Genomic DNA, 57671 nt, shown 5'->3' on the forward strand with positions numbered 1-57671 from the left:
ATGGGCTCTTCGATGATATAATCATTCTCGACGTAGTCTTCTTCCATGCTCACCAGCTCATCACCCAGTGCGTCGATGCGCTCTTGCAGGGTGACATTGTAGCGTATGTTCGCAGCGCAGGTTCCGTATTCTTGTGGCATGAATTCAAGAATCACCGGCGCCCATATCGCTCCTTGGCAGCCTTGGTGGGACAGCAGTCCTGTGCCGTTATCCAGCCACGTCCATTCGATATCTGCAGGCAGTGGCAGCTCAACAGGCGTGTGATTAAGCGGCTGCATGAATGCTCGCCAAATGGGCAGTGCGCCCGAGCTTCCGGTAAGCCCGATGGGTTTATTGTCATCACGTCCAATCCAGACCACGGACACATAGTTGCCGCTATAACCTGCAAACCAAGCATCGCGCCCATCATTCGTCGTGCCGGTCTTGCCTGCTAGATTAAGGGAAGAATTAAAGTTACCTGCGCGTGCCGTACCATGAGTGAAGACTTTTTGCATGGCGTAATTGGTCAGATAGGTTGCCTTGGGTGATAGGCGAATCTGAGCTTGGCTTTCACTGTTTTGAAGGACTTTTCCTTTATCGTCAATCACGCTTTTGATGGTATGAATGGGCGCGCTGACTCCGCTATTGGCGAAAGTCTGATAGATGCTAAGAACTTGCATGGGTGACATATCTACCGCGCCCAACAGCACTGAAGGGTAGTTAGGAATCTGATCGCTGACACCCAGCATCTGCAGCTGACGATAAAAAATCGGCAAACCAAACTCCATGCCAACATTGACCGCAGCTTGGTTGTAGGACTGAGCCAATGCGGTGGTGAGTGGTGTCGCGCCATGTGAGACGCCGCTGTAGTTCTTGGGTGTCCAAGTCTGATTGCCGATGGTATAAGTCAGCGGGCTGTCATCAACGCTACTGGCTAGATTGTAATGACCTGATTGTAGGGCAGTGAGATAGATGATGGGCTTTAGGAGTGAGCCGACTTGTCGCTTGGCATCGATGGCGCGGTTGAATCCTGTAAAATCAGCACTACTACCAACAATGGCAACCACCTCGCCCGTAGCAGGGTTGGCGCTAATGAGCGCACCTTGTAGATTGGATTTTTTGTTATTTTTGATGGCGTTATCGGCGGCACGTTGGGCGAGAGGATCTAGGGTTGAGATGATTCTCAGGCCACGGTTTTGTAAGTCTTCTTCTCTATAATAAGCCTTCAATTCGCGCTGAATCGCATCAAAAAAATCAGGAAAGCGGCTCTTGGCGATGGTTGGGGTCTTGACCACGTCGAGTGGTTTTTGGGTGGCGTTGTCGTATTCTTCTTGGCTGATTTTGCCTGTGATGAGCATGTTGTGCAGCACGGTGTTACGACGGTCTTTGGCACGTTCTGGGTGCTTTCGTGGATTGTAGTAGCTTGAGCCTTTGGCGATGCCGACCAATAGCGCGTATTGATCAAGACGAAGCTCTGCCAAGGGTTTATTAAAATAAAACTGCGATGCAATGCCAAAGCCATTCACCGAGCGATTGCCATTTTGGCCAAGGTTGATCTCGTTTAGATAAGCGAGCAGGATCTCATCTTTGTCATAGTGCAGCTCAAGAAGTAGCGCCATTAGGGCTTCATTGGCTTTACGTTTTAGGGTGCGATCAGAATTTAGGTAGAAATTTTTGATCAGCTGCTGTGTGATCGTTGAGCCGCCTTGGCGCGTACCGCCTGTGACATTAGAGAGTAGGGCGCGCGCAGTACCACGCACGGACACGCCGTGATGCTCATAAAAGTTACGATCTTCGGTGGCGATGAGTGCATTCACCAGATGCTTTGGCACATTGTCCTTGGTGAGTAGAATGCGATCTTCATTATTCTCAGGATAGATGCCGCCGACATTCACTGGCTCTAAGCGCAGCGCTGTTCGCTGGGTGGGCTGGCTGGTCTGCAGGCGGGCGATTTTACCATCGGAGAACAGCACCTTGATGGTCTGCTTGGGTTCGACATCGCCATCACCATAATTAAAGCCACGCGTATAGATGGTGTAGGTGTTGCCTGATTTTTGGTAGCTGCCTTGGGTGTTTTTGCCTTGGCTATAATTAAGGAGTTTTAGCCATGATTCTAGATCGCCTGCTTTGACAGGTGCGTTCGGATATAGCTCTAGCGGGCGTGAATAGACGGTGGCAGGGATGTCCCAGCGGCGATTTTCAAATTTATTGATGATGGTGTTATTTAGATAAAACGCATATAAACCCAACAAAATCATCGCCGCAACAATGATGATAAGCAGGATAAAACCAATGATTGAGCCTTGTTGTTGTTTTGGGGATTGGCCTGTAAATTGATCAAAGGACTTCGTCATAAATTGACCTTACAAATAAATTATCAACATACTAGCGATTTGCGATGAAATTATCAAGGGGCTTGTATGATTTGATGTGCTTGTTGGTTTCGGGTTTGTAGAATTTTTGATAAGTGTTTCAATTTTATGGTAATAATGCAAATAAGTTTATGGAAAATTGATGAAAAAACACCGTGAGTATTGTCATCGTGTTGCTGGAAAATTTCTCAATCAACGCGCCTGATGACACATGAAAGTGGTATAATAACGCGTTTATGCCAAATTAAAAAAAGTGTTTGATTATGAATACTGCTGCCGATACGAAGATGGATGAGATTGAGCAATCACTCATTTTGCCGTCAGAAGGGGCGTGCTTTCATTGTGGGGAGGTGCTGCCAAAAGAGCCATTTTATACCGTGATTTTTGATAAATCGCGTCCGATGTGCTGCCTAGGCTGCAAGCTTGCTTCGCAAAGTATCGTAGAGTCTGGACTTGAGCAGTATTACTTAGATCGCAGGGAGATCAGTCCGACCGCAAGCCTGCCTGATGCGATGAATTTTGATGCGTATAATCATGACGACATCAAGGCGCAATTCGTCTATCAAGAAGATGGCGGCAGCACGGCAGAATTATCTGTGGCCAACCTACGCTGCTCGGCGTGCACGTGGCTTATTGAGACGCGTCTAAGAGCAATCGATGGTGTGCGTGCGTGCCAAGTGAACCTCACTCAGCAAAGAATGCGTGTAAACTGGGATGAAAATCAGTGCGATATCGGTGAGATTCTACAGGCGGTGCATTCGGTGGGCTATAATGCCAAGCCATATCGCCAAGATACGCATGAGGCGATGATGAAGCGCCAAAGCAAGCAAATGCTCATCCGTCTTGCCATCGCTGCGCTTGGTGCGATGCAGGCGATGATGTTCTCGATTGGCATGTATTTTGGCGAATATAGTGGTATTTTGACTGAACATCGAGATTTCTTGCGCTATGTGGCGATGTTTGTGACCATTCCTGTGATGTTCTATGCAGGCGTGCCGTTCTTCACGTCGGCTTATAATGCCATCAAGGCGCGTCAGGTGAGCATGGATGTGCCTGTATCGATCGCGCTGATTGCCACCTTTGGCGCCAGCGTTTATGCGACATTAACAGGTACGGGTGAGGCGTATTTTGATTCGGTGTCGATGTTTATCTTTTTCTTATTGGCGGGACGCTACATTGAACAAAATGCCCGCCTAAAAGCATCAAACATGGCATCAGATCTGGTGGTGATCGAGCCGATTTTGGTACAAAAAATCGCCCACGATGCGTCATTGGTAACAAGTTTATCTGCTGATAATAAAGCAAGCATCATCCAATCATGGTGGCAAAATCACCACCATCTAGATAACATCCTAGAGCGGAACGTAGATGATGAGGATAAGATTCTGGCACAGTCTGTCAAGGTGGGCGACATCATTCGCATCGATGCAGGCAGCCAGATCGTCGCTGATGGTATCTTGTTATCACAAAGCGCCACGGTGTCGCAGAGTCTATTGACCGGTGAGAGCGATCTTATCGTCAAGCATCAAGGCGATGTGGTGGTTGGTGGTGCTCAGAATGACAGCCAGCCGTTCGTCATGCTCGTCACCAAGGAGATTGATAACAGTCAAATCGCGCTCATTGATCGACTCATGAACCGCGCCATGAGCGAAAAGCCCAAAATCGCCCAAGATGCTGATAAGATGGCGCGCTGGTTCGTGGCACGTGTGCTGGTCTTGTCATGCCTTGTGTTCTTGGTGTGGTGGTTTGTGGATAAGAGCGAGTCGCTGTGGGCGACGGTAGCGGTGCTGGTGGCGACTTGCCCGTGTGCTCTTAGCCTTGCCACGCCGATTGCACTTACTGTAGCGACCAATCGCTTGGCGGGATTTGGATTCCTAGCGACGCGCGGACACACCATTCAGACTTTATCGGAAGTGTCTTATGCTTGTTTTGATAAGACGGGTACACTGACGCTGGGTCAGGCTAATCTGCTGGATACAGTGAGTGTGATTGATAAGACAGAAGCCCTAAAAATCTCTGCCGCGCTTGAGATTGGCTCAAAGCACCCTGTGGCGTGTGCGCTACTCACTGCTGCTCATGGACTTCATCTGCCTAAGGTAAAAGACAGCACACACCACACGGCGGGCGGTGTGGAAGGCTGGATAGATGGGGTGGCTTATCGTATCGGACATCAAAAATTCGTCCTACCAACAGGCGTACTGGCTGATGAGCTGCATGAGAATCTACCTGCGCATCAGGCGAACATGTCGGTATTATTGTCAAGTCAGGTTAATGGGGAGTGGCAGGTGGTGGCACGGTTTTATTTTAATGATGCGATTCGCCAAGATGCTCGCGCGATGATTGATGAATTAAAATCACAAAACATCACACCAATCATGCTAACCGGCGACCCAAATCCAAATGCATCAGAAGTGGCTAAGCAGCTGGGCATCAAGCAGGCGTATTTTGGTCTGACGCCAGAGGGCAAAGTCAAGCGCATCAAAGACCTACAGGCGGCAGGTCATGCCGTGCTCATGGTGGGCGATGGGATTAATGATGCGCCTGTACTGGCGGCGGCGAATGTCTCGACAGCGATGGCAGGCGCGGCCGATCTGGCGCAGGTATCTGCTGACAGTGTGCTATTGGGTGGGCGGCTCATGCCACTGGCGCAAGCGACCAGACTGTCCACCAAGACCCAAAAAATCATCCGCCAAAACTTACGCTGGGCACTAATCTATAATAGCTCGGTGCTTATTCCTGCTGCCTTAGGCTATGTACCGCCTTGGTTGGCAGCGATTGGCATGAGCTTATCAAGCTTGCTCGTTGTGGTGAACGCCATGCGCCTAAAACGTTGATCGGTTGGTTAATTAATTATAAGTATAAAAATATCGCACCAATTGAGTGCGATATTTTTATTGGTAAGTTTCATTAGTTAATCAGTCGTCTTGTAGATAGCCGATTAAGCGCAGGAATTCGATGTACATCCATACTAGGGTTGATAGAATACCGATGCTATACACCCATTCAAATTCACGAGCCACGCCGTGTTGGATGCCTTTATCCACATTATCAAAATCAAGCAATAAGCTAAACGACGCAATGATTACCACAAAGACACTAAAGCCAATCGCAACCATGCCACCATCGAACAATAGGGGCAGGCTTGAGCCGAACAGTCTAAAGCCGAGCTGTACAAGGTATAGGATACCAATGGCGATGATCGCAGACGTTAGGATCGAGCGGAATTTCTCAGTAACTTTCACGATGCCTGTGCTGTACAGGGTTAGCATCACGGCTGCGGTGATGAAAGTGGCTGATAGCGCTGACAGCGGTACGCTAGGGTATCTTAGGAACATGATGGTGCTAAACGCCCCAAGCAGCACACCTTCACACAGTGCATATGGCACCGCTAAGCTCTTAGCAAGGTGAGGCTTAAATGCTGATACCAAGCCCAAGCCCATGCCTGCAAACAGGCCCACCAAGGCAAGCGGATATAGCATGCTAACCGAGATACCGCCCATCAGAGCATAGAAGAACACACCAAAGCCTGAGACGGCAGCCAATGCCAATAAGAACGCGCTTTTTTTGACGACGCCGCCAACAGTCATCGGGACACTACCAACCGCAAGCTCGGTGCGACTGACGATAGGGTTTGCCATAATTTTTCCTTAATAAAAAATAAAAATCTTTCACTGATTATAAGGCAGATTTTAGAAAAATCAAGCATTAATCAATGGCTTATCGTTCATACACTAAGCCATGAGCGCTGATAATATCTAAAAACTTAGGTTGTGTTGATGTGGGGTTTTTTGATATTATACGCTTTATTTTTGCATTGATTTTTATGTCAAATTTTGTGAATAATCACCCAAAGCGTCCCAAGTTCCAGCGCATTGGCTTGATGGGGCGTGCCGGCAAAAAAAGCGTGGTCGAAACCCTAAATGAGCTCATCGTTCTACTTGATGAGCGTGGTTTGTCCATCGTCATCGATACTGAGACCGCCGCGATCGAGGGGCTTGAGATCGATTTTGATAAGGTGGACGGTAATCAGTTTAAGATCGTTCCACGCCAAAAGATTGGCGAGCATTGTGATTTTGCCATCGTGGTTGGCGGTGATGGTTCGATGCTGCAGGCGGCGAGCGTGCTGGCGGGTACTGATGTGCCTGTGCTGGGCGTGAACCGTGGGCGACTTGGATTCTTGGCGGACGTCAATCCAGAGGAGCTGACCGAGCGTGTCACGCAGGTGTTGGACGGAGATTATTGGCTGGCGGAACGGTTTTTATTGACATTTAAGATTGTGAATAATGATGCTGATGGCAAGCCGACCAACATGGTCATCCATGAAGATGTGGCATTAAATGACATCGTTCTGCACGCTGGTAAATCGGTGCATACCATTGATTTTCAATTAAAAATTAATGGCACAGACGTCTATCGTCAGCATGCCGATGGTCTGATCGTAGCGACACCGACAGGATCGACCGCTTATTCACTCTCGGCAGGCGGACCCATCATCCACCCGACCATTGATGCCATCTGTCTTGTGCCGATGCATCCGCATACGCTGTCCAGCCGTCCTCTGGTGGTGGCAGGTAGCAGCCAAATCGCCATCAACATCCACAAAGATAATCGCACACAGCCCATGGTGGGCGCAGATGGTAAGGCATCAGCACCACTCGATAACGATCAGACACTACTCATCGCCAAGCATGATAAGACCTTACTGCTGCTACATCCACCGAGCTATAGCTTCTATGAGGCGTGCCGCACCAAGCTAAACTGGAACCTATACACAGAAGAATTCGCCCTAAAGACCGAATAAAACACCCAAGAGATCAAAGATGAATAAAGAAGACATACTAAATAGTCTAAATCCTGAAATCGTCGCCAAGTTCCGCACCGCCATTGAGCTGGGCAAATGGGACAACGGCGTTCGTCTGACAGATGAGCAGCGCCAGACCTGCATGCAAGCGGTGATGATGTGGGAGCATGAATATCTACCGGTTGAAGAGCGTACAGGCTATATCGAGAAGCCAAAAGACGATAAAGGCAACACCGTTGGCGAAGAGTGTGATGTGGAGCATGAGCATCATTACCCTAATGCCGAGCGACCTGTGAAGTTTAAGAACTAGAAGATGTTTTGACTTTTAAAACCCCTGTTGACTACTTTTGTCAATAGGGGTTTTAAGCATTGCAAATCTAAAATAGTATATTCGAAACATTGGCGTTTTGACATGTGATTGGCAATTTTAATCCAGTTTCTATGATCAACTTAATAGCATTATTTGGTCAAGGTCTGGATAAGCGTTAAAACTGCCCTTTTCTGTTCATTAGTCAGTTTTTGCCAAGCTGCATCATAAGAGTTTTGTCGATAATCCACTTTCTTTATACAGTCTTCAAAAAAATAGTCAATTGGAGTTTGCAAAAGATTAGCAATTTCAACCAAATGAGCTACATTAATTTTGTTCACACCTCTTTCATATCTTGACAGTTGTTGTTGTGATACATCTAGTAGTTCTGCCATCTTTTCTGCAGACCATCCTTTTTCTTTGCGTTTTAATTGAATTCTTTTTCCGATTAATTTATCAATCTGAGTGCTGATAATTTGCGCCATCTTAAAACCAAGTTGATTTATAAAATAATCTATTTTTGTTCAAATTCACACTTGAAAGAAGAGTAGTAAAAGTTTAAAATATAAAATAATTACTCATCTATAGATTATTGGAGATTTTATGAGCGATTCTCGTAATGCATTTGGCGGTATTTTTGGTTTAGTATTTACCGCAGCATCTGTCATTTTGCCTATTTATGCAGCCATTGTTGATTTCGCACGCGATAAATTTTTATGGGCAGCTGTTGATATTACTGTTTTTCCAATAGGTATGATTCGCGGTCTAATGTACTTCTTTAATTAATTTTATGGCAAAATTTGTTTTGATATCTATAGTTCTTGCTTTATTGGCTGCGTGTAGTAAGTATGACAGAAATGATATGCTTCAAAAAGCCACATCTGATGACGAGATGAGAGAATTATTTGTTGAGCGTAATATAAAGGCTTGTCAGCAGGGTTTTTTGCTTAAGGAGGATGGCTGGATACAAAATTCTAAAAAGTCGTGTAATTGTCTCTTGAATTATGCTTCCTACTACATCGGTGGTGATGATATTCGACTTATGATTGCACCTACAGCACCTATCGGCGACTATGAAAAAGAGAGGTTGGGGAGATTGCTGTATGATTCTTTGAAATTTGGAGCTTCACAGTGCTTGGGAAGCCTTGATTGATGTTGAGCAAAGAGAATTAATGGCGTTTTATGAAAAAGATATTGGTTTTTATTTGTGCTTCAGTCATTTTATCAGCTTGTGGTGATATAAGCGGCGGTTTTGTTTCGTCTATTGATAAAGAAAAAAATACTGTGCATTTCTCCTCGGATGATGAATTTAGGAAAGTCTTTGAACAAGAATTAAAAAGAGATTGTTTAAATACTATCCAAAAAGAACATCTAGTAAATGGCATGACAGCTGAGTGGTTTTGCGACTGCTCAAATCTTTATTTTATGGATGGAATGGATAACTCGATGGCAAGAAAGATTTTTGAAGAGCCAGAGAAGGTGTCGGAGCAGGATAAAAATGATTTGGTTGAGAGAGGTAGAACGCTGCGTTTAATATCCACAAGTCTGTGTATGGGTGATTTTCATGATGGGGAACAGCCAGGATGGAAACGATAGCTCTATCCTATCTATCTACAAAGTTAAAACACTATTTCCTTGTCTATTTTTGTATTGCAAAACTTATTTTTTTAGTAGATTGATTGATCAATAGCTTATTCTTTTTTTGAATAAGCTATTTTTTTAATCGCCAGTTAATTTTTATATTAGTATTCTCCAAATCACAAACCCAATCGCCAATACATGAAATATTACGCCCACCCACCAAATCGGCACGGTCAGACCAATCGCGATAAATCCTAAAAATCCACCCAAGGCAATCCAGTCATGGCGTTTTTGATTCAAGAAATCAGCACGCAGCGCTTGGATCTCGCGCAGTTCTTTGTCTTGTCTTGCCCCCAGTGTTGCCATGGACTGCACGCCTTGCGTGATGAGCTTAGGCAGTTCGGTGGCGGAGAGCAGTAACTCGGGGCTTTTTTCTTTGATGTCGTTTAGATTTTTGACGGGGTCTAGTTGGTCTTTTACCCACGCGGTTAAGATTGGCTTGGCCAGAGACCAGATGTCTAGCGCAGGATACAGCTCACGCCCGAGCCCTTCGACATGAACCAAGGTCTTAAGCAGTAGCATCAGCTGCGGCGGTATGCTCATCTGATGACGGCGCGCGATGTTTAATATCTCAAATAAGATGCCAGCAAAGTCAAGCTCGCTCATGGGTTTGGACACCATGGGGCTGACCGTGCGCGCCATATCACGGATAAGTGCGTGCTTGTCAGCAGATGGCGGTATCCAGCCTGCTTGAGAGATGATATCTACTAGGGCGGTGTAGTTGCCATTCATGACTGACAGCAGCATGCGCGCGACAACCAGTTGATCATCGCGTGACAGCTCACCCATGATTGCACAGTCCAGCCCTAGGTAGCGCGGATTGGTGACGGCTTCACCATTGGGTAGGGTTTCGACAAAGATATTGCCAGGGTGCATGTCCGCGTGGAAGAAGTTATCGCGAAACACCTGCGTGAAGAATATCGTCAAGCCATTCTTGGCAAGTAACGAGCGATCATAGCCTAAGGCATCAAATTTATCCGTCTGAGAAATCGGCACGCCAAAAATTCGCTCCGAGACCATGACCGACTTATTCGCCATGTACGATTCTGGCACGTAGATCAGCGATGAGCCTGTGAAGTTGTTGCGCATGCGAGTGGCGTTGGCAGATTCTAGGGTGAGATCCAGCTCATTTAGCATGATCTGCCGGTAGTCCTCTACCACGCTGACAATATGCACGGCGCGCGCAGACTCTAATCGAGCGGACAGCCAATTTGCCATTTCGCGCAGCAGCTCGAAGTCTTGAATGATGACAGGCTTGATGTCAGGGCGAACGACCTTTACGACCACTTCACGACCGTCGTGGAGGCTGGCGGTGTGTACTTGAGCGATACTGGCGGCGGCGAGTGGCTTATTATCAAACCGAGCGAATAGCTCATCGACAGGCTTGCCAAGCCCTGTCTTAGGGTTTTGGATTTCGGATTTTAGGATGTCCACATCGAAGGGTGCGACTTTATCCTGTAATAGTGATAACTGCGCGATGATGTTTGGCGGCAGTAGGTCGGATCGTGTGGAGAGCAGCTGCCCTAATTTTAAGAAAAGCGTACCCATCTCTTCAAAGGCGAGCTTGATGCCCATGGGGTGATGCGATTTGCCTAGGCTTGCAGGATGCAGGCGAATCAGACGTGCCAATGGCGCAAGCTCTGGCATGTCATCGATGGGCAGATGCATGTCTAGGCGATATTTAGCAGCGATGCGATATAGCGAAAGTAGGCGTTTACGATGAGAGATGAGCATGGTTATGATTGGTTTTGTAGGGCGGTTAGGCGAGCTTGTTCGCGTTCGATGTCACTTTGTAGGCGCAGCAGTTCTTGCTTTTTTTGGCTGATGGCATCGTCCAGCGCGCTGTCCTGAGCTGGGGTGATTGCACCTGTGATGATGGTCTTTAGAGAGTCGAGCACGGGCGAGATAATCGGGGACATCTCTTGGGTGAGCATGTAGGCATAGCTTGCACCGCTTTTGCCGATTAGGTTTTCTAATTGGGCGAATGCATCGGGGCTAAAATCATCGCTTAGGGCTTTGATTTGCATGAGCACCTTATGATCGCCCTTAATGGGAAGGTTGCCCGATGGGTTCTGCATGAGTGCCAGTAGCTCTCTTGGACTGGTAGTATGCAGCGTGCAGTCAGGTTCTGTGATGATACCGCCTTGGGGTTCAAAGAGGCTTTGGCTGACAGGCTCAAACCTCACATGATCATCACAAAACAGCACATCAACGGACAGCGATGGATTGGCAATGATCACGCGAAATGTCTTGCCAGACAGACCATTAAGATGTGAAATGGCGATGGGATCCGTGCCAAGCGCACCATTGATGATGCGCTCAACAAGCCCAAGAGCGAGCACGCTAATCATCGGCGTGCCTTAAACCCACGATGCACCGCCACGATGCCGCCAGTTAGGTTGTGGTAGTCGCAGTTTACAAATCCTGCTTTTTCCATCATGCCTTTTAAGGTGGTTTGGTCGGGGTGCATACGGATGGACTCTGCTAGATATTGATAGCTTTCAGCATCGCCGGCGACGATCTTGCCCATCACAGGCAGGGCGGTGAATGAATAAAGATCGTAAGCCTTTGATAGTGGCTTAAAGACAGGTTTGCTAAATTCAAGCACAAGCAGTCGTCCACCTGGTTTTAGGACGCGGTGCATCGCTTCAAGGGCTTTTTGTTTGTCGGTGACGTTGCGCAGACCGAAGCTGATGGTCACCAGATCAAATGAATTGTCCTCGAAAGGTTCTAGCGTCTCAGCATTCGCCAAAACGAAATCAACGTTATTGCAACCTGCATTAATCAGGCGAGTACGACCGATCTCAAGCATCGCTTCGTTGATGTCAGACAGCACCACGCGACCTGAGCGACCCACTTCACGGCTAAACACTTTGGCAAGATCGCCTGTACCGCCCGCGATGTCAAGCACGCGCTGACCTGAACGCACGCCAGTTAGGCTGATGGCATAACGCTTCCATAGTCTGTGAATACCAAAGCTCATGAGGTCGTTCATGATGTCGTATTTTGAGGCGACAGAGGTGAAGACCTCGGCGACTTTACTTTGTTTTTCTCGGGCATCCACGGTCTGATAACCAAAATGCGTCGTCTCGCCCACGTTCTCAGAATAAGCGCGCTGCGTCGGATTGTCCGCATTGGCAGGGCTTTGCATTGCTGACTGTCCTTGTGGCGTGCCAGTAGGCAAAATATTAGGATTGGTAAATTCGTTTGACTTGTTATCTTGGCTCATGGCTTTTTCCAATTTTTATGAATTAAATATGACTAAAAAATCCCTATCATAATACTATAAATAGGGATTTTTTCATACCATAAATTGCCATTTTAGATGGATGATTTTACACGCAGGTTAATAAACCTTGCCATCCTGATGAATGCGCTCAATCGTGGCCAACTCATTTTGGGTAAATGGCACGGTAAAATCATCAATCTTTTTGATGCTTTTGATGGCGATCAGCCCATCATAAATGAAGTCATACAAAGGCTGATAGCCGTGATGATAGGCGGTGGATTTCGCCAAAGAAAACGCTTTTTGTAATAAAAATGAATTAAATTGCTTGTATGATAGCTCGCACACCTCTTTGATGGCGTGAATCTGTGCGATGCGTGCGTCTTTTGCGTTAACGGCTTGATAGACTTCAACCATCAGCGCATCGGTAATGCCGTCTTGATGGAATGATTGTAGATATGTATCATTTCGTTGGATGGCTTTGGCAAGCACAAGATCAAGCTCCACCGCCAGAACCGCCGCCTTGACACCTAGGATGCCTGTGGCGAGCGTGTTTTGTGGAATGAGCTTTTCTAGGCGACCCGAGCCATTTAGGGCATTATTGCCCGCGGTGAGAAGCTGCTTGGCAAGTATGTCAAAATCCTTATCGCTATAGATGCGATCGATCAGATAATGAGCAAGTGGCGCAGTTTTATTGTTATCAAACAGTGGTTTATTGGTTCGATGAATGCGTGATTTTTGCCATGTCTGAACTTCATTTAGAATGTGTTTAAGATTGGCATCACTGTGGTGTGGTAGGGCTTGATAGCCATTTAGGGTATCGACCAAAGATTGAATGTGCGACATGTACTCACCGATAAAAGCGTCTATAATTTTAAGCCTATGTTGGGGTGGTATATCAAAATTCAATCGTAATACTGTTCTGGTTAAAAACACAAAATAATAACATCTGACACGAATATGACAAAATTTAGCCAAATTGGCGATGATATGTTAAAATTGTCATAAAACTGTCATATTTGATTCTTACAATGTCGCATTCGTGTTTTTCAGGCAGTTTTAAACTAACAATCAAATCGTCTTGGCGGATTTATGGTAAATTCAGCGAAACAAAGCACACCCATGCTGGCAAATATTTTCTTTGCGGTATTGCTTGCAGGGATGTGCGTTTATTTTGTGATGTGGGGGTTGGAGTATACCTTGCATCAACAAGTGCTGCTATTTATGGTAGCAAGCTTTTTTGGTATTTTCATGGCGTTTAACATCGGTGGTAATGACGTGGCGAATTCGTTCGGTACGTCTGTCGGTGCAGGCACATTGACCGTCACCCAAGCACTTGCGGTGGCGGCTATTTTTGAGGTGTCGGGTGCGGTACTGGCTGGTGCTGCGGTAACTGACACCATCCGAAGTGGTATCGTGGACATCGGCAAGCTGGGCGTATCGCCAAATCAGTTCATCTATCTCATGCTGTCAGCACTGGCAGCGGCGGCTTTTTGGTTACTTTTCGCCACCAAAAAAGGCTTGCCAGTATCGACCACACACGCCATCATTGGAGGTATCGTTGGTTCATCCATCGTGCTTGGTATTAGCTTGGGTGGTTCAGAGTTTGCGTTCTCGACCGTTAAATGGTCAAAAATCGGCGAAATCGCCATTTCTTGGGTAGTGTCACCTGTGCTTGGCGGTCTGCTGTCTTATATCCTATATGGTCTTATCAAGCGCAATATCTTGGCGTATAACGACAAAGTAGAAGTGCGTGTCAAGTCATTAAAAGCTCGCAAAAAAGCCCTAAAACGCGAACAAAAAGAGCATTTTGAGGCGTTAAATGATGATGAGAAGCTGCCTTATACCACCGCGCTGCTGCGTGACCAAGAAGCCTTCAACGAAGGCGAATGCCAGCATGACGAGCTAGAGACGGAATATTATCGCTTATTGCACGACATTGAGAACGAGCGCAGCAATCTAGATACCCTTAAAGCCCTAAAAACTTGGGTGCCTTTAATCGCGGCGCTTGGCGCGGTCATCATGACAGCGATGGTGGTATTCAAGGGTCTAAAGAACACGGGTCTAAACCTATCAACGCTGCACGCAAGCCTTGTGATGGGCATGATTGGTGCGATGGTGTGGCTAACTGCCTTCATCTATACCAAGACCATTCGCGGTAAGCATAAAGAAGACCTAGGCAAGGCGACATTCATCATGTTCAGCTGGATGCAGGTATTTACCGCGTGTGCTTTTGCTTTCTCGCATGGTTCGAACGACATCGCGAACGCGGTCGGTCCTTTCGTTGCCATCCTAGATGTCATCAAAGAAAACGCCATCGCAGCCAAGGCATCAGTTCCTGCGCCTGTCATGCTGACCTTTGGTGTCTCGCTCATCGTAGGTCTGTGGTTCATCGGTAAAGAAGTCATCCAAACTGTCGGCACGAATCTAACCGAGATGCATCCTGCATCAGGTTTTGCTGCAGAGCTAGCAGCAGCAGCGGTCGTGATGGGTGCATCTAGCTTGGGTATTCCTGTATCTAGTACGCACATTCTGGTGGGTGCGGTATTGGGTATTGGTATTGTTAATAAGAACACCAACTGGAAGCTCATGAAGCCGATTGGACTTGCTTGGGTCATCACATTGCCAGCGGCAGCATGTATTAGTGCGCTGTTCTTTGTGGTGCTGTCTAATGTGATGTAAGTACACATCAGCCCTCAAGCGACTTGTTATGATGATCATGGCAAGTCGTTTTATTACAAAGCCATCAACCAAAGCAAATTAAAAATAAAAATGATCTGCGCATGATGGGATAAATTTGATATACTCATGCCAAATTTATCGACTTGTATTATGGCTAACGGAGTGATCATGAGTGACCATATCGAACCGACATTAGAGCAGCGCCGTATTATCTATCAGGCGCGCCGCGGTCTAAAGGAACTTGATTATTATATTGACCCTTATGTCAAAGAGCATTATCTAAGCGCGTCTGACGATGAGCAGGCGGCATTTGTGCGTTTATTGGAGCATGAGGATCCTGATTTGTTGTTGTTTTTCTTGGGTCAAGAACGTCCGGATGATGAGGGTGTGGCGCGTCTGATTGAGCGCATGAAACAGCTAAAATATGCTAACTAAAACTCCCAATTTCTCCAAAAACATCCTAAACTTAGACATCGTAATCCATCAAAGTCGCCTAAGATTTATCCCTTGGGCGGCATTTGTGATTGCAGTGATGCTCATCTCTTGGCAGGCGTTATTGGTGGGGCAATGTGTGCTGTTACTTGCCATTATCAGTGTGCTCTCGTGGATTTATGTAGGGCGTATTAAGATCGTATGGATGGGCTGTACGCATACTGATGGCCTGTGGCAGCTTAGTGTTGGCCGAGGTATCGGGCGAGGTGTAAGGCGACAGCTATGGCAGGCATATCTACTATCCAGTCAGCGGGCGATCGGTATGAATGGGGCGGTGGTATTAAAATTCTATGTGATTGAACCTAGAAAGCGATACTTTGAGGTAATGATTCATCGGCGTGATGTGGCAGATGCTGATTATCGTAAGCTATTGGGTCTTTGTGCTTTATCATCTAAGCTGATGGCAAATTAATAATAAGTGCATAAAAAATTACACAACAACCACACTTTTATGATTTGATTTTGATAAGATGATGGTGAGTTTCTCGGTAAGTTAAACAATGCTTGGTAAGTTAAACAATGCTTGTTGTTTCACATTACAATAATGTATCAAGATTTAATCACTAAGGATAATCCATGAGCTTACTTCAATCTATCGTAACCCAAGTCGTTCAAAATGCCGTACAAGGCGACCAAAGATCACAGCAGCAGGACGGTCTAGGTGATCTATTGGGTGGACTGGCTGGCAATCAAAATTCTAACGCAGGTCTTGGCGGTGTTCTAGGTCAAGTTCTAGGCAGTCAAGGCAGTTCACAAGCTGGGCTTGGTGGGCTGCTAAGGGGTCTATTGGGTGGTGGCGCACAAAGCCGTCAAGCTAGCCCAACCGATCTTGGTAACATCCTAGGCGGTGTTCTAGGCAGCCAATCACAAGCACAAAGCCGTCAAGGTGGCTTTAACAAATCAACATTGCTACTGGCTTTATTGCCTGTCGTGCTTGCCTACATCCAAAAAAATGGCGGTCTGTCAGGCGTCCTTGCCAAATTCCAAGGCAACGGTCTAGGCAACAAAGCTCAGTCTTGGACGAGCATTGATGTAGACAATGACGGTATCGATGCTGATGATGTGGCTCGTCTGTTCGGCAGTCAAGAGATTAACGAAGTTGCCCAAAAGACAGGCGCAAGCGAATTAGAGGTGCGCCAAGGCATTGCAAGATTGCTACCACAGGTTTTGAACGATCTTACGCCACACGGCAGTGTCGAGGCTGACGAGAGTGAGGCAAATGCTGAGATCGATCAGATTCTATCACAGCTTCGTGGTAAGTTCTAATCATTATTCATAAAGCCATCTATCATAGATGGCTTTATTTTTACTTGTATTCATGGTGATTTTCCATGGTTATATCATAAATCTCTGATAAAAAACTACTCAATAATCGTTCTAGCTTGTGATTTATTTGCTATAATAAATCCAATTGATAAGCCCAAAAGCCAATCAGTACGCATTTCCTAGGAAGGGCGGGTTGATGAGTTTTTGGGTTTTTTGTTTGATGGTTTTTAAAAACAGTGAAATCCTTAAATTTTTTAAGGATGTGTAGCGTGTGATGAAGTATTATCCATAATTTTATAAATTGCCACTCATTGCTGTCATATAGAGCCATAATAATATAATAATTAACGCAAAAATGCTAAGAGAGTGATTATGCCATTTAAGCCCATTCCTGCACTGATCGCGGTGCTTTGTACACTCATTATTTGGTTTGTGATTCCTGTGCCAGCAGGTGTAACGCCTGATGCGTGGCATCTGTTGGCATTATTCATCGGAACGATCGCAGCGATCATCGGTAAGGCGCTGCCCATCGGTGCAATCGCCATCATCGCGATGACGTTGGTTGCGATCACTGGGGTGACGGCTGACACACCGAAGCAGGCGATGAGTGACGCGCTATCAAGCCTATCAAGTTCACTGATTTGGCTAATTGGTATTGCCATCATGATCTCTCGCGGCCTGATTAAGACAGGTCTAGGGTCGCGGATTGCTTATAATTTTATTGCAATATTTGGCAAAAAAACCATTGGCATTGGTTATTCACTGGCGCTGGCTGAGCTGCTTATCTCGCCGATTACACCATCCAATACCGCGCGTGGTGGTGCGATTATCCACCCGATCATGCGCTCAATCGCTGACAGCTTCGGGTCGCGTGCAGAGGATGGTACTCAGAATCGCATTGGTAAATACCTTGCGCTAGTAAATTATCATTCAAACCCAATCACATCAGCGATGTTCATCACGGCGACCGCGCCGAACCCGCTCGTGGTTGATCTCATCGCTGATGTGACAGGTGCGCAGATCTCGCTGTCTTGGACGACTTGGTCGGTGGCGATGTTCTTACCGGGTATGGCGTGTATCTTGCTGATGCCGCTTGTCATGTATGTATTGGCCAAGCCAGAGCTGACAGAGACGCCTGATGCCAAGACCTTCGCCAAAGAGCACCTTGCCAAGCTTGGTAAAGTCACCAAAAATGAGAAAATCATGCTTGCGGTATTTACAGGTATGCTGTTATTGTGGGCGGATATTCCCGCGATGATCTTTGGTGATGCGCTTAGTTTTGATGCGACGGCGGTGGCTTTCTTGGGGCTGAGCGCGTTGATCTTGACAGGTGTGCTCACTTGGGATGATATCCTAAAAGAAAAATCTGCTTGGGATACCATCGTGTGGTTCGCGGCGTTGATCATGATGGCGACTTATCTGAGTAAGCTTGGTCTGATTTCTTGGTTCTCGGGTGCGATTCAGTCGATGGTGGCTCAGATGGGTGTAGGCTCAATCGGCGCCATGGCGATTTTGACATTGGTGTATCTATATTCTCATTACTTTTTTGCCAGTACCACAGCGCACATCACGGCGATGTTTGCAGCATTCTATACCGTTGGTATTGCCTTGGGTGCGCCGCCGATGCTATTTGCCTTGATATTGGCCGCATCAAGTAGCCTCATGATGACATTAACCCATTATGCCACAGGCACCGCGCCAGTGATCTTCGGTTCGGGCTATGTGACGCTGGGAGAGTGGTGGAAAGTTGGCTTTGTGATGAGTGTGGTTAATTTGGTGGTCTGGATTGCCGTGGGATTGGTATGGTGGAAAGTACTGGGCTATTACTAATCCAAATCTTCGCGCAATTCTTCCAAAAAACGGTTCAGCTTTGAACCGTTTTTTGTTATGATGATTTTTTTGTATATATAAGGGTGAACGATGGCGAATTTGGCGCTATTTGACTTAGACATGACGATGCTGAATGTGGACAGTGATCACAGTTGGGGGCAGTTTATCGTGGAGCGTGGTTTGGTGGATGCAGGCGTGTATGCTGATGCTAACGATAAATTTTACCAAGATTACATCAATGGCACGCTTGATGCGGTGGAATATAATGAGTTTGTGGCGGATTTTTTGAGCACACAAAGCATGGATGAACTACAAGCATATCGCCAGGAATATCTGGACACTTGGATCATTCCGAATATGCGCCCAAAGGCACTTGAACAAATCAAACACCATAAGAATCAGGGGGATACCGTGGTAGTCATCAGCGCGACCAATGACTTCGTGGTAAAACCAATCGCCAATCTATTCGGGGTGGATGATGCGCACACGATGGCTACAGCACTTGAGATTAAGGATAATCGCTACACGGGCAAGGTTGCGGGCCGTCCTAATTTCAAGGAAGGCAAACTGTACCATCTAGGCGAATTTATCAAGCGTTGCCAAGACAGTAATATCGCCTTTGATAAGACCATCGCCTATTCTGATTCAAAAAATGACCTGCCGCTACTCAACTTTGCTGATGAAGCGGTGTGCATCACCCCTGATGATATCCTAAGACGAGAGGCTGAGGCGAGAGGGTGGCGCATTGAGGATTGGTCGTTTTAATGAGTTTGTAGCTGTTTGATGCTATTCAAACAAATCAAGCTGTTCAACGCTATCAATACTCTCAAGGTTTGAGAAAGTAACACCAACCAAGCGTACAGGCAGGTGCTTTGGGGTATTATGATACAGTTCATGCAGCCAAGGCAGAACGGCATCCGGACTCTTGAAGGGTGACTTCACCGAGTGGCTGCGCGTAATCTGACTAAAATCACTGTATTTTAGTTTTAAAGTGACCGTGTGGGCGCGCATTTGGCGCTGGATCAGATCCTGCCAAGCTTCTAGATTCTGCTCATGGATTCTACCAAGGATGAATTCGTCATTGGCGGAGTTCTCGGTAAAGGTAATCTCGGTGCCAATGGACTTGCGCACGCGTTCTGATTTGACTTCACGTTCATCGTGTCCGTGAGCGATGTTGTGATAGAACTGCCCGCGCTTATTCCCAAACACTTCCACCAGTCGGTATAGGGGCGTATTTTTTAGGTCTTGACCTGTAAATACGCCCAGCTCGTGCAGTCTTTTGGCGCTGGCTTTGCCAATGCCGTGGAAGCGCTCAATAGGTAGCTCGCTGATAAAATCATCCGCCATCTCAGGCGTGATGACGGCGATGCCATTGGGCTTGTTGATGTCCGAGGCGATTTTGGCAAGCATCTTATTAAATGACACGCCGGCTGATGAGGTTAGCCCCGTTTGTTTATAAATCTCAGCGCGTAGCCAGTTCGCCATCAGTGTCGCCGAGCCGTTGCAGTGACGCTTACCTGTAACATCTAGATAAGCTTCATCGAGTGATAAGGGTTCGACCATGTCAGTAAGCTTTAGCATGATGGTTTTGACTTGGCTGCTGACGGCGCGGTATACTTCAAAGCGTGGGCGGACGAAGATAGCCTGCGGGCAGCGTTTTTGAGCTTCGTAGCAACTCATCGCTGAACGCACGCCAAAGGCTCGAACCTCGTAACTGGCTGCTGCCACCACGCCACGACCTTTAGGATCTCCGCCGACAACCAGAGGCTTGCCGCGATATTCTAGATGGTCACGTTGCTCGACACTGGCGAAGAATGCGTCCATGTCTAGATGGATGATTTTACGCATGGGCTTAGCTATCGAGACAGCGCCCAAATCGTCTGCAGGGCAGATAACGCTACCACAGGTGCGGTCTCAGTGCGCAGAACGCGTTCACCGATTGTCCAAGCGTGAAAGCCGTGACTGATGGCAAGATCGATTTCATCTTGACTAAGCCCGCCTTCAGGTCCGACGAGTAGGGCGATGTCTTGGGGTAGGTTGGTTGGCTGGTAGTCGCCATCACTGACCGCCATGATGAGCTTTAAAGTTGAGGTGCATTGAGTGACCCAGTCACGTACGTCAATGGGCGGTAGAACCTGCGGGACGATATTTAGACCGCACTGTTCACAAGCAGCAACAGCAACGGCCTGCCAATGAGTGAGTTTTTTCTTATCGCGTTCGTATTTTAGGTACTCTTGGCAGTGTTCGCTGGTCAGTAGCTGAATCTGATGAACACCCATCTCGATGGCTTTTTGGATGGCGTAATCCATGCGTTCGCCGCGGCTCATCACTTGCCCTAGAGTCACTTTAAAGGGTGCGTCTTTGTTATTGGGATTGTAGTTATTAATGGTGACTTGGGCGGATTTTTTGTCAATGTGAGTCAGTGTCACGGCATATTCGCCGCCTTGCCCATTAAACAGCACGGCATTATCGCTAACGCGTGCGCGCAGCACCTTACCCCAATGATGCGCGACATCATCAGGCAGAGTAAGAACATCACCGACAACCAGTTCACAATCCACAAAAAAACGATTCATCAATACAGCTCAATCAAAAATAAATAAACCATCGCCGCAATGTTGGCGATGATGGTGAGATAAAAAGTAAGTTGGAATTCTTCTTTTTGGGTCTTATGGCGAAGCTGATGCTGGGAAAAAGCCGCACCGATCCAGCCACCAAGAAGCGACCAAAGATGTAGGCTGTACTCAGCGATGCGGCGCTCTCTATTCTTCGCTGCTTGTTTGTCCAGTGCATACATGCCATAGCTGGCAAGGCTGGTAACCCCATGAATGGCAGCCACCATCCAAGGCAACACGCCAATGACGATCAATATCGTTACGATTGCCAGATAGCCCGTCGCGATATAACACGCCAATATGGAGCGCGGCGCTCGTTTTTGTCTTGCCATGATAATAAATCCAGTGCTTTTAACAGCTATTTATAAAGTATCAATAACGCTAAAAAACAAAATAAATCAATTCAGTGAAAAATTTATCCATAGATGATAAAAAGATGACAACGGCTGGCATTGTCATCTTTTGTGATGCAGATTAGTACTTGTATTCGTCTGGCTTGAATGGGCCATCTACCGACACGCCGATGTAGCTGGCCTGTTCTGGCGTAAGCTTAGTCATCACACCATTAAAGCCTGCAACCATGGCGGCGGCGACTTCTTCGTCCAGTTTTTTGGGTAGGACTTTAACATAAACCTTGCCTTGCTTGTCAGCACTTGGCAAGTCGGCAAATTTTTCTTTGTACAGATGGATTTGGGCAAGCACTTGGTTGGCAAATGAGCCGTCCATGATACGAGACGGATGACCTGTGGCGTTGCCTAGGTTGACAAGGCGACCTTCGGATAGCACGATAAGATAATCCGACTCATCATTTGAGCGATAGACTTGATGAACTTGTGGCTTGACTTCCACCCATTTCCAGTTTTTACGCATAAAGTCGGTGTCAATTTCGGTATCAAAATGCCCGATGTTACACACCACGGCGGTGGATTTTAGAGCCTTTAACATCTCGGCGTTACACACGTGATAGTTGCCTGTGGTGGTAACGACAAGGTCGGTATCTTGGAGTAGTGTAGTATTAACTCCTTGATTTTGCTCACCACCCACAAATGGAGAAACAAGCTCATAGCCGTCCATACACGCTTGCATGGCACAAATAGGGTCAATCTCGCTGACACGCACAATCATGCCTTCTTGGCGTAGGCTTTGGGCAGAGCCTTTGCCCACGTCGCCATAACCAATCACCAACGCACGGCGACCAGACAACAACATATCCGTACCACGCTTGATGGCGTCATTGAGTGAATGGCGACAGCCGTATTTGTTATCGTTTTTGGATTTGGTGATAGCATCATTGACGTTGATTGCAGGGACTTTAAGCTCTCCTTTGCCAAGCATTTCAATCAAACGGTGTACGCCTGTTGTGGTTTCTTCGGAAATGCCGTGAATACTATCTAGCATTTGGGGGTATTTGTTGTGAATGAGTGCGGTCAAGTCGCCACCGTCATCTAGGATAAGGTTAGCATCCCACAGTTTGCCGTCTTTGCGGATTTGTTGTTCTAGGCACCATTCGTACTCTTCTTCGGTCTCGCCTTTCCATGCAAAGACAGGAATGCCAGCGGCGGCAATGGCGGCGGCGGCGTGGTCTTGGGTGCTAAAAATGTTGCACGAAGTCCAGCGAACCTCTGCCCCGAGTGCCACAAGCGTTTCAATCAAGACAGCCGTTTGAATGGTCATGTGGATACAGCCCACAATCTTCGCTCCTGCTAGAGGCTTTTGGCTAGCGTAGCGTTTGCGAATGCCCATAAGAGCAGGCATTTCGGTTTCGGCAAGTTTAATCTCTTTGCGACCAAACTCGGCAAGGCTAATATCGGCGACTTTGTAGTCTTTAAATTCTTGGTCGGTAACTGTAGACACTGCGTCCACTCCTTAAATCTATGAAAAAATGAGAAAATAACGCAGATGTCGTTGTTTTGTTCTTATTAAATTAAAAAATTAAAGAACGCCAAGCCTGGCCGATGAACGGATGCAACATCTCTTGGGTAACTTGCTATTATAGCAAAATTTTGGACTGGGTTAAAGATAAAGCCATGTAATTATTAATGGTAAATCTAATCTGATGATGTTGGCTTGAACTAAATGATGAAAGCTTGGGTGGCTCATTTATCCATAGAAGACAGCTTGTGTTTGATCTTAAAAGTTGTTAGCATGGCGGTTAAATTTGTCTTATTTGAGTGTGTTTGGAATGAATTTGTCTTATGTTGGTTGGTTAAGACGTTGGGTTTTGGCGGCGTTGCTGGTGTTGGCCGCGCTGTTTTGTTTGCCAAATAATGCCAGTGCCGTCAGCGCATTAACCAAAGCCGAGCCGCAAATGACCGCTGATTCGTCCAAAGACAGCTACGGACGAGACTCGCCTAGAAGTACCGTGCAGAATTTTGTCAAAGCCTTGTCGGATAAGGACATGGCTTTGACGGAAAAATACCTAGATGATGACTTTCTAAAAAAACAAAAAGATCCAGAAACCATCATTAACAATTTAACAATCGCCTTGGATAAAGGCGGGCGCTTGCAGCCCGTGCTGTCAATCAGTGATAAAAGCGAGGGTGATTTGGCGGATAAGCTGCCAAGCGACCTAGAGAAAGTAGGCACCATCGAGATCAACATCGAAAAAATCGATCTGCTGCTCATTAGAAAGATGGATGCCAATGGCGTGGTTTATTGGCAGATCTCAAAAGACACGCTGGATAAACTGCCCACCAACCTAAAAGAAAACCGCACCACCTTGGCAGAGGAATTAGGACTTGACTTTTGGGCGGATAAGCAGATCTTGGGGCATAAAGTCTCAGATCTGATATCGCTTGCTATCTTAATTGCTGTTGGCTTGTCCGTGATTTGGGTTGGGCTGTGGATCGTGTGGGGTATCTTTGCTTTCTTGTATCCTAAGATACGCGGTAAGGCATTTGCTATACCATCGAAGGCGCTTTTGCCGTTGTCTGTGGTTATCCTAGCATCGATATTCTCTGAGATGATGGTGCAGATGGGGGTGCCTGTCACGCTTCGCACGGCAGTGACTAGAGGTGTTGAGGTGGTGGCATGGCTGGCAACCGCTTGGCTGGTGCTTCGGGTGATTGATGCCGTGTTCGTGCGCGCTGAGAACAACAGTCGTAAGCACAAACGCCTAGAACAAGTCTCCATCCTAAATCTGTTTCGTAAAGTTGCCAAAGCGTTCATGGTCATCGTTGCGGTGATTATTATCTTTGGTAATCTGGGCTTTGACTTGACGACGGGTATTGCAGCACTTGGGGTGGGTGGTCTTGCACTTGCCTTCGGTGCCCAAAAAACCATCGAGAACCTTATTGGTTCGGTGGTCGTGGTGGCTGACCGCCCGATTCGCGTGGGGGATTATTGTCGATTTGGGACGATGGAAGGGACGGTGATTGACATTGGCATTCGTTCAAGCCGTATCCGTACGCTGTCTCGGACGATTGTAACCGTGCCAAATGGCGAGTTTAGTGCCATGCAGATTGAGAACTATGACGCTCGGGATATGTTTTATTTTTATCATCATCTGTACCTAAAACGCTCTGCTAATCCTGATGAGATCGGTAGGCTAATCAATGACTTGCAACTGTTCTTAGAAAACCACTTCTATACTAACGACGAGTGGACACTGGTCAGATTAAGCGAGCTGCGCCAAGATGCATTCGTTATTGAGATGCGCTGCTATCTGGATGCGGCTGATGTGACGGTGTTTTGGAAAAAACAAAGCGAGCTTTTGGTTGATGTGCTGAACGAAGTGGCTAAGTATGACGTAGAGCATGCCTTGCCAAGCCAAGAAATTAGCCTAAAATCCGACTGCGATAAAGACCCTACAATGCCAGAAAATGCGGTATAATAAGCGGTTTTTAATATTGATGTGAAAATTATGTTTACCGACAGTCATTGCCATTTAACTTATCTAAAATTAGACAATCATGATCGCAATCCAGAATTGCTGCTTGGCGCCATGAAGGATGCCAATGTGAGCCGAGCCATGGCGATCATGTGTCATTATGATGAGTTTGATGACATTAAGGCGTGGGTGGATAGATCAGATGATAAGCTCAACATTGGCATGAGCGTCGGACTGCACCCTTGTCAAGACGCTGATGTATTGGCAGGTGTGACGGTGGAGAAGCTGCTGTCTTATGACCATGACAAGCTGTGGGCGTTGGGCGAGACTGGTCTTGACTATCATTGGGACGACACCAAAAAAACAGCCCAAAAGCACAGTTTTGCCACGCACATTCACGCCAGCCAAACCCTCAAAAAACCCATCATCGTGCACACGCGTGCTGCCTATCACGACACGCTGGATTTGCTGACAGCAGAGCGTTGTGAGCATGGCATCATTCATTGCTTTACCGAGGACTATGCGTTTGCCAAGCGCTCTTTGGACTTGGGAATGTATGTTTCGTTTTCTGGCATCATCAGCTTTAATAAATCCGAATCGCTTCGAGAGGTCGCCAAAAAACTCCCGCTAGACCGCATTTTGATTGAAACCGACAGCCCATATCTGGCTCCCGTGCCAAAGCGTGGGCGTGAGAACGAGCCGACTTATGTGCCGTATGTCGCCGAAGTGCTGGCTCGGATTTATGGTAAGACGGCTGAACAGATAGGGCAGATTACCAGTCATAATTTTCAGACGCTGCTGAACGAGTACCGATGAGATTGCCATAGTGCTTCATACTTTTAGACCCCTAAGCGGTCTTTGTGATGTTTGAGTACTGAGCGTACTGGGCTTTGGTGGGTGGTTTTGGCTGCTGTTCATGCTATTTTTTTTAGGGATATTGAATGACTCACATTTTTTCAAATAACAAACTTGCTTGGACGCTCATCATGGCGTTGATGCTGGCGGCGTGTGATGGTAGGTCTGCCATCACAAACGATGCCGACACCGCCAAGCAGGTCATCACCATCAACAATGCCAGCGAACCACAAACCCTAGACCCGCAACTTGCCCAAGGGGTGCAGGAGCTGAACATCATTCGTCAGTTTGGCATGGGTTTAGTTCAAGCCGATGCCGATGGCAAGATCGTCCCTGCGGTGGCGAGCGAATGGGCGAATACTGATGATAAAGTGTGGGTTTTTAAGCTGCGTCATGATGCCAAATGGAGCAACGGTGAACCATTGACGGCAGATGACTTTGTGTATGCGTTTCGCCGTCTGGTAGACCCCAATCTCGGTTCGCCTTATGCCAGCTACCTAGAAGATGCAAAGATTGTCAATGCCAAAGACATCATCGCTGGCAAAAAACCAGTCGACACGCTTGGCGTTGAGGCAATCGACGAACACACACTACAAATCACGCTGTCGGAAGTCGTGCCTTATTTGCCTGACATGATGATTCACAGCACGCTGGTGCCTGTGCATCAAAAGACGGTAGAGTCGTTTGGCGAGAAATGGACTGACCCAAAGCACATCGTGGTCAACGGTGCTTTTAAGCCTACTGACTGGACGGTCAACGAAAAAATCGTCTTAGAAAAAAACCCCCATTTTTATGACAATGCCAGCAATCAGCTTGACAGATTGGTTGTGCTGCCCATCAGCTCGGCAACCACAGATGTGCAGCGTTATCAAGCAGGTGAGGTGGACATCACAGCAAGCGAGCTGCCTAAGGAACAGTTTGACACATTCAAGCACCGCTTGGGCGATGAGCTAAAAACCGCTGCCATCTTATGTACTTATTATTATGACCTCAATCATGCCAAAAAACCGTTTAATGACCCCAGAGTACGCCTTGCTTTGGCAATGACGCTGGACCGCGAGATCATCACCGACAAAGTGCTCGGTCAAGGTCAGATACCTGCTTATCAGTTCACGCCGCTCGCCATCAAAGACGCCGTCAGTCATGCCCCAAAATGGCAAGCATGGAATAAGACCAAGCGTATCGAGACGGCGAAGCAGCTTTTGGCACAAGCAGGCTATGATGAGACGCACCCACTACAATTTGAGCTGCTGTATGACACCAACGAACAACACAAAAAAATCGCCATCGCCGCAGCGGCACTTTGGAAGCAGGCACTTGGGGTGGTGGAGATTCATCTGACCAATCAGGAGTGGAAAACTTATCTTGATGCTCGTCGTACAGGCAACTTCCAAATGGTTCGAGCCAGATGGTGTGGTGATTACAACGAAGCATCGACTTTTTTAAACTTACGAAAATCTGACAACTCAAACAACTGGTCAGGCTATGCCAATGCGACATACGATGAGCTGATGCTCCAAACCCTAGACCCCAAGCTTACTGCCAAACAACGCACCGCCTTGTATGACCAAGCAGAAAAAATGATGGCAGAAGACAGCACGCAAATCAATGTTTTGTTTTATGCCAATGTGCAGCTGGTGAAGCCGTATATTAAAGGTTTTTCTAATGCAGATCCGCTCAATCTGTGGCAGGCACGCCGATGGTCGGTCAAAAAGTGATAAAAATCACAAAAAAGTGCGTGAATGTTATCTTGATGGGCGTGGCGACGATTGTGGGCTCATTGGGCTTTTCATGCAAAACGCCAAAGGCAGCCAAGCCATGAAATCGATCAAAAATCAACATTCAACCAAAGGTGTGTTTCAATGCTTTCTCTACAAGACGCTTTAAAATCGGGTGCTAAGAGAATATCCGTAGCCCCGATGATTGACTGGACGACGTCGGATTTTAGATTTTTTGCGCGTCTGTTTAATCGCCACATACATCTGTACACCGAGATGATCAGCACGAGTGCCATTTTAAAGGGCGATACGGATTATATTTTGCGTTATGATGACAGCGAGCATCCTGTGGTGCTACAGCTTGGCGGCTCTAGCCCTAGCGAGATGGCACACTGTGTACAGATTGCCGATAAGATGGGCTATGATGAATTTAACATCAATGTTGGTTGTCCGTCCGACCGTGTTCAGCACAACAAAATCGGGGCGTGCCTTATGGCAGAACCTGCTCTTGTGGCGGATATGGTGCGTGCGATGAAAGGCAGTACCGATAAGCCCGTTACCGTCAAGCACCGTATTGGCATTGATACGTTTGACAGTTATGAGTTCATGCGTGATTTTGTGGGGACTGTGGCGGACGCTGGCTGTACGCACTTTATCGCTCATGCTAGGATAGCGTGGCTTAACGGCTTATCCCCCAAAGAAAACCGAGAAATCCCGTCCCTGCGCTATGATGATATTTACCGCCTAAAAAGAGAATTCCCCCATCTTTTTATAGAAATCAATGGCGGTGTGGACAATCTTGATGACATCAAAACCCACCTAACCCATGTGGATGGCGTGATGATAGGACGGGCGTTTTATCACAATCCCATGCTCATGGGGGCGTGCAATGAGCTGTGGGGCGAGCCTATCCCAACGCACCGTGAAATCCTAGAAAATCTCTATCCTTATCTTGAAAAACGAGCCGAGCAAGGGGCGAATTTGGCAACCTTGACACGGCATTATTTGGGGTTATTTCAAGGCTTGGCAGGGGCAAGAAAATGGCGACAGGATTTGAGCGGTAAGCGAAATCTAACCGTGGATGACATCAGAAACAGTGCGGAAACGGTACTGGCATTAAATGGTCATTAGGTTTCTTAATAAGAAACATTGCATCAACAAAATGGCGTTTTTCTTCGTTAATTTATCGTGTTAAGATACTGCCATATTGAAAATGTTTCTTATTCACTGCTTGCTTTCAATAGGAGAAAGTCATGAAATTATCACACGTATTCGGCGCAGCACTACTTGGTCTGACGGCCACAGCCCACGCAGCGACTTATGAGATTGACGCAGCTCACACCAACGCACGATTTGCCATTGATCACTTTAACACCAGTACGAACGTTGGTGGTTTCTTTGGTCTGACAGGCTCGATGGAATTTGACAAAGAAGCTCGCAAAGGCAAAATCGACATCACCATCCCGATTGACAGCCTGCAAACTGGCTCTGAAGCGTTCACAGACCACCTAAAATCTGCTGATCTGTTCAATGCTGAAGCACATCCGAACATGCGTTTTGAATCGACCAAATTCAACCATGTGGGTAAAGGCAAGGTGCGTAAATTATCATCTGTTGATGGCAATCTGACGCTACTTGGTCAGACTCATCCTGTGCGTCTAAAGGCCGATAAATTCAACTGCTATGACAGCCCAATGGCAAAAGCAGAGGTGTGCGGTGGCGACTTTAGCACGACCATCGACCGCACTAAATGGGGCATGGATTATCTGGTGGCGATGGGCATGGCAAAAAAAGTCCGCATCGACATTCAAGTAGAAGCGGTAAAACAGTAATCTGATGCCAGTTCAATAAAAAACGGAACGAAAGTTTCGTTTTTTGTTTTGTGTATTTTTAAATATTACACATAAAATAAATATACCGCCATTGCCAAGCCGTTATTTAGAATATGTAGGAGTATCGGTGCAATCAGCGAATCGCAGCGTATCCGCGCATAACAAAAAATCATCGCCAGCCCAAAAATCACACCCATCTCAAACGCACCATACTGCACATGAACCAATGAAAATAGGGCGCTCGTGATCACGCTGGCTATGAGCGATGCGTGGTGATTGTTAGGATGAATTGCGTCTTTGATTAGCCCGAACATTACCCCTCGGAAAATCAACTCCTCATAGATGGGTGCGATCACAACTGTCGCGAGAACAAGTAACGGTAGATTTGCCGTACTTATCATACCATCCATGAATGTCATCGGCGCACGACCTAGTGTATGCGTGATGAATTCACTAATCACCAAAAATAGCGCAAGCCACCAAGTGCATACTGCCAAACGTCGCCAATAAAAAGGGCGAATACCCAGCCATTTTGCCAGTCTGTCACGAGCATGATACGTTGCCATGATGAGACCAACCACACTTAAAGTCAAAGCGCTTGCTATGATGCTAAGACTAACTACCACGCCGTGACGACTGCCAGCTATAAGACTAAGATCTAACATCCGTCCAAATACCCAGACATAAGCTGTTTGACTTATAAACATGAGTAGAATAAGCAGTAAGCATAACCACGTTGCGCGTATTTTTAGTTTGGTGGGGGAATGTGAGGGCATGATTAATGGCTAATTATTAAGACTTAAAAATTAAAGAGTACCACATTGCTAAGGATTTTGCTTGATTGATGAATGGCTAAGATTGGGTGTGTACTATTTTTGACCAATCATTCACGAATGGTTAGCAAATACTTAAATTTTTAAAGGAATTGCTGTGATATAATTCGCTGATATATTTATTGGTATGATTGAATATTTTGGAGGATAATATGAGTTATTTTGGTACAGATGGCATTCGTGGGGAATTTGGCGTATTTCCGATCACGCCTGATTTTTTGTTGCGCTTAGGGTTTGGTGCGGGACGAGTGCTGATGGAACGCGCCGGCAATTCAAAAAAACGCCCAAGCGTACTGATTGGTAAAGACACGCGCCTATCGGGCTATGTTATTGAGGCGGCGCTGCAGGCGGGATTTAACGCGGCAGGCGTGGATGTGTATATGCTGGGTCCATTGCCGACACCTGCGATTGCGCATTTGGTGAAGAGCTTCCACGCAGACATGGGTGCGGTCATCTCGGCATCGCATAATCCATACCAAGATAATGGCGTGAAATTCTTCTCTCGTGAAGGTAAAAAAATCTCTGATGAAATTCAAAACGCCATTAACCTAGAGTTGGATGCGTTAGTGGACGATACTGATGCGCGCCTGTCTAGACTTGCAGGTATTAAGGCGGATGGCATCGGTAAGAGCTTTCGAGTTGAGGATGCTAAGGGGCGTTATATCGAATACTGCAAAGGCAGCTTTCCGTATCATTTGAGCCTAAATTCACTAAAAATCGTGGTGGACTGTGCCAATGGCGCAGGCTATAGCGTAGCGCCTCGTGTGCTTCGTGAGCTTGGTGCAGATGTCATTGCGATTCATAATGCGCCTGATGGGGTGAATATCAATGACAACTGTGGATCGACTCACCCAAATACTCTACAAAAGGCTGTACTAGAACATGGCGCTGATGTTGGCATCGCACTAGATGGTGATGGCGATCGCATCATCATGGTAGATGAGCAGGGCGCTATCGTTGATGGTGATGCTGTGCTGTATATTCTGGCGAATCATCTAAAACCTGCCGGTGTGGTTGGTACGCTCATGAGTAACGTGGCGTTGGAGCTGAGTTTGGCGGAGCGCGGCATTGGGTTTCACCGTGCCAAGGTTGGGGATCGTTATGTAATGCAAGACCTTGAGACCAAAGGCTGGAGTATCGGCGGTGAGCCGTCAGGTCACATCCTATGCCTAGATAAGAGCCGTACAGGCGATGCCATCGTGGCAGGATTGCAGGTGCTCATGTGCATGGTTGAGCGCGATGTGAAATTAAGTACGTTGACTGACGGTTATACGCCATTCCCGCAGACGCTCATTAATGTGCGACTGTCGCAGATGTCAGACCCTCATGATCATCCTGATCTTGTTGCGGTATTTGATGACGCTGAGAGAAAGCTATCTGGCAAAGGACGCCTACTGATCCGTAAATCAGGCACAGAGCCTGTCATCCGTGTCATGGTGGAATGTCAAGATGAGGCATTGTGTCAGTCATTGGCACAGGATATTGCGAATAGAGTGCAGCAGGTTTTGAGATAATTAGTAATACAGATAAGGGGAATAGCCGCTTTATGCTAAATAAGGCGGTTTTTATGTTGTTGCAGTAGGGACTATTTAAAATGGTGGTATTTCCAAAAACCTAGTTATTAGATGTGTGTACTTTTTAATCAAAATATTATTATTAATAATTTGTTAATTCTACCTAAATTCTATTAGTTAAATAACCAGATTGTAATTATGTGTAAGTCTTCTTATTGGTTTATTTAATTTAAACAAAGATAGATAATATATATTTTAAAAGTTCGAATAAGCTCATTGTTTTAATCCTTGCAGCCCAAATTTTACAATTCAAATATTGGGAATGGATAAGCGATCAAATCCACCAATTAAGACTAATAAGATCTTATGGTTTTTCTCGATTGGTTTTTATCTATCAAAATGATGATTTTTATCATTTTTACTCAAGTGAAAATATCTTATGAACAAAGTTTATAAAGTTGTCCGGAATGCTGCTTCAGGCACTTGGTCTGCTGTGTCAGAAATGGCACGCGGCAAAGGCAAATCAAAAACCAAATCTATCTGCAGTCAGCTCTGGTTGCCACTTTTGTAGCAGTTACTACTATAGCATCTGCTGCCGTAATTATTGGTGATGGTGTTAATCAAGGAACTGGACCTACAGCAAGTGGTGAAAATGCGATTGCCATTGGGAATGATGCTGCAGCTAATACGCGGAATTCTGTTTCTATCGGTAATGGCGCAGGACAAAATTTTTCTGATCAGGGCTCAGCTTATTATGGCACAGGTAGAATCGTATCAGGCGGTCAAGTGGCTACTACGCCAACTGAAAGCATTGCGACATTTAACAACATCGCTATTGGCACTAAAGCAGGCAATAAGTCTAGTGGCAGAAATAATGTTGTGATGGGTAATAATGCAGGTACTTAGCATTTTGGTGAGAACTCTGTGATTATTGGCAATAGTACCAATAACTCTAGCGGTGAGACCACTGTTGATGGCACCAAAATGGGTGGAGATACCCAAGCCCATGCTTGTCATGTTATTGCTATTGGTGATGGTGCAATGACATGGGGCGAATACTCCATTGCTATTGGTGAAGTAGCAAAAACTGAGAGTATTAAATACGATGTAGAAGACAGAGGAAGTCTATACAGAACGGCCGAATCTGCTATTGCCTTAGGCATGAATAGTATAGCAAATGGTTATCGTAGCATAGCTCAAGGTGTTGACGCCAAAGCAGAAAGAGATCACTCTATTGCAATTGGCTCCATGCTTTGGTATTTACCCCATCATCATACGGCATCACCACGGATTTGGCAGCAGTTTATTGTGTACACTTGTAAACATTTTGTTATTATGTTACACAAAAATAACAATACACCTGGCATCGTATGGATGAATTATAGTAAAATATGAAAGACACAATCTTTATCATTTTTTGCAATAAGGTATTGACAATGCCCATCAAATCAGTCATGCTAATCGCATCGCATCGCATCGCATCGCATCGCATCGCATCGCATCGCATCGCATCTTAAAGAAACCACTTAAAGAAATCACCCCATTGTTTATTGCTTTGGCAGTAAGCAATGGGGTGATTTTTTGTGCGATTTCTCATCTGTTTTCGATGATGTCGATGTCGCCTAGATGCTTGTATCAATAAATCACCTCTTTACAGCTGTGGTATTTTCTATGCTGTAAAGTTTCTTTGTAAAATCTTAAGGTATTGTATATGAACAGTATATATAAAATTGTCTTTAATAAGGCGACCGGCACCTACCAGGCGGTTGCTGAGTTTGCCAAGTCGCACACACGGGCAGGTGGTGTGGTTGGCAGTAAGCCAGCCAGTCGCTCTCGTAGCATCTTAGCTGCCCTGCCACTGTCACTATTGGCATTGTCTGTCGGGGAGGCGATGGCTGATAGCGATGATGGGTGGACGCTGCAGGCCAATAACACGCCTGTCGCAAATAACGATGATAATGGTCTGGTAAAATGGGGTAATACGGTTAACTTCAGAGGTGAGGGTAGCATCACTGTAGAAGGTAAATACGAAGGTGATGCTAGAACCATCATCATCAAAGGCGGTACAGGCGTACCTGGTCCAGTGGGTCCAGCAGGCGAGCCAGGCCTTCCTGGTGAAGCAGGTCCTCTTGGCCCTCCAGGTGCAATGGGCCCAGCCGGTCCTCGTGGTCTAGCAGGCCCAGCCGGTCCTAAAGGCGAACGCGGTGAGCAAGGTCCTGCAGGTCGTGATGGTGCAACAGGTGCCAAAGGTGATCGTGGTGAGACTGGTCCAGCCGGTCCAACAGGCCCTCAAGGCCCTCGTGGCGACAAGGGTGAAACTGGCGAGCGTGGTCCTAAGGGAGATCAAGGCGAACGCGGTCCTAAAGGTGATGCTGGTCCTAAAGGCGAACAGGGTATTCAAGGTCCCAAAGGAGACACCGGTCCACAAGGTGAAAAAGGTGATGCCGGTCCTAAAGGTGATACAGGCGAACAAGGCCCCCAAGGTCCTAAAGGCGACAAAGGTGACCCAGGCGACAATAAAGACATGTATGTCCATGTCAATACGAGTGAGGGCGGTCAACATCCAGGAGATGCAGGGACCAACAGGGGCAAAGTCGACGAAAAAGGCGGTGCAACAGGTGATAAATCTGTCACAGCTGGTGTCAATGCCAAGGCAACCGCAATTGGCGGTGTTGCACTAGGCTCTGAGTCTAAGGCGGATCGTGATGCGATTACTCAACCAGCCACAACCAATGGTGTAGCCAATGCTCGGCAAAGCCAGGTATATTCACCATTGACAGCTGATGCTAAACAAAATGACGAAGTTAATAAACTAGACACTGCCATCACCGAAACCGTCAAAGGTAATCAAGGTGCTGTATCAGTGGGTAGTGCTGACAACACTCGCCAAATAATCAATGTCGCCGCTGGCTCTAGCGATACCGACGCGGTTAATGTCGCACAGCTAAAAGCAGTGGCTGGCTTGCCGATGAGCTTTGAAGCTGATAAAGATGACAATCAGCAGGACACCAACAAAGTCATTCAAAGAAAACTGGGCGAGAAGCTTAGTATCAAGGGTGCTGATGGTGCTGGCATCATCACAAATACCAACAATGCAGGTGATGGCATCGAGATTAGCCTGAAGATTCAAGATGACAACCCTCTCACCGTTGGCGAGCAAGGCTTGCATTTGAACATCGATGACGATGTCGTGACCCTGGTCAATGGCGACCGAGGTATTAAGAAACTAAGTGTTAAGTCTCGTGATTTTGAGGCCGATCAGGACAAAGATGGCGGTAATGGCAATAAGACCGTCACTCGCAAACTGGGTGAAAGCCTCAAACTAAACGGCAAAACCGATGGCGGTATCATCACGCAAGTCAACCAAGCTCAAGATGGTATTGACATTGCTGTTAAGCCGGATGGTATGAAAGGCGTTGAAGTCGGTGCCGGCGGTGTTGCTGTTAAGATCAACGACCAAAAAGGCGTTCAGTTTGGTACTGATGGCAAGATTGAAGTCAAGCCAAATACCAATAAGGGCGTAGAGGTTACCGCTGAAGGTGTTGGTGTCAATATTGATGATCAGGCCGGTGTTAAGTTTAATGGCGGTAAGGTCGCTGTCAATCTAGCTCCAAACAAAGGTCTTGAGTTTGATGCTAATAATGGCCACGGCATTGCTGTCAAGCCGCATCATGGCATCTCTGTAGATCAAAATGGCGTATCTGCTAAGCCAGATGTTGCTAAAGGCATCACTGTTGATGCACAAGGCATTGGCGTTAATATTGACGACAATGGAGGCTTGCAATTCAATCCAGCTCAGCCTGCCAATAACGGCGAGAGAAAGTTAGCAGTTAAGCCACATCACGGCATCACTGTTGACAACAATGGTGTAAGCGTTAAGCCAAAAGCTAATGGCGGTGTTGAAGTTACTGCTGATGGCGTTTCTGTTAAGCCAAACAATGCCAAAGGTGTAACCGTTGATCAAGACGGCATTGGCATCAATGTCAACCAAGCAGGTCCATTAACTGTTGATGGACAAGGCCTAAGCATCAATGTTGGTGATCAGTTCACCATTGCAGATGCAAATGGCAAAAAGCAACTGCAAGCCAAAGCTCGTATCTTTGAAGCGGATAAGGGCAAAGATGGCAGTAACACAGGCAATTCTGTCAGCCGTAAACTTGGCGAGACCTTAAAAATTAATGGCAAAGCTAACAGTGGTATTGTTACTCAGGTCAATCAAGATCAAGACGGTATTGATGTTGCTGTTAAGCCAAACAAAGCCATGGGTATTGATGTAACCCCAGGTGGTGTGGCTGTTCAGATTGATAAAAATGCTGGTGTTGATTTTAACAATGGCAAAGTTGCTGTTAAGCTGGCCGATGATAAAGGCTTGGAATTTGACGGCGATAACATCAATGGCAAAGGCATCAGTGTTAAAGCTGGCAATGGCATCACTGTTAATCAAAATGGCGTCAGCGTCAAGCCAAAAGATAATGGTGCATTAACCGTTAACAATGCGGGTGTGGCTGTTAATGTTGATGATAAAGGCATTAAGATTGAAGGTAATAAACTTACCATCAAGCCAAATAAAGCTCGTGGTATCGAAATCACCGAAGGTGGTGTGGCTGTTAAGGTTGAAAAATCTGATAATAACCCACTACAATTTGGCAACAAAGGCGGTCTAGAGCTAAATACCGATCCTAGCACACTTAAAGTTGAACTGACCAATAATAATGGTGGATTGCCAAGCAAGCAATTAAAAGTCAACCTAAAAGACAAAGGCGGTATCAAAGCTGAAGGTAACGAAGGTCTAAAAGTTGATGTGGATGGCACAACCGTTCAAATCAATGCAGCTGGTAAGGTATCAGCCAAAACCACCAAGCTTAAACCAAATGCTCAAACTGGTAAGATCGACGCACCAGCCAATGGCGAGGGCGATGCTCTAGTCACTGCCAAAACCGTTGCTGATGCCATCAACAACTCAGGCTTCACTCTAGCAAACTCACATAGTGGTACGGGTCAATCAGCTGGTGATTCAGAATTGATCAAGGCTGGTGATAAAGTCACTATTGATGCTGGTGACAACATCAGTGTCATTCAAGCGGGTGGTCGCGTTAGCATTGCAACCAAAGATGATGTTATCTTCAATCATGTCATTGCAAATCACATTACCGCCAATGACGGTTTGATTGTGGGTAATACTGAAAATGGTAGAACTGTTATTAGATTGAGTAGTACTGGTAATGTAGGTCGTGAGCAAAATATCATTACGGGTCTTACTGACAATCTGCCTCGTGCAGGGCGTGATACAATCACCTTAACTCCAAATGACCTATTTGATTTGGATAATGTAGATGTTGATCTCGCAGAAAAGCAAAAAGCTCTTTCTCGTGTGGCAAATATTAGTGATGTATTGTCCGCCGGATTCCATTTGCAAAACAACGGAGAGGCAAAAGACTTTATTCGTCCTTATGATGTGATGGACTTTGTCAATGGTAATGGCACATCTGTGAGCATTACAAAAGATTTGGCTAAAAAGAGCTCAATCAAAGTAGATGTTCAAGTTGATGATAAGACAGTTGAAATTAAAGGAGGTAAAGTATCAGCCAAGACCACAGATCTTAAACCAAATGAGCAAACTGGTAAGATTGAGGATCTGGCGAATGGTGATGGCGATAAGTTGGTCACTGCAACAACTGTAGCTAATGCTATCAATAAAGCAGGATTTAAAGTCAAAACTGCTAAAGACAGTGGTGGTGAGGTTGAGAATGGTGGTTATGAAGATGGTCATCTGATTAAAACTGGTGACGAAGTCACCATCGACGCCGGTAAGAACATCAAGCTTAAGCAAGAAGCTGGTAAGATCAGCATTGCTACCAAAGATGATGTGAACTTTAGTAGTGTTCAGTTTGGTGATAACGGTCCAAAAATCACCAAAGATGATCAGGGTGGCATAAAAGTCTCTAACAAAGACGGTCAACCTGTTAAGATCACTAATGTGGCTAATGGTGCAGGACCAAACGACGCAGTCAATGTCAAGCAGCTCACCGAAGCGAAAGCTAAGTACTATGCTGATGAAGACAGCACGCCACCAGAAAAAGATGGTGCAACCAATACCGCCACCAACAAAGAAAACGCCAAGGCACTTGATCAAGGCATTGTTGGTATCAAGGGTGGTAAGACAGGTGATAAGGCTGATGACAAGAACATCACCACCACCATCAATACCACTGAGGGTACGATCGAAGTCGCTCTAAACCCAGATGTCAAGGGTCTCACCAGCATTCAATTTGCTGAAGGCGAAGGCGTCAAAGTAGGCGATGATGTTACATTTGCAACCGAAAACGCAACTGCTGTTGGTCGTGGTGCCGTAGCATTCGGCGAGGATACAAGTGCCTTTGGTAACTCTGCACTTGCAATCGCTCCTGGTGCTCAGGCTGTGGGTGCACGAGCGAAGGCATGGGGTATTGATGCTCAAGCTTTGGGTCCAAATGCCCAAGCACTTGCTAACAATGCTCAAGCCATCGGTGCCAATTCGCGCGTCATTGTAGATGGCGGTGTTGCCCTGGGTGCATACTCGATTGCTGATCGAGTCGTCACTCAAGATCCGATCACTTACAATCAAAATGCGAATGTTGAATTTGGAGAGGTCTATACCCCAGTACCTGACGGCACACAAAGCCCTGCGGCTTGGTTGGCCAATCAAGCGATCAAAGACACGGTCAAAGGTACTTTAGGTGCCGTCTCGGTCGGCGATGATGAGAATACCCGTCAAATCATCAATGTTGCTGCCGGCTCTGAAGACACCGATGCGGTCAATGTCGCTCAATTAAGAGCGTTATCAGAGCTGCCAATGAGCTTTAATGCTGACTTTGGCGATGCAATTGAGCGTAGATTGGGTGAAACACTGACCATTCACGGTAGAGACAACAGTGTCTATACCGTAACAAACGGACAAGACAAAGCCATCGAAATCGGTGTGCGAGCAAACGAAGCCATGGGTGTACAGATCACCCCAGGTGGTGTCGCCGTCAAACTTGAAAAAGATGCCAATAACCCACTACAATTTGGCAACAAAGGCGGTCTAGAGCTTAAAGTTGATGCTAATACCTTGGCAGTTGACAATAATACCAATGTTTTAGGCGGTGATAAGAAGCTTAAAGTCAAACTGGCTGATAAAGGCGGTATCACTACCAAGACCGATGGGGACAAAAACTCTAATGGTCTGAAAGTGGATGTTGATAATACAACCGTCCAAATCAATGAAGCTGGCAAAGTCGCCGCTAAGACCACAACTCTAACGCCAAACCAAGGTACTGGTAAGATCGACGCACCAAATGAGGGTGATAAAAACGCTCTTATCACTGCTGGCGATGTTGCCAACGCCATCAACAACTCTGGCTTTACCTTGGAGACTTCACACGCTGGCACAGGCCAATCGGCAGGGGCGTCAGAGTTAATCAAAGCTGGTGAGAAAGTAACGCTGGAAGCTGGTGATAACATTTCTGTCATACAAGCAGGTGGCAAAGTTCGCATCACTACGACCGATGATGTGGTCTTTAATAATGTCTCTGCTAAGCAAGGTTTGTTTGTGGGCGACACCGCAGATGGTAGAACAGCCATTCGTGTTACCAGCGAAGGTAGGGCTGGTCGTGAGAAAAATACCATCACAGGCTTAACTCATAATTTGACGCAAGCGGGTCGTGATCAACTCAATTTGAGACCAGCAAATGACTTCTTGGATCTTGATAACATCAAAGTTGACTTGACTGAAAAACAAAAAGCCCTATCAAGTGCGGCGACAGTGAGAGATGTCTTATCAACTGGCTTCAATCTGCATAACGATGGCGTACCAAAAGATTTTGTCCGCACTTACGACACCATTGATTTTGTAGACACTAAATCAGCAGATATCAAAGTATTTACCGATCCGCTCAAAGACAACAAGATCAGTAAAATCAGCGTTGATGTTAAAATAGACCCTAATAAAGGTCTTGAAGTGACAGATAAGGGCATCGGCATCAAGCTAAGAAATGAAGCCAATAATCCACTGTATGTGGATGAACATGGCATCACTGTGCTGACTACTGATCTTGGTACCACCATTGACGGTAAGTTGGTTGAACTTGGCGATGAAAAAGAAAATCATCTCGTTAATGCTAAGTCAATCGTCGATGCCATCAACAACTCAGGCTTTGTTGCCAAAGCCAATGGCGACAATGGTGAGGTCATCAACCCAGGCGATGTGCTAGAGCTTGCCAACGGCAGAAACATCGAGATCACTCGCGACGGTGGCAAATTCACCATCGGTACTGCCAAAGATGGCATCTTCAACAGCCTAAGTGTTGGCGGTGACTATGGCAATGTGATGATTGATGAGCACGGTCTGCGTATGGGTGATGTACACATCGGTCCAACGGGCATTAATGCTGGCGATACCAGAATTCACAATGTCGCTGATGGCGTTGACCCAGGCGATGCGGTGAATGTGGCACAGCTCATCAACGCCATGGAGAAAAGCACAGAGCATGTCACCTCTGAAGATGGCTCTGTCTTTGTTCAACAAAGTGTGCACCCAGTAACCAAAGCCACTACCTTTGATTTGTCGGTCAATACAGATAACATCACCTTAACCAAAGACGATGACGGTCGAGTGATGGCTAAGACCACAGAGATTGTCATTGGCGGAGACGGCATGGTTACCGCTGATGATGACAACGCATTGTTGAATGCAGGTGACATCGTTGACGCCATCAATAACTCTGGCTTCACTGTCCAAGCCAATGGCAAAGACGGCAAGCTTGTAAAAGCTGGTGATAAAGTCAACTTCATTGATGGCAACTTCACAAATGTGACTTTGGAAAAAGGCGAAGACGGCCAAAATAATATTAAGGTCAATGTCAACGCCCAAGGTGTGGTAGAGAAAGCCCAATTACCAGTCGTCTATACCGACGCAGAAGGCAATAAACTGACGAAGAAAGCTGATGGCAGCTTTGTCAATAAAGAGGGTCAAAAGGTTGATCCTGCCGATGTAATCGCCTCCATCAACAATGGCAAAGGCAGCACCACAGAGCCAACCAACTTGGCTAATGTGGCGGGCAGTCTAACACCGACTTACAATGTAGGCGACATGATCGTCGGTCCTAATGGCAAATTGACCGATACTCCAATCTTGGACGCTACTCAGTCACAAAAAGCACCACAAGGACAGCACCTAGCCAACATTTACAACAACGCAGCCACCGTTGGCGACATACTCAATGTCGGCTGGAACCTACAGGGCAATGGCGAAGAAGTCGACTTTGTCAAAGCTTATGACACCGTGAACTTTGTTAACGGTACAGGTACGACGGCTGTTACCAAAGCATCTGAAGACGGTAAAACCTCAACCGTTCAATACGATGTGAATGTGGATGACGAGACCATCACGACTAAGAAAGATCCACAAGATCCTGCTAAGACCGTGATCACCGCCAAAACCACCAAGCTTAACACCAACCCACAAGGTGGTAATGAAGCTGGCAAGGTGACTGTTGAAGGGGGTAATAAAAACGCTCTTATCACTGCTGGCGATGTTGCCAACGCCATCAACAACTCTGGCTTTACCCTCCAAGCCAATGGCAAAGACGGTAAGCTTGTAAAAGCTGGTGATAAAGTCAACTTCATTGATGGCAACTTCACAAATGTGACTTTGGAAAAAGGCGAAAACGGCCAAAATAATATTAAGGTCAATGTCAACGCCCAAGGTGTGGTAGAGAAAGCCCAATTACCAGTCGTCTATACCGACGCAGCTGGCAATAAGCTAACACTGAAAGACGGTAAGTTTATTGGTAAAGATGGTAAAGCGGTCGACCCTGCTGATGTGATTGCTTCTATCAATAATGGCAAAGGCAGCACCACAGAGCCAACCAACTTGGCTAATGTTGCTGGTAACTTGACACCAACTTACAATGCAGGCGACATGATTGTTGGTCCTAACGGTAAGCTGATCAATGAGCCAGTCACGGAAGCTACCAGAGTGCAAGAAGCACCACAAGGTCAAGACCTTGCGAACATGTATAACAACGCTGCTACTGTCGGTGATGTGATCAATTCAGGCTTTAACCTGCAAGAAAACGGCTGGTCAAGAGACTTTGTTAAAGCTTATGATACGGTGAACTTCATTGATGGTGAAGGTACCAAAGCATCTGTCATCACTGATCAAAATGGCAAAGAAAGCATGATTAAGTTTGACATCAATGTCGATGACACCAAAGGCTTAACCATTGCACCAAATACAGGTAAGCTTGGTATTAAAATCAATGCTGATAGCCCATTAATCACAGACAAAGATGGCTTGAACATCCAAACTGATGGCACCACCATTAAGGTTGAAGGTAATCAGCTGATTGCCAACACCGCCACCTTAGATGATGCCAATAAAGATGGCAAGATTGAAATTGGTCGTGATGGTGATCAAAATGCCCTAGTAACCGCCAAAACCGTTGCCAACGCCATCAACAACTCAGGCTTTACCCTAAAAGCCAATGGCAAAGATGGCAAGCTTGTCAAAGCTGGCGATGCTGTGAGCATCAACGAAGGCGACAATATCAAAGTTACTCATGACAAAGATGGCAACATCAGTATCAGCGGTAAAAAAGATGTCGACCTAACAACGGCTGTATTCACCGATGAAGGTGGCAACAGAACAGGCATTGGTGGCTCTGGTGTCTTCATCGTACCAAATGGTGTGGATCCTAAAACTCAGCCAAATGACATCGTGACTTTGACTGTCAACGGTCTAAACAACGGTGGCAACAGCATCACCAATGTCAAGTCAAATCTGGCAAATAATAACATTGCCACAGAAGTTCCAGCACAAAACCGTAAAGACAGCTTAGCTGGCAAGGTGAATAACGCTGCAACCGTAGGCGATGTATTAAATGCAGGTTGGAATTTACAGAACAATGGTCAGCCTGTTGATGTCATCAGCCATGCTGATTCAGTGAACTTCATCAATGGTCGTGGCACAACCGTTGTGACTGACAATGACCCAGCAACTGGCACAACCACCATCAAAGTGGATAGCCCAATCGCTTATGTTGATGGCAATAAAGCTGACGCAACTGACACCTCAACCCCAAGCAATACAGTGAAATTGTACGGTAAAGATAACTCACCAGTACAAGTCACCAACATTGCCAGCGGTGTACGCGGTAAAGTTACTCCAACAGGTAACAATGGCGAGCCAACAGCCAAAGATGTGGCAAATGCCATCAAGACTGCTTCTGGCGATACGCTAAACAATGCCGTGAATGTCGGTGATCTCAAAGCCACCATCAATGACACCATCACGACAGTCTCTACCAATGCTTATGGTCTAAAAGACAAAGCAGGTAAAGAGTTTAAGCAAAACTTGGGCAGTACTGTTCAAATCACTGGTGATGAGAACATCAACACTGAAGTGGTTGAGGTAACAGATAAAGATGGTCAAAAAGGTCATGCCTTGAAAGTCAGCCTAAACCCAACGCTTGAAATCGGTGCTAAAGATGGCAAAGATGGTAAAGACGGTGTTGATGGCAAACTTGGCATCAACGGCAAAGACGGCTCAGCGATTGTCCTAAACGGCAAAGATGGCTCTATCGGCTTGAACGGCAAAGACGGCAAAGACGGTCTGACCTTCAAAGCAGCAGACGGTGCCCAAGGTGTCGATGGCAAAGATGGTGCGAACGGCCTACCAGGTAAAGCTGGTCAAACTCGCATTGTCTATGAAACCAAAGACAAAGATGGCAACACCAACACCGAACAAGTTGCCAATCTGAACGATGGTCTCATCTTTACTGGTAATGATGGTACACTAAATCGTCATAAGCTTAACTCTGTGGTTAAGATTGTGGGCGAAGGGGTTAATGCAATCGAATCTGGCAAATTTGAAAGTGCAAGAGGCAACATCAATGTTAAGGCAAACGGCACCGATGCATTAGAGATTCAATTGTCAAAAGACATTGACCTGACCAAAGATGGCTCAATCACCATTGGTGATACTGTCCTAACAGACAATGGCCTAACCATTATCGATGGTCCAAGCGTCACCAAAGACGGCATCAACGCTGGTGGCAAGAAAATCACCAATGTGGCTGATGGCGAAGATGACGCTGATGTGGTCAATGTGAAGCAGCTAAAAGGTGCTCGTACGACAGTGACATCTAGCGATAAGTCAATCAGTGTTGTTGATACCAATCAAGGTCAAGATGGTAAGAACCTTGCTTATGACATTAAGGTTGACAGTCAAGCACTGGTTGAATCTGCCCAATTGCCAGTCGTCTACACCGACGCAGAAGGCAATAAGCTAACACTGAAAAACGGTAAGTTTATTGGTAAAGATGGTAAAGAGGTTGACCCTGCTGATGTGATTGTTTCTATCAACAATGGCAAAGGCAGCACCACACAGCCAACCAACTTGGCAAATGTGGCGGGCAGTCTAGCACCGACTTACAATGTGGGTGACATGATCGTCGGTCCTAATGGCAGATTGACCACCAATCCGATCTTTGATGCCACCAAAGAGCAGGCTGCACCACAAGGTCAACAGTTGGCTAACATCTACAACAACGCAGCTACCGTTGGTGATGTGTTAAATGCAGGCTTTAACCTACAAGCCAATGGCAAAGCGGCTGACTTTGTCAAAGCCTATGACACGGTGAACTTTGCTAACGGCACAGGCACAACAGTGGTTGTAGACAATACTGATGGCAAGACCTCTACCATCAAGGTTGATGTGAATGTGGATGATGAAACCATCACCACCAAGCAAGATCCAAACGATCCTGCTAAGACCGTGATCACTGCCAAAACCACCAAGCTTAACACCAACCCACAAGGTGGTAATGAAGCTGGTAAGGTAACTGTTGAGGGTAATCAAGGCGATGCCCTAGTCACCGCCAAAACCGTTGCTGATGCCATCAACAACTCAGGCTTTACCCTAAAAGCCAATGGTGAAGCTGGTAAACTCATCAAAGCAGGTGACACCATCAGCATCAATCAAGGTGATAACATCAAAGTTACCCAAGATGAAAACGGTAACCTAACTGTTGCTACCAAGCAAGATGTGGCGTTTGAAACCGTGAAAGTAGGTGATACGCTGAAAGTCGGTGATGTGATCATCAACCAAGACGGCATCAATGCTGGCAATCAGAAAGTCACCAATGTTGCCGATGGTAACATCAGTAAAGGCAGTAAAGATGCGGTGAATGGTGGTCAAATCTATCAGCTTAAAGCTGACTTGACCAAAGGCATCAATGCCGCTAAGACTGAGGTGGAAGGTGAAGGCTTTGCCGAAGTTACCTCAAAAGTAGGTAGCAACGGTCAAACCATCTACACCGTTAATGTGGCCAAGGCCGCACCAGCAACTGTTGATGCCAGCGGTAAGCTTAACATCCAAGGTGCAGATGGTAACAAAGTCTTATCAGCAGCCGACACCATCAATGCCATCAACAACTCAGGCTTTACTCTAAAAGCCAATGGTGAAGATGGCAAGCTGGTCAAAGCTGGTGATGCTGTGAGCATCAACCAAGGTAACAACACGCGCGTGTTCCAAGACGACAACGGCAACATTGTTGTTGAAACCAAAGACGATGTGGCATTTGAGACGGTTAAAGTTGGCGATGTACTAAAAGTTGGTAACATCACCATCACTCCAGACGGCATCAGTGCTGCTGGTACGAAAGTCACCAATGTGGCCGATGGCACCAATAACCAAGACGCCGTCAATGTCTCTCAGCTGAACAAAGCCAAAGCGGCAGCCACCACCGAGGTCAAAGCAGGTAACAATGTCAGCATCGACAGCACCAAAGGTGCTCAAGGTCAGGACATCTACACCATCAGTGCTAAAGATCGTTCGGCGAAAGTTGTTGCCAAAGCTCAAGGCTTGATTGCTGTCGAAACAGGCGACACAACCGACATCGATGGTGCACAAACCACCAGCTACACCGTTGATTTGACTGACAAAGCCAAAGAAGACATCGCCAAAGGTGTTAAAGCATTAAATAAGGTGGATAGCCAAGGTCTGACCTTTAAGGCAGACAACGGCTCAACTGACGCACGCAAACTGGGCGACACGCTCAATGTCAAAGGTGATAATAAGAACATCACCACTAAGGCAGCAGGCGATGCCATCGAGGTTCAGCTGAAATCTGACATCACTGTCGATAGTGTTACTACTGGCAACAGCAAGCTTGACACAACAGGTCTGACCATCAACGCAGCAACACCTGCCAACACTGTCAGCTTGACAGCACAAGGTTTGAACAACGGTGGTCAACGCATCACCAATGTCGCACCTGGTGTTGATATGACGGATGCTGTGAATGTGGGGCAGTTGATGAGGGCAACCAACCATCTGGCTGGTCGCATCGATGATGTCGCTAATCAGTCAAATGCTGGTGTGTCTTCTGCCATGGCAATGGCAGCACTACCACAGGCTTATATCCCAGGTAAGTCAATGTTGACTGGTGGTATCGCCAGCTACAATGGCGAGGGTGCAGTGGCAGTTGGCTTCTCGAAGCTCTCTGACAACGGTCGCTGGGTTCTTAAGATGTCTGGTTCTGCCGATACCAAAGGTAAAGCAGGCGGCTCAGTGGGTGCAGGCTTCCACTTCTAAACCGCTGTTGTAAGTAGCTCATTCCATACCCTGATGAAATCATTGGGGTATGGAATTGATTAAAAATTTTCAATTCCTTTATGATCTTAACAAAATATGATTTTTTGTTACCTAGGATACTATTATGAAAAAAATTACCACATTAAGTGCTGCTGTGGCAATGCTTGCACTGTCAGGCTGTATGGGCACTAAGCAAATCAGCCAAAATATCACCAGTGAAGGCACCATTGCCGCCGAAGACATCTATTTTCCAAAACTAGATGATGCATGGCAAAAAGATGGGCAGTTTCCAAATCGTGAAAATCTGATGAAGATTCGCCCTGGTATTGCCAAAGATGAATTGTATCAATTGATTGGTCGCCCACACTTTAACGAATCACACCGTGCTCGTGAGTGGGACTATATCATGAAGTTTTATAAGGCTGATGACAGCGTTAAGGTATGTCAGTATAAAGTTATTTTTGATGAAAACTTCCGTGGTCAAGAGTTTTATTGGTTGCCAAAAGAGTGTGCTGCTTATGCCAAGCCGCCAAAAGCACCTCAGCCAATCATCATCAATACTCCAGCACCAGCACCAGCGCCAGTAGCACCACCACCTGCACCAGTTGAAATCATTAATGAGCGTATCAACCTAGAAGCAGACGCACTATTTAAGTTTGATAAATATGAACTCAAAGACATGCTACCTGCAGGTCGCGCGAAGCTTGACGAACTGGCTCGTCAGCTACTAGAGTGGGAAAAACGTGGTGAAAGCCGCATCCACTTAGTAGGTCACACTGACCGTCTAGGTAGCCACGAATACAACATGACGCTATCACAACGTCGTGCCGAGACTGTTCGTACTTACCTAATCTCGCGTGGTGTGAACGCAGCGACAATGTCTGCAGCGGGCGCAGGCAAACTGCAACAAATCCATCAGTGCTCTGACAACCAACCACGTCAAGCATTGATCGACTGCTTGCAGCCAAACCGTCGCGTAGAAGTGAACGTTGCTGTATATGCCTTCACTCAAAATGGCGGTACTCAGCAAATCCAAATGAACCAAGATTATCAGAACTTCAACCAAGCTCAATAATCTTAAGTTCAAACAACAAAAAACCGCGCTTATGGGCGGTTTTTTGTTGCCTTTGAAATGATTGATGAAATGTTAGCTTAATTATGATTAGGATAGGATTAGAATTCAGTAATCGCTAAGATCTGTTTAAATAATGCCTTTTGTTCAGGGCTTGGCTTGGCAGACTGTAATGCCATGACCGCACTCATGTCGCCATCAACACGAATCTTGCCCATCATGAATGCTTCGATGGCAAGGCTGGTGTCGCCTGTCTTGATGATATTACCTAATGTATCACCATCGATGGTAATAGTGCTGACTGCGCCATCGGTATGACCTTGATGGATTTTACCATTCTTTAGGTGGAGTAGGGTGGGTGAGCTTTGTTCGACAGTGGCATTTAGAACTAGCGAGTCAAGCGAAGGCGGCAGATTAAGTTCGCCCGACTGTGCGTTAAGAGCCACCACTTCATCGAACCAAGTTTGAGATAGAAATTGCGCCATATTATTCTCCTTGTGAATAGATGGATAAGTTAAACGTGAACGCATTATAAATCAAAAACGGGTATAAAAGCAGCTAATTAATAACAGTTACTAAAATCATGCAATTAAACAGATAGATGACGGATTTTGCGGAGTAGTGGCAATATCGGAATTGCAATAATTAAAGGAGATAAAGATTTATTGGATAATAAGTGTTGGATGTTTCATAGATCTATGCTCAATATTAAGCATAAAATTAGTATTTAATTGTTTTAAATCATGTCAAAATGATGAAAATTAGCCAAAAACGTCAAATTATTGCCAAAAAATCCAAATATTTTTACAAAAGATGCGCTAAAAATTACATTTGTGTTGTATAATAAAAGGTGAAAAGTACTGGTAATACCACATTATCAGTATGGAATTAATCTTTGTGGATGAATTGAACATTCACTCAACGCAAGCTAAGCCACTCATCTGAGAAGCAAGCTAAACGCATACAGTGTTAAGATTTTCTATCTTTGTTGTGTTTTCCTTATAAAAATTAAGGATTTTTTGCTGTTACTCGCTTTGATGTGATGATATTTGTGGCGCTTTGCGTTAAAATATACAGATATGAATCAAAAAGCGTCGATTTTATTGTTTATCGCAAATTAGACAGCCATGCTGACGCACTAGCCAAAACAATAAAACTCGCTAAATAAATCGGGCTGCACAGGAAAATATCCAATGAGTCTAAATAACACAGCAGTAGCCCCGAATGTTGACCATGAATATGAAATCACCATCGTGCGTTTCTTTACTGTCATGGCGGTATTTTGGGGTATCGTTGGCATGACTGTGGGTGTGTTTATCGCATCTCAGTTAGCATGGCCAGCACTTAACTTTGATACATCTTGGTTGTCCTTTGGACGTTTAAGACCGTTACATACCAACGCGGTTATTTTCGCGTTTGGTGGTTCGGCTCTTTTTGCAACATCATATTACATCGTACAGCGCACTTGTAAGACACGTTTGTTCGCACCCTATTTGGCATGGTTTACCTTTTGGGGGTGGCAAGCGGTTATTGTGGCTGCTGTGCTTACATTGCCATTGGGTTTTACATCCGCTAAAGAGTATGCGGAACTAGAATGGCCGATTGACATCATGATTGCATTGGTGTGGGTGGCTTATGCCGTTGTCTTTTTTGGCACGCTGATTAAGCGTCAGACTTCGCACATCTACGTAGCGAACTGGTTTTTTGCAGCGTTTATCATTACCATTGCACTACTTCACATCGTGAATAACCTTGCCATTCCAGTGGGTATGTGGAAATCATACTCGCTATATGGCGGTGCAACAGATGCCATGGTTCAATGGTGGTATGGTCACAACGCGGTAGGTTTCTACTTGACAGCAGCATTCTTGGGCATGATGTATTATTTCATTCCTGTGCAAGTTGGTCGTCCTGTTTATTCTTATCGTCTGTCTATCGTTCACTTCTGGGCTCTGATCGCTTCATACATGTGGGCAGGTGGTCACCATCTACATTATTCAGCGCTACCTGACTGGACTCAGTCATTGGGTATGGTGTTCTCGCTAATCCTATTCGCACCTTCTTGGGGTGGTATGATTAACGGGGTATTGACACTATCAGGCAGCTGGGACAAACTAAGAACTGACCCGATCATTCGTTTCTTGATTGTTGCATTGTCGTTCTACGCGATGAGTACTTTTGAAGGTCCGATGCTATCTATCAAAGCAGTGAACGCCATCAGTCACAACACTGACTGGACAGTTGGTCACGTTCACTCAGGCGCTTTAGGCTGGGTTGGTATGATTACCATTGGTTCTATTTATGTGCTATTGCCACGTATCTGGAACAAGGCAAAAATGTACTCAACAAACCTAATCACCGTACACTTCTGGCTAGCAACCACTGGTACAGTTCTGTATATCGTTGCGCTATGGATTTCAGGTATCACTCAAGGTATGATGTGGCGTGCCACTAACCCAGACGGTACTTTGGCGTATGACTTCATCCAGACTGTTGTGGTATCACATTGGCCATTCGTGGTTCGTGCACTAGGTGGTGGTCTGTATGTTGCAGGTATGTTAGTTATGGCATATAACTGCTACAAAACCATCAAAATGCCTAGCATTCCAGAACCAATCGCTGAGCCAGATGAAGTAAATACTGGTCGTGATGAAGTGTTTGACAACGACACTGTCAAGGCTTAAGGGGGAGAGTCATGTCAAATATCACTCACGAAATCGTCGAGAAAAACACGGGTTTACTCGTTATCTTTATCGTCATCGCGATTAGCTTTGCAACCTTAGTTGAGATTGTACCGCTAATCTTTGACGAGAACTCACCTGAAAAAGGTGGTGTGAACAAGCCTTTGCCGAACATGCGTCCTTGGACAGCGCTAGAGCTTGAAGGTCGTGATATCTATATTCGCGAAGGCTGCCATGTGTGCCATACTCAGATGGTGCGTCCACTTCGTGCAGAAGTTGAGCGTTACGGACCATATAGCCGTGCAGCGGAATCAACTTGGGACCACCCATTTTTATGGGGTTCTAAGCGTACTGGTCCTGACCTAGCTCGTGTGGGCGGTCGTTATTCAGACCAGTGGCATGTTGACCATTTGATCGATCCGCGCTCTGTTGTGCCTGATTCGGTGATGCCTGCTTATCCTTGGCTTGCCAAGAATGAGGTTGATGGTGTTAAAGTACAGCAAAAAATGCGTCTATTTAAAGACCGTTTTGGCTTGCCTTATACCGAAGAAGACATCGAAGCAGCACCTGACCAAGTACAAGGTGCGACCGAGCTTGATGCATTGGTTGCTTACTTGCAGCAGCTTGGCATCGCCATGCAGGGTCAACGCTAATGAACTGGGGCGTTTTGCATAGTATTGCGACGGTGGCGGCGTTCATTGCTTTCATCGCCATCGCATGGTGGGCCTACTCACCTAAAAATAGAAAACGCTTTGAAGAAGACGCACAACTTGCGCTTGATGACAAGACGTTAAAGTCTTTGTCATCAAATGAGCGCACTAAGGATACACAATGAGCTTTTTTTGGAGTTCTTGGATTACTGTCCTATCATTAGGCTGCTGGTTATTTATCTTCGGCGTGCTAATGTGGACACTAAAAACCAAACCTGTCTTAGAAGAAGATGAAACGACAGGACATTCATACGATGGTATTAGAGAGTATGATAAGCCATTGCCTAAATGGTGGCTTGTGATTTTCTTTGGTACTCTAATTTGGGGTTTGGGTTACTTTATCCTATTCCCGGCAATTCAACCACATGCTTGGAAAGGCATCACAACGGTTGAAGTTGATGGTCAAGAAGTACCTTGGACATCAGAAAACGAGCTAAACAGCCAGCTACAAGCCAACAACAAGGTTTTCAATGAGAACTTTGAACAAGGCATTTTGGCGAATGCGGGCGCTTCTGAAGCAACTGCGGTACTAGCTAAGCTAACCGAGCTTCAATCTCAGAAGAAAGGTGAGGCTGAACCGTCAGCTGAACTACAAACTCAGATTGATGAGCAAGTTAAACTACTAGCACCATACGTGGATAAGCTAGCAGCTGACCCTGAAGCTCAAAAAATCGGTAACCGTCTATTCCTACAAAACTGTGCCTTGTGCCATGGCTCAAATGCCAAAGGTGGTTTGGGTTATCCGAATCTGACCGACAACGACTGGCTGTATGGCGGCGAAGCTCAAGACATTTTGTTGACCCTACACAACGGTCGAGTTGGTGCGATGGCAGCATGGCAAAAGCAGCTGGGCGAGTCTGGTGTGCGTGCTGCTGCCGAATATGTCCTTGACCTGTCAGGCAATCAAAATGGCTATGAGCTAGACCAAGCACAAGTTGCCCAGGGCAAAGCCATTTTTGAACAAAATTGTGTGCTGTGTCATGGTACCGATGCCAAAGGTCTGACAGCGATGGGCGCGCCCAATCTGACAGACGACATTTGGCTGTTTGGTGGCGACCGTGAATCGATACGCACCACCATTCGTCATGGTCGTTCAGGTGTGATGCCGGAATGGCAAACTAAGCTAGGTAATGAGCGTATCATGCTACTTGCAGCTTATGTTCGTTCACTATCTCAGAACCCAACTGAATAATCAAATATTTTGTTGAGTCAGCAAAAAAGAGCCGAATATTCGGCTCTTTTTATTGTCCTATAAAGCGTATCAATGGATATAAAAAAGAACCGATCAATGTCGGTTCTTTGGTTATTAATTACCCTTAAGGTTTTTGGTTGTCGGCGTAAATTGCAGCCTGTAGCCAGATATTTGCTTGAATATAATCATGGATTTGGATGGCGGCGGTCTTATCGGTAGTTGGTGCTGCCATACGTACCACCAATGGTTGAGCATCAGGTTCGCGCAGAATCACAACATCAAATAGCGTGATGTCTTTATCAAAGAATTTGGTGTGGCTGATGCCTAGCACTTGACCTTGACACCATGCTTCATCTTCTTGACCAAAGGTCTCACCGAACAGATAAATGCAGCTATGACCATAATTAATCTCAACAGGTGCTAAAGACTCACCTTCTGCCAAATCTGTAGGCTGCCACGCAAGAATCTGCTCATCGATATTATCCGGTACTTCACCGCCGTTATTGCTAACGATGTCATTAAATGCACGATGGTAACGAATGGCATCAGGATCTTCAATGAGAATCGTCTCGTCCTGATCGCTAGGTTCGATGTTATACGCCCATGCGCTAAAATTCACATAATAAGTCTTCGGCGTCTTATATTCTGTACGGTTGATCGCGTATAGCTGATCAAAGGCATAGATGACAGCACCATCTGTTGTCTTTAGACGTAAAATAGAATCAGAGGTCGAGTCACAGCGGATGACGCGCTCGATGTGGCACTCAACGCCATACGGGCTATCTACAGCGGGAAAAGCATTAATGAATGCTTGAGGGGTGCCATTTTCAAGCTTTAGGATTTGATTGATATGACAAGGTGTGCCATTGGCAATGAGTAGTTTATTATCCGATGGATGACCTTGAGTGAGGGCGCTTGGGATAGTGGCTGTCTCTAGCATCGATTGTAGCCAATTTGGCACATCCTCTGCGATATTATCCGTCAAGATCGCCCAGTGATCGCCATGACCTGCGTTCTTATCGCAAGGCAAGTCAACCTTGGTTGGTGGTACTTCGTGCTTGTAAGTGTAGCGTATTTGATTCATGATTGTAGTCATATTCTAAAAAAAATTTGATACTTTAATAAGGGATTTAATACAAAAAATCAAGCCAAAATCACCAATCTTGCGAAATTTTGTGAAAATTTGTCAAAGCTTCTTAAAATCGCTGTCAAAACAGTGCAAATGGTGTAAACTATGGTGTTTATTTATTTTGAGAAATTGATATGTTTCGTCCTTTGGCTTTATTTATCGGATTAAGATATACCAGAGCTGAACGTAAAAACGGCTTTATTTCGTTTATTTCACTCATTTCAATGATAGGATTGACCTTGGGTGTGGCGGTGCTTATTACAGTGCTATCTGTGATGAATGGCTTTGATCGGGAGATTAAGAACCGAATACTTGGTATGATTCCACAAGCTTCTGTCATGTCTTATGAGATCATTCCAGACTGGCAGCAGCTGTCCATGCAGATCACAGAGAATGATAAAAACGTAAAGGCGACCGCGCCATTTATTCAGCTGCAAGGGATGCTTGCGGCGAATGGGCAGGTGTCAGGTGTGATGGTATCGGGCATCGAGCCAAGCCTTGAAAAGGACGTCTCAATCGTTGACGATTATATCACCCAAGGCAGCCTTGATAACCTTAAAGCTGGTGAGTTTGGTATTGTGCTTGGCGAGAGCATGACGCAGGCGATGGGCGTGGGTCTGGGTGATAAGGTGACTTTGGTATTGCCAGAAGCATCGCCATCAGCGGCGGGGGTGATTCCTAGATTTAAACGTTTTACGGTCGTGGGCACTTTTAACATCAGTAAAGAAGTGGATGGGCTGATGGGCTTTGTGGCGATGCGTGACGCTGGCGTTATGCTAAGGTTGCCAGAGGGTGCGCAGGGCATTCGCATGCTGATGAATGATATTTTTAAAGCGCCCCAAGCCGCCAATCAAGCCGCCAGCCTCGACAGTGATAGGTTGTTCGCCAATGACTGGACAACCACGCATGGCAATCTGTTCGATGCGATTAAGATGGAGAAGTCTATCATTGGGCTGCTGTTGTTCTTGATTGTGATCGTGGCGGCGTTTAACATCGTCTCAAGTCTCATCATGCTGGTGACTGATAAGAAATCGGACATCGCGATTCTAAAGACTTTTGGAGCATCGCCGAAGCTGATCATGCAGGTGTTCATCGTTCAAGGGATGATAATTGGTGTAATTGGCACGGTGCTTGGTACGATTCTAGGCGTGACGCTGGCTCTGACGGTAAATGACATTGTGGTGTACATCAGCGAGCTGTTTGGTGTGTCGTTGATGACTTCAGGTGCTTATCCTGTGGATTTCTTGCCATCTTATATTAAAGTGTCAGATGTGGTTATTATTGTGGTTGCATCTTTCTTGCTTAGCTTTGCGATGACGATTTATCCTGCATTACGAGCTGCGCGCATTCAGCCTGCTCAGACATTGCGCTATGAATAAGGACGATGAGATGAGTGTAATTTTAGAAGCTAAAAACATCAGCAAGGTCTATGATGAGGGTAAAATCACAACGTCCGTACTGACCGGTCTAGACTTGACGATCAATGCTGGTGAGCGTGTTGCCATCGTGGGTAGTAGTGGTTCGGGCAAGAGTACGCTGCTACACTTGCTTGGCGGGCTTGACATGCCGACCACAGGCGAGGTATGGATTAAAGGGCATTGCTTAAGCAAGCTCAATGAGACTGAGCGTGGTAACTTGCGTAATGAGTATCTTGGTTTTATTTATCAATTCCATCATCTGCTTGCTGAATTTACCGCTGCTGAGAATGTCGCGATGCCGCTTCTCATGCGCAAAGACCTCCCCATCAGCGAGGCGAGAGATAAGGCAAACGCTTTACTTGATAAAGTTGGTCTGTCACATCGAACACATCATCGACCAAGCGAGCTGTCAGGTGGTGAGCGTCAACGTGTGGCGATTGCTCGTGCGCTCGTGACGAATCCTGCACTGATCTTGGCAGATGAACCTACGGGTAATCTGGATGATGATAATGCCCGTGCGGTGTTTGACTTGTTGTCTGAGCTTCAGCACAGCTTTGGAACAGCGCTTCTTATGGTGACTCATGACAGAAGCCTGGCAGCCATGGCGGACAGACAGCTTGAGATGCGAAGCGGTCAATGGGTTTAATTATTACCTGTAATGAAATAAAAAACGCCGATTAAGGCGTTTTTTTATTGGGTGAATCAGATGGAGAAATCTTCTGGTTCCTTGTCTTTGGCGTCACGTAGTTTATGACCTTTTTGGGTCTGAAAACGCGGTGCGCTAGCATTATAGCCAAGCCGTTTTTGCCAGCTGGTGATGATACGATATTGTAATACAAAGTTAAATAACAGCCCCATCGTGATGCTCGTGACAACGCCACAGACGATAAGCCCTATGATGAAGGCCTTCAGAGAGAAAAGATGATTGGAGAAAGGATTGACCCCATGTCCCGTCATCCACAATGAGAAATCTGCAACGATCACGCCAACTGTACGAATGCCAATCATCGGCTCGCCAATCAAGAATGCACCCACAGAATAAGCCAACCAAAACACAGGAATGGTGGTTAAGGGATTGGTGATCCAAGTCAGTGCCACAGCCATAGGGATATTTGCACGCAGCAGCAGGGAGCCAGCGATGGCAAGCGGCATCTGACCAGGCAGTGGAAAAAATGCGCATAGCACGCCAATATAAACCGCACGCGTGAGCGCACCGCGATTCATCTGCCAAAGGCGAGGGTCAGCCAAAAACGGCGCAAACCATCCGATAACTCGGCTTTCACGGAGCTTCTCGGGAGTTGGTAGCCATTTTTTTAGTTTCTGCTTAGGCATGTCTGTCCATGGAATGAAAAAAGGAAATTATATCAAAAAAGAACACCATCATGAAGTGTCTTTTTATGTATATGGTGGCAAATCTCAAAACCACAATCATTATTTGGCAAAAATATCCATCCTAACTGCAAAGCCTGCCTAAGGTATGATAAAATGCGCTGTATCATTTCACAAAATATCATAAAGAGTCAAAAATGAACGATAAAGTACGCATCAAGCATCCCAAGCCATCCAAAAAACCCACCAAAAAAGCCCTGATTTGGATTGATCTTGAGATGACAGGCTTGGATACTTTGAACGATGAGATCATCGAAATCGCCACCATCGTGACAGATGACAATCTGAATATTTTGGCAGAAGGACCCGTGGTTGCCATTAAGGTGTCCGATGTTGTTCTAAATGGCATGGATGACTGGAATAAGAAGCAACACGGTCAGTCAGGACTGATCGATCGCGTGCGTCGCAGCACGATGACCTTAGAGGATGCCGAGAATGTTACGCTGGAATTCTTGGCGAAGTGGTGTGATGAAGGGGTGTCACCGATGTGTGGTAATTCCATCTGTCAAGACCGTCGTTTCTTGGCGCGTCAGATGCCACGACTTGAGCGTTATTTCCATTATCGCAATCTGGATGTATCGAGTATCAAAGAGCTGTGCTATCGCTGGCGTCCCGATGTAGCAAGTGGCTACCAAAAAGGCGGTGCGCACTTGGCGCTGGATGATATTCGTGATTCGATACGTGAATTGCGCCATTATCGTGAACACTTTTTTAAATTGCTTGATTAAGCCATATAATTAAAAAACCGCTAATTGATAGCGGTTTTTGTTTTTATTGCTTACCAATGTTGGTGTATTTATCAAAGTTTTTGATGTAATCATCAAGGTTGTCCGAGAGCATTTGTTCATACTGAGCGGTGTAGAATTTGATGATGTCATCTTTTTCTTTTTCAAAGTCTGCGCCCTTAGTAAAGCCAATCGATGCCACAGAGGCGCTGTAACGGGCTGCAGCATATAGCAAAGATGAGCCAACTTGTCCTGCGTGCGACTGTGGCGACAGTTGGCTGTTGGCTAGGTTGATAAAGGCGTCAGCACGTTCATAGAATGCGGTCATTTGTGCGTTAAATTCTTCTGGGCTGATGCTTGGTTTGTTGTCTTGGGTTTGTTCAGTCATGTGAATGTCCAGATATTGTCAAATTTAAATAAAAAAGGGTGTCAAACACCCTTTATATTGCGATAATGTATAAAATTACAACCCTGCATCAGCACGCAGTGCATCAGCGCGATCGGTTTTTTCCCAGGTGAACGCATGGTCTGAGCCAGTACGACCAAAGTGGCCGTAGCTTGCGGTGACTTCATACATAGGCTGTAGCAGATCAAGCATGCGAGTGATGCCATAAGGTCGCAAATCAAAATGCGCACGGATTAAGCGTTCGATCTCGTTATCGCTAATTTTACCTGTGTTAAAGGTGTTCACAGAGATTGAGGTTGGCTCAGCGACACCGATGGCATAAGATACCTGAATCTCACAGCGATCTGCCAAACCTGCCGCGACGATGTTCTTAGCCACGTAGCGACCTGCATAGGCGGCGCTGCGATCGACTTTACTTGGGTCTTTACCACTAAAAGCACCGCCGCCATGGCGTGCCATGCCACCATAAGTATCAACGATGATTTTGCGACCTGTCAGACCAGCATCGCCAACAGGGCCGCCGATGACGAATTTACCGGT

General features: G+C 46.1%; 48 protein-coding genes (2 of these 48 running past the window's edge). 31 read left to right on the forward strand and 17 right to left on the reverse strand.

The window, feature by feature from the left end; genetic code table 11:
• On the reverse strand, positions 1-2333 hold the 5' portion of the coding sequence (gene mrcB / locus DYD54_RS03230) for a penicillin-binding protein 1B (protein ID WP_063513725.1). 70 nt of this gene lie to the left of the window's left edge; the window shows 2333 of its 2403 coding nt (coding positions 1-2333); it begins with the start codon at positions 2331-2333; its stop codon lies off the left edge, out of view.
• Between the two features lie 281 nt (positions 2334-2614).
• On the opposite strand from mrcB, the gene DYD54_RS03235 reads away from it, so the two are divergent.
• Positions 2615-5185, forward strand: a complete 2571-nt coding sequence (locus DYD54_RS03235; RefSeq protein WP_063513726.1) for a heavy metal translocating P-type ATPase — start codon at positions 2615-2617, stop codon at positions 5183-5185.
• An 81-nt stretch (positions 5186-5266) separates the two neighbouring features.
• Here DYD54_RS03235 and DYD54_RS03240 read toward each other — a convergent pair whose 3' ends face one another.
• A complete protein-coding gene (locus tag DYD54_RS03240; protein ID WP_063513727.1) occupies positions 5267-5989 on the reverse strand; it encodes a Bax inhibitor-1/YccA family protein in 723 nt (240 codons plus the stop codon).
• 185 nt (positions 5990-6174) lie between these two features.
• Here DYD54_RS03240 and DYD54_RS03245 point away from each other — a divergent pair, with 185 nt between their 5' ends.
• Together DYD54_RS03245 and DYD54_RS03250 are read left to right on the forward strand one after the other, a co-directional pair.
• Entirely contained in the window at positions 6175-7152 is a 978-nt protein-coding gene (locus DYD54_RS03245) for an NAD(+) kinase (RefSeq protein ID WP_063514945.1), read from the forward strand.
• Positions 7153-7171: 19 nt separating this feature from the next.
• Positions 7172-7462 carry a YeaC family protein gene (locus DYD54_RS03250; protein WP_063513728.1) on the forward strand — a complete coding sequence of 97 codons (291 nt, stop codon included), beginning with the start codon at positions 7172-7174 and terminating at the stop codon, positions 7460-7462.
• A gap of 149 nt (positions 7463-7611) precedes the next feature.
• Here the strand turns inward: DYD54_RS03250 and DYD54_RS03255 are convergent, their stop codons facing one another.
• The gene (locus DYD54_RS03255; protein WP_063513729.1) at positions 7612-7944 is read right to left on the reverse strand and encodes a helix-turn-helix domain-containing protein; all 333 of its coding nucleotides are present in this window, start codon (positions 7942-7944) and stop codon (positions 7612-7614) included.
• Positions 7945-8062: 118 nt separating this feature from the next.
• Here DYD54_RS03255 and DYD54_RS03260 point away from each other — a divergent pair, with 118 nt between their 5' ends.
• The 3 genes from DYD54_RS03260 to DYD54_RS03270 are packed head-to-tail and all read left to right on the forward strand — an operon-like array spanning position 8063 to position 9055.
• Positions 8063-8245, forward strand: a complete 183-nt coding sequence (locus tag DYD54_RS03260; RefSeq protein WP_063513730.1) for a hypothetical protein — start codon at positions 8063-8065, stop codon at positions 8243-8245.
• A 4-nt stretch (positions 8246-8249) separates the two neighbouring features.
• Positions 8250-8612: a hypothetical protein gene (locus DYD54_RS03265; RefSeq protein ID WP_063513731.1), complete on the forward strand. Its 363-nt coding sequence runs from the start codon at positions 8250-8252 to the stop codon at positions 8610-8612.
• A gap of 29 nt (positions 8613-8641) precedes the next feature.
• Positions 8642-9055 (forward strand): hypothetical protein, encoded by a 414-nt coding sequence (locus DYD54_RS03270; RefSeq protein ID WP_063513732.1) that lies wholly within the window; start codon positions 8642-8644, stop codon positions 9053-9055.
• Positions 9056-9196: 141 nt separating this feature from the next.
• Here DYD54_RS03270 and DYD54_RS03275 read toward each other — a convergent pair whose 3' ends face one another.
• From DYD54_RS03275 to DYD54_RS03290, 4 genes are all read right to left on the reverse strand, one after another.
• Complete coding sequence (locus DYD54_RS03275) at positions 9197-10834, reverse strand: ABC1 kinase family protein (protein WP_063513733.1); 1638 nt, start codon at positions 10832-10834, stop codon at positions 9197-9199.
• 2 nt (positions 10835-10836) lie between these two features.
• Positions 10837-11451, reverse strand: a complete 615-nt coding sequence (locus DYD54_RS03280) for an SCP2 sterol-binding domain-containing protein (RefSeq protein WP_063513734.1) — start codon at positions 11449-11451, stop codon at positions 10837-10839.
• A complete protein-coding gene (gene ubiE / locus DYD54_RS03285) occupies positions 11448-12329 on the reverse strand; it encodes a bifunctional demethylmenaquinone methyltransferase/2-methoxy-6-polyprenyl-1,4-benzoquinol methylase UbiE (RefSeq protein ID WP_063513735.1) in 882 nt (293 codons plus the stop codon). Before ubiE ends, DYD54_RS03280 begins: the two co-directional genes overlap by 4 nt.
• 117 nt (positions 12330-12446) lie before the next feature.
• A complete protein-coding gene (locus DYD54_RS03290; protein WP_063513736.1) occupies positions 12447-13172 on the reverse strand; it encodes an FFLEELY motif protein in 726 nt (241 codons plus the stop codon).
• Positions 13173-13418: 246 nt separating this feature from the next.
• Here DYD54_RS03290 and DYD54_RS03295 point away from each other — a divergent pair, with 246 nt between their 5' ends.
• The 6 genes from DYD54_RS03295 (at position 13419) to DYD54_RS03325 (ending at position 19361) form a co-directional block, all read left to right on the forward strand.
• The gene (locus tag DYD54_RS03295) at positions 13419-15008 is read left to right on the forward strand and encodes an inorganic phosphate transporter (protein WP_063513737.1); all 1590 of its coding nucleotides are present in this window, start codon (positions 13419-13421) and stop codon (positions 15006-15008) included.
• A gap of 168 nt (positions 15009-15176) precedes the next feature.
• Positions 15177-15443 carry an FAD assembly factor SdhE gene (locus DYD54_RS03300; RefSeq protein ID WP_036366093.1) on the forward strand — a complete coding sequence of 89 codons (267 nt, stop codon included), beginning with the start codon at positions 15177-15179 and terminating at the stop codon, positions 15441-15443.
• Positions 15433-15912, forward strand: a complete 480-nt coding sequence (locus DYD54_RS03305; protein WP_063513738.1) for a hypothetical protein — start codon at positions 15433-15435, stop codon at positions 15910-15912. The genes DYD54_RS03300 and DYD54_RS03305 overlap by 11 nt, the downstream gene beginning before the upstream one ends.
• A 164-nt stretch (positions 15913-16076) precedes the next feature.
• Entirely contained in the window at positions 16077-16766 is a 690-nt protein-coding gene (locus DYD54_RS03310) for a YidB family protein (protein WP_063513739.1), read from the forward strand.
• A 372-nt stretch (positions 16767-17138) separates the two neighbouring features.
• Positions 17139-18596 carry a DASS family sodium-coupled anion symporter gene (locus DYD54_RS03320; protein WP_063513741.1) on the forward strand — a complete coding sequence of 486 codons (1458 nt, stop codon included), beginning with the start codon at positions 17139-17141 and terminating at the stop codon, positions 18594-18596.
• A gap of 90 nt (positions 18597-18686) precedes the next feature.
• The gene (locus DYD54_RS03325; RefSeq protein ID WP_063513742.1) at positions 18687-19361 is read left to right on the forward strand and encodes an HAD family hydrolase; all 675 of its coding nucleotides are present in this window, start codon (positions 18687-18689) and stop codon (positions 19359-19361) included.
• 21 nt (positions 19362-19382) lie between these two features.
• Here the strand turns inward: DYD54_RS03325 and dinB are convergent, their stop codons facing one another.
• The 4 genes from dinB to ahcY form a co-directional block, all read right to left on the reverse strand.
• A complete protein-coding gene (gene dinB / locus DYD54_RS03330) occupies positions 19383-20444 on the reverse strand; it encodes a DNA polymerase IV (protein ID WP_063513743.1) in 1062 nt (353 codons plus the stop codon).
• A gap of 8 nt (positions 20445-20452) precedes the next feature.
• A complete protein-coding gene (locus DYD54_RS03335) occupies positions 20453-21172 on the reverse strand; it encodes a 16S rRNA (uracil(1498)-N(3))-methyltransferase (protein WP_063513744.1) in 720 nt (239 codons plus the stop codon).
• A complete protein-coding gene (locus tag DYD54_RS03340) occupies positions 21172-21543 on the reverse strand; it encodes a DUF1294 domain-containing protein (RefSeq protein WP_218563637.1) in 372 nt (123 codons plus the stop codon). Before DYD54_RS03340 ends, DYD54_RS03335 begins: the two co-directional genes overlap by 1 nt.
• Positions 21544-21685: 142 nt before the next feature.
• A complete protein-coding gene (gene ahcY / locus DYD54_RS03345; RefSeq protein ID WP_172459589.1) occupies positions 21686-23065 on the reverse strand; it encodes an adenosylhomocysteinase in 1380 nt (459 codons plus the stop codon).
• Between the two features lie 334 nt (positions 23066-23399).
• Here ahcY and DYD54_RS03350 point away from each other — a divergent pair, with 334 nt between their 5' ends.
• The 5 genes from DYD54_RS03350 to DYD54_RS03370 all read left to right on the forward strand — a co-directional run bounded on the left by DYD54_RS03350 (position 23400) and on the right by DYD54_RS03370 (position 29445).
• Positions 23400-25043, forward strand: a complete 1644-nt coding sequence (locus tag DYD54_RS03350) for a mechanosensitive ion channel family protein (protein ID WP_228703587.1) — start codon at positions 23400-23402, stop codon at positions 25041-25043.
• A 30-nt stretch (positions 25044-25073) separates the two neighbouring features.
• Positions 25074-25856, forward strand: a complete 783-nt coding sequence (locus DYD54_RS03355) for a TatD family hydrolase (RefSeq protein WP_063513747.1) — start codon at positions 25074-25076, stop codon at positions 25854-25856.
• A gap of 125 nt (positions 25857-25981) precedes the next feature.
• On the forward strand, positions 25982-27613 hold the full coding sequence (locus DYD54_RS03360) for an ABC transporter substrate-binding protein (RefSeq protein WP_063513748.1): 1632 nt from the start codon (positions 25982-25984) through the stop codon (positions 27611-27613).
• A 144-nt stretch (positions 27614-27757) separates the two neighbouring features.
• Positions 27758-28744, forward strand: coding sequence for a tRNA dihydrouridine(20/20a) synthase DusA (dusA, locus tag DYD54_RS03365; protein WP_063513749.1), 987 nt, complete (start codon positions 27758-27760; stop codon positions 28742-28744).
• A 122-nt stretch (positions 28745-28866) separates the two neighbouring features.
• Positions 28867-29445: a YceI family protein gene (locus DYD54_RS03370; protein WP_063513750.1), complete on the forward strand. Its 579-nt coding sequence runs from the start codon at positions 28867-28869 to the stop codon at positions 29443-29445.
• A 65-nt stretch (positions 29446-29510) separates the two neighbouring features.
• On the opposite strand, the gene DYD54_RS03375 is transcribed toward DYD54_RS03370, so the two are convergent.
• The gene (locus DYD54_RS03375; RefSeq protein ID WP_172459590.1) at positions 29511-30110 is read right to left on the reverse strand and encodes a CPBP family intramembrane glutamic endopeptidase; all 600 of its coding nucleotides are present in this window, start codon (positions 30108-30110) and stop codon (positions 29511-29513) included.
• 320 nt (positions 30111-30430) lie between these two features.
• On the opposite strand from DYD54_RS03375, the gene glmM reads away from it, so the two are divergent.
• The 7 genes from glmM to DYD54_RS03435 all read left to right on the forward strand — a co-directional run bounded on the left by glmM (position 30431) and on the right by DYD54_RS03435 (position 47484).
• On the forward strand, positions 30431-31792 hold the full coding sequence (gene glmM, locus DYD54_RS03380; protein ID WP_063513752.1) for a phosphoglucosamine mutase: 1362 nt from the start codon (positions 30431-30433) through the stop codon (positions 31790-31792).
• Positions 31793-32231: 439 nt separating this feature from the next.
• Positions 32232-32363 (forward strand): ESPR domain-containing protein, encoded by a 132-nt coding sequence (locus DYD54_RS11895; RefSeq protein ID WP_084260587.1) that lies wholly within the window; start codon positions 32232-32234, stop codon positions 32361-32363.
• A gap of 32 nt (positions 32364-32395) precedes the next feature.
• Complete coding sequence (locus DYD54_RS11965) at positions 32396-32698, forward strand: hypothetical protein (RefSeq protein WP_407662077.1); 303 nt, start codon at positions 32396-32398, stop codon at positions 32696-32698.
• Positions 32699-32776: 78 nt separating this feature from the next.
• Positions 32777-33187, forward strand: a complete 411-nt coding sequence (locus DYD54_RS03395; RefSeq protein WP_063513754.1) for a hypothetical protein — start codon at positions 32777-32779, stop codon at positions 33185-33187.
• The gene (locus DYD54_RS11725; protein WP_256594025.1) at positions 33184-33309 is read left to right on the forward strand and encodes a hypothetical protein; all 126 of its coding nucleotides are present in this window, start codon (positions 33184-33186) and stop codon (positions 33307-33309) included. The genes DYD54_RS03395 and DYD54_RS11725 overlap by 4 nt, the downstream gene beginning before the upstream one ends.
• A gap of 194 nt (positions 33310-33503) precedes the next feature.
• A complete protein-coding gene (locus DYD54_RS11520) occupies positions 33504-46409 on the forward strand; it encodes a YadA-like family protein (RefSeq protein ID WP_063513755.1) in 12906 nt (4301 codons plus the stop codon).
• A gap of 124 nt (positions 46410-46533) precedes the next feature.
• Complete coding sequence (locus tag DYD54_RS03435; RefSeq protein WP_063513756.1) at positions 46534-47484, forward strand: OmpA family protein; 951 nt, start codon at positions 46534-46536, stop codon at positions 47482-47484.
• Between the two features lie 98 nt (positions 47485-47582).
• On the opposite strand, the gene DYD54_RS03440 is transcribed toward DYD54_RS03435, so the two are convergent.
• Entirely contained in the window at positions 47583-47966 is a 384-nt protein-coding gene (locus DYD54_RS03440; protein WP_063513757.1) for an SCP2 sterol-binding domain-containing protein, read from the reverse strand.
• Positions 47967-48674: 708 nt separating this feature from the next.
• Between DYD54_RS03440 and ccoN the strand changes: the two genes are divergently transcribed.
• From ccoN to ccoP, 4 genes are read left to right on the forward strand one after another with little or no spacing between them, the layout of a single operon-like run.
• Positions 48675-50165: a cytochrome-c oxidase, cbb3-type subunit I gene (gene ccoN, locus DYD54_RS03445; RefSeq protein ID WP_063513758.1), complete on the forward strand. Its 1491-nt coding sequence runs from the start codon at positions 48675-48677 to the stop codon at positions 50163-50165.
• A gap of 11 nt (positions 50166-50176) precedes the next feature.
• Positions 50177-50815 (forward strand): cytochrome-c oxidase, cbb3-type subunit II, encoded by a 639-nt coding sequence (gene ccoO, locus DYD54_RS03450; protein WP_046696887.1) that lies wholly within the window; start codon positions 50177-50179, stop codon positions 50813-50815.
• Positions 50815-50997, forward strand: a complete 183-nt coding sequence (locus DYD54_RS03455; RefSeq protein ID WP_063513759.1) for a cbb3-type cytochrome oxidase subunit 3 — start codon at positions 50815-50817, stop codon at positions 50995-50997. The genes ccoO and DYD54_RS03455 overlap by 1 nt, the downstream gene beginning before the upstream one ends.
• On the forward strand, positions 50994-52064 hold the full coding sequence (gene ccoP, locus DYD54_RS03460) for a cytochrome-c oxidase, cbb3-type subunit III (RefSeq protein ID WP_063513760.1): 1071 nt from the start codon (positions 50994-50996) through the stop codon (positions 52062-52064). Before DYD54_RS03455 ends, ccoP begins: the two co-directional genes overlap by 4 nt.
• A 124-nt stretch (positions 52065-52188) precedes the next feature.
• On the opposite strand, the gene DYD54_RS03465 is transcribed toward ccoP, so the two are convergent.
• Positions 52189-53151 carry a hypothetical protein gene (locus DYD54_RS03465; protein WP_063514947.1) on the reverse strand — a complete coding sequence of 321 codons (963 nt, stop codon included), beginning with the start codon at positions 53149-53151 and terminating at the stop codon, positions 52189-52191.
• Between the two features lie 176 nt (positions 53152-53327).
• Here DYD54_RS03465 and DYD54_RS03470 point away from each other — a divergent pair, with 176 nt between their 5' ends.
• Both DYD54_RS03470 and lolD read left to right on the forward strand, forming a co-directional pair.
• Positions 53328-54572, forward strand: coding sequence for a lipoprotein-releasing ABC transporter permease subunit (locus tag DYD54_RS03470; RefSeq protein ID WP_063513761.1), 1245 nt, complete (start codon positions 53328-53330; stop codon positions 54570-54572).
• A 10-nt stretch (positions 54573-54582) separates the two neighbouring features.
• Entirely contained in the window at positions 54583-55257 is a 675-nt protein-coding gene (gene lolD, locus DYD54_RS03475; protein ID WP_063513762.1) for a lipoprotein-releasing ABC transporter ATP-binding protein LolD, read from the forward strand.
• Between the two features lie 56 nt (positions 55258-55313).
• Here lolD and DYD54_RS03480 read toward each other — a convergent pair whose 3' ends face one another.
• Positions 55314-55943: a DUF2062 domain-containing protein gene (locus tag DYD54_RS03480; protein ID WP_063513763.1), complete on the reverse strand. Its 630-nt coding sequence runs from the start codon at positions 55941-55943 to the stop codon at positions 55314-55316.
• Positions 55944-56137: 194 nt separating this feature from the next.
• On the opposite strand from DYD54_RS03480, the gene orn reads away from it, so the two are divergent.
• Complete coding sequence (gene orn / locus DYD54_RS03485) at positions 56138-56728, forward strand: oligoribonuclease (protein WP_063513764.1); 591 nt, start codon at positions 56138-56140, stop codon at positions 56726-56728.
• Positions 56729-56771: 43 nt separating this feature from the next.
• Here orn and DYD54_RS03490 read toward each other — a convergent pair whose 3' ends face one another.
• Together DYD54_RS03490 and metK are read right to left on the reverse strand one after the other, a co-directional pair.
• Positions 56772-57113, reverse strand: a complete 342-nt coding sequence (locus tag DYD54_RS03490) for a DUF3144 domain-containing protein (protein ID WP_063513765.1) — start codon at positions 57111-57113, stop codon at positions 56772-56774.
• Between the two features lie 75 nt (positions 57114-57188).
• On the reverse strand, positions 57189-57671 hold the final stretch of the coding sequence (metK, locus tag DYD54_RS03495) for a methionine adenosyltransferase (protein WP_063513766.1). It continues 684 nt past the right edge of the window; 483 of the gene's 1167 nt are visible here — the last part of the coding sequence; the start codon falls outside the window, past its right edge; the stop codon is at positions 57189-57191.

The sequence above is a fragment of the Moraxella ovis genome, assembly GCF_900453105.1.
GTDB classification, from domain to species: domain Bacteria; phylum Pseudomonadota; class Gammaproteobacteria; order Pseudomonadales; family Moraxellaceae; genus Moraxella; species Moraxella ovis.

Bases quoted from the DNA above. Each gene is read 5' to 3' on its own strand.
- DYD54_RS03235 (WP_063513726.1), top strand. From the start codon at position 2,615: ATGAATACTGCTGCCGATACGAAGATGGATGAGATTGAGCAATCACTC.
- DYD54_RS03240 (WP_063513727.1), bottom strand. From the start codon at position 5,989: ATGGCAAACCCTATCGTCAGTCGCACCGAGCTTGCGGTTGGTAGTGTC.
- DYD54_RS03245 (WP_063514945.1), top strand. From the start codon at position 6,175: ATGTCAAATTTTGTGAATAATCACCCAAAGCGTCCCAAGTTCCAGCGC.
- DYD54_RS03250 (WP_063513728.1), top strand. From the start codon at position 7,172: ATGAATAAAGAAGACATACTAAATAGTCTAAATCCTGAAATCGTCGCC.
- DYD54_RS03255 (WP_063513729.1), bottom strand. From the start codon at position 7,944: ATGGCGCAAATTATCAGCACTCAGATTGATAAATTAATCGGAAAAAGA.
- DYD54_RS03260 (WP_063513730.1), top strand. From the start codon at position 8,063: ATGAGCGATTCTCGTAATGCATTTGGCGGTATTTTTGGTTTAGTATTT.
- DYD54_RS03265 (WP_063513731.1), top strand. From the start codon at position 8,250: ATGGCAAAATTTGTTTTGATATCTATAGTTCTTGCTTTATTGGCTGCG.
- DYD54_RS03270 (WP_063513732.1), top strand. From the start codon at position 8,642: ATGAAAAAGATATTGGTTTTTATTTGTGCTTCAGTCATTTTATCAGCT.
- DYD54_RS03275 (WP_063513733.1), bottom strand. From the start codon at position 10,834: ATGCTCATCTCTCATCGTAAACGCCTACTTTCGCTATATCGCATCGCT.
- DYD54_RS03280 (WP_063513734.1), bottom strand. From the start codon at position 11,451: ATGATTAGCGTGCTCGCTCTTGGGCTTGTTGAGCGCATCATCAATGGT.
- ubiE (WP_063513735.1), bottom strand. From the start codon at position 12,329: ATGAGCCAAGATAACAAGTCAAACGAATTTACCAATCCTAATATTTTG.
- DYD54_RS03290 (WP_063513736.1), bottom strand. From the start codon at position 13,172: ATGTCGCACATTCAATCTTTGGTCGATACCCTAAATGGCTATCAAGCC.
- DYD54_RS03295 (WP_063513737.1), top strand. From the start codon at position 13,419: ATGGTAAATTCAGCGAAACAAAGCACACCCATGCTGGCAAATATTTTC.
- DYD54_RS03300 (WP_036366093.1), top strand. From the start codon at position 15,177: ATGAGTGACCATATCGAACCGACATTAGAGCAGCGCCGTATTATCTAT.
- DYD54_RS03305 (WP_063513738.1), top strand. From the start codon at position 15,433: ATGCTAACTAAAACTCCCAATTTCTCCAAAAACATCCTAAACTTAGAC.
- DYD54_RS03310 (WP_063513739.1), top strand. From the start codon at position 16,077: ATGAGCTTACTTCAATCTATCGTAACCCAAGTCGTTCAAAATGCCGTA.
- DYD54_RS03320 (WP_063513741.1), top strand. From the start codon at position 17,139: ATGCCATTTAAGCCCATTCCTGCACTGATCGCGGTGCTTTGTACACTC.
- DYD54_RS03325 (WP_063513742.1), top strand. From the start codon at position 18,687: ATGGCGAATTTGGCGCTATTTGACTTAGACATGACGATGCTGAATGTG.
- dinB (WP_063513743.1), bottom strand. From the start codon at position 20,444: ATGCGTAAAATCATCCATCTAGACATGGACGCATTCTTCGCCAGTGTC.
- DYD54_RS03335 (WP_063513744.1), bottom strand. From the start codon at position 21,172: ATGAATCGTTTTTTTGTGGATTGTGAACTGGTTGTCGGTGATGTTCTT.
- DYD54_RS03340 (WP_218563637.1), bottom strand. From the start codon at position 21,543: ATGGCAAGACAAAAACGAGCGCCGCGCTCCATATTGGCGTGTTATATC.
- DYD54_RS03355 (WP_063513747.1), top strand. From the start codon at position 25,074: ATGTTTACCGACAGTCATTGCCATTTAACTTATCTAAAATTAGACAAT.
- DYD54_RS03360 (WP_063513748.1), top strand. From the start codon at position 25,982: ATGACTCACATTTTTTCAAATAACAAACTTGCTTGGACGCTCATCATG.
- dusA (WP_063513749.1), top strand. From the start codon at position 27,758: ATGCTTTCTCTACAAGACGCTTTAAAATCGGGTGCTAAGAGAATATCC.
- DYD54_RS03370 (WP_063513750.1), top strand. From the start codon at position 28,867: ATGAAATTATCACACGTATTCGGCGCAGCACTACTTGGTCTGACGGCC.
- DYD54_RS03375 (WP_172459590.1), bottom strand. From the start codon at position 30,110: ATGTTAGATCTTAGTCTTATAGCTGGCAGTCGTCACGGCGTGGTAGTT.
- glmM (WP_063513752.1), top strand. From the start codon at position 30,431: ATGAGTTATTTTGGTACAGATGGCATTCGTGGGGAATTTGGCGTATTT.
- DYD54_RS11895 (WP_084260587.1), top strand. From the start codon at position 32,232: ATGAACAAAGTTTATAAAGTTGTCCGGAATGCTGCTTCAGGCACTTGG.
- DYD54_RS03395 (WP_063513754.1), top strand. From the start codon at position 32,777: ATGGGTGGAGATACCCAAGCCCATGCTTGTCATGTTATTGCTATTGGT.
- DYD54_RS11725 (WP_256594025.1), top strand. From the start codon at position 33,184: ATGAAAGACACAATCTTTATCATTTTTTGCAATAAGGTATTGACAATG.
- DYD54_RS11520 (WP_063513755.1), top strand. From the start codon at position 33,504: ATGAACAGTATATATAAAATTGTCTTTAATAAGGCGACCGGCACCTAC.
- DYD54_RS03435 (WP_063513756.1), top strand. From the start codon at position 46,534: ATGAAAAAAATTACCACATTAAGTGCTGCTGTGGCAATGCTTGCACTG.
- DYD54_RS03440 (WP_063513757.1), bottom strand. From the start codon at position 47,966: ATGGCGCAATTTCTATCTCAAACTTGGTTCGATGAAGTGGTGGCTCTT.
- ccoN (WP_063513758.1), top strand. From the start codon at position 48,675: ATGAGTCTAAATAACACAGCAGTAGCCCCGAATGTTGACCATGAATAT.
- ccoO (WP_046696887.1), top strand. From the start codon at position 50,177: ATGTCAAATATCACTCACGAAATCGTCGAGAAAAACACGGGTTTACTC.
- DYD54_RS03455 (WP_063513759.1), top strand. From the start codon at position 50,815: ATGAACTGGGGCGTTTTGCATAGTATTGCGACGGTGGCGGCGTTCATT.
- ccoP (WP_063513760.1), top strand. From the start codon at position 50,994: ATGAGCTTTTTTTGGAGTTCTTGGATTACTGTCCTATCATTAGGCTGC.
- DYD54_RS03470 (WP_063513761.1), top strand. From the start codon at position 53,328: ATGTTTCGTCCTTTGGCTTTATTTATCGGATTAAGATATACCAGAGCT.
- lolD (WP_063513762.1), top strand. From the start codon at position 54,583: ATGAGTGTAATTTTAGAAGCTAAAAACATCAGCAAGGTCTATGATGAG.
- DYD54_RS03480 (WP_063513763.1), bottom strand. From the start codon at position 55,943: ATGCCTAAGCAGAAACTAAAAAAATGGCTACCAACTCCCGAGAAGCTC.
- orn (WP_063513764.1), top strand. From the start codon at position 56,138: ATGAACGATAAAGTACGCATCAAGCATCCCAAGCCATCCAAAAAACCC.
- DYD54_RS03490 (WP_063513765.1), bottom strand. From the start codon at position 57,113: ATGACTGAACAAACCCAAGACAACAAACCAAGCATCAGCCCAGAAGAA.